The sequence below is a fragment of the Streptomyces himalayensis subsp. himalayensis genome (assembly GCF_013778455.1).
GTDB classification, from domain to species: Bacteria; Actinomycetota; Actinomycetes; order Streptomycetales; family Streptomycetaceae; genus Streptomyces; species Streptomyces himalayensis.
In genome coordinates this window covers 1-55,419 of record NZ_JACEHE010000040.1, presented here as the reverse complement: position 1 = coordinate 55,419, position 55,419 = coordinate 1, and the positions used below count along the sequence as shown (strand labels likewise).

Below are 55,419 nucleotides of genomic sequence, written 5' to 3'. Positions count from 1 at the left end.
AAGAGCCTCCGGCAGTAGGTGGGGCGGCGTCGCGGGCTCTGGCACGCGCATCTGCGGCGTTGTCGTCAATCACCATCGCTCCGCGATGCCTCAATCCTCCGCCTTGCAGCTGCACGCACCAGAGCCCGCTCCTTCTTCCGCCCCACCTACTGCCGGAGGCTCTAACGGGGCTCCGCCCACGCGCCGCCCGGACAAGGGAGAGGGGCGCCGCGGACCGCTTGTGGCAGTCCGCGACGCCCCGGCGCACCTGAGGGTTCTCAGGAGGTGATCATGAGGTGGTGATCGGGGAGATGGTCAGGCGTCAGGAGTTGACCTGTGCTGTCACGAGGGACGAGAAGGTGGTCAGCCGGGTGTAGACGCCGGGGTACTCCGCGTCCGCGCAGCCGTAGCCCCAGGACGTGATGCCCGCGAGCCGGCCGCCGATGACCAGCGGACCGCCGCTGTCGCCCTGGCAGGTGTCCACGCCGCCGCTCGAGTACCCGGCGCAGACCATGTCGGATGCGATGTACGACGAGCCGTACGCGGCCGAGCAGGTGGCATTGGAGACGGTCGGGACGGTCGCCGTGCGCAGTTGGTTGGAGGACGAGCCGCCGGAGGAGGTGGTGCCCCAGCCGAGGATGCGGGCGGTGGTGCCGGCCGCGTACACACCGGTGTCGGACGAGGAGACATAGCCGATGGGCGTGTACGGCATCGAGGTCGACAGGGTCAGGACGGCGACATCGTCGCCCTCCTCGGCGGACGTGTAGTCGGGGTGGATCCATATGCGGCTGACCGACGCGACGGTGCCGTTGGTGCCGTTGCGGTAGGTGCGGCCGCCGACGACCTTGGTGTTGCTGGTGGTCCGGCCGTCCACACAGTGGGCGGCGGTGACCACCTTTCTCGCCGCGACCAGGGTGCCGCCGCAGAACTGGCTCTGCGAGGCGTTGGTGATCTGCATGACGTACGGGTAGGCGGACGCCGTGGTGGTCGTGCCGCCGACGATGGGCTGGGGCGCGGCGACGGCGGCGGGAGCGCCCAGGGCGACGGTCGCGGCGGCGGCAGCGGTCGCCGCGCACACGGCGGCGGCCTTCTTGACACGGGTGAGCCCGAACATGGATCTCCTCAGGATTGCCGGTGGGGGATGCGCGGGTGGGGGGTGCTGCACCGGCCTTGCGGGGAGGCGAGCGCCGGTGCCCGTGCGTACGGCACGGCCTCACGCTAGGGGCGGGCCTCCGGGTGGCCCAATAGGGGTTCCCCCTCGGGGAGTTGCCCAGGGAAAACCCTCGATCCCGTTCCGACGGCCGTCACCCGGTCCGCTGTCCCGCCGCCAGCCGCACGATGTCGACCCGGGACCGGATGCCCAGCTTCCGGTAGACCCGCGTGAGCGTGGCCTCGACCGTCTTGACGCTGATGAACAGCCGCGCGGCGATCTCGCGGTTGGTGGCGCCTTCCAGAACGAGCGCGGCGACCTGACGCTCCGTCGTGGCGAGGGTGTCGAGAGACGGGGGAGCTGAACCGACGAGGCCCGGTCGAGCCGCCCTCTGCGTTCTCGCCGGGACCGCGGGGGTGGGGGCCGAGGCGGCGGTCGGCGAAGGGGCGGGCGAGAGGGCCCGCGCGGTGGCCGGAGAGGACACCGCCTCCAGTTGCCGCAGCCACGGCCGTGCCTTGCAGCGCCTCAGCAGCCGCGCCGCCTCGTCGTACGCGCTCTGCGCCGCCACCGTGTCCGGCCCGCCGGCCTGCAGACGAGCCAGTTCGACGGCCGCACGGGCCTCCTCCAGCCCGTACCCCAGCCTCCCGAGACGCTCCCCTGCAGCGGCCAACCGCAGCGCGGCGGCGTCGTGTTCGCCGTGTGCGGCCAGCACCAGCGCCTCGGCCCGGTCCAGTACGGCGAGTACGCTCTCACGCCCGAGCCGGGCCGCGTGCACGCGCGTGGCGTCGATGACGTCCCGGGCCTCGGCCAGCCCGCCCGTCCGTACGAGAGCCTCCGCCAGGTCTCCGTGCCAGCGGCCGCGCGCGGGGTCCGACACGCCGAGGCGGCGCTCCAACTCCCGCACCCGCCGCAGCGCCTGGGCCGCCGCCGTGTCGTCCCCGGCCACGAGGTGGGCGTGGCCGAGCGCGGCCAGGGCCCGCGACTGGTACATCAGGTCGCCGTCCTCCTCGGCGCGGCGTACCGCCTCCCCGGCGAGGGCGAGTGCCCGTTCCACCTCGCCGCCCGCGGCCTCGGCGAGCGAGGCGAACATGGCGGCCGCACCCTCGCCGATCCCCGTGTCCCGCGCCAGCCGCAGGCTCTCGTGGGCGAGGTCGAGTGCCCGGCCGCAGTGGCCGGAGCGCAGTTCGGTCTCGGCGAGCCCGCGCAGGAAATGCACCTCGCTCTCGGCCATTCCCCGTCTGCGCACCTCGCGGAGCAGCCCGGTGATGGTGGTGCGTGCCTCGGTGAGCCGGTCGCTCATGATCTGCCAGCGGAACCGGGCGCTGCCGACGCCGTTGTGGTCGCAGGCGACGCCCGGGTCCTGCGGCTCGCGCAGGGCACGTTCGAGGGTCGCGGGGGCTTCGGGGTGCCCCATCAGGGTCTCCATCTGCGCCTGGAAGGCGAGAGCCATGAGTTCCGTACGCCGGTCCGCGGTCCTCGCGGCGAGCCGGGCGGCGCGAGCGGCCTCGGCCCGGCCCTTCTCCATGGCGCCCTCCACCAGCAGCGCCCGCCACGCCAGTTGGTAGCGCACAAGGGCCAGCAGCCGCGGATCGTCGCCCGCGTCCGCCAGCGCCTGCGGGAAGACGGCGTCGACGCCGCCCATGGCGTGTCCCGCCGTGTCGATCACGACCATCCAGGCGCGCACCCGGATCGCCGGGTCGGTGGCGCGGTCGAGGACCTCCCGCGCCACCTCGCGGGCGAGGTCCTGTTCACCGGAGGTGAGAGCGTCCTCGGCGGCCCGCAGCCGCCGTTCGTCCGCGTCGTGCACGGCATCCGGCGGGGTGTGCCGGGCCGCGAGCAGCCCGAGCTGCGCGGCGATCGAGGGGGCGCCGCGATCGCGGGCCAGGGCCGCGGCCTCGGCGAGCCGGAGGGCCACCTGCTGGTCGGTGCCCGGTGTGGCCAGGGCGAGGTGGCGGGCCCGCTCGATCGGGTCGGATGCGGCCGTGGACAGCGCGGCATGGGCCGCCCGCCGTTCCTGCGGCGTGGCCTGTGCGTACAGCGCCGCCGATATGAGCGGGTGCGCGAACCGAATGGCGCCGTCCTGCCCGCCGGACGTCTCCCGCTCGGTCGACAGCATCCCGAGCCGGGTCGCGCGGGCGGTCTCCGCCTCGGCGTCCTTCCGGCCCGCGGCGTGCAGCAGCTGCAGCGTGGGGCGCGCCCCCGCGCTCGCCACCAGCAGGGTTCTGCGGGCCTCGGTGGAGAGCATGCCCAGCCGGCTGAGTACGAGGGCGCGCAGCGACGTCGGCACGGGCAGCGGCTCGCCGGGTCTCGGCGGGGTCGGGCTCTCGGCCAGGGCGCGGCCCAGTTCGAGCGCGAAGAGCGGGTTGCCGCCGCTGGTGCGGTGGATGTCCCGGACGGTCGAGCCGGGCAGCCCCGTGTAGCCGCGCCGGGTGAGGAGTTCGGAGACCCCGGTACGGGAGAGCGGCGGCACCCGCAGGGTCAGCGTCTCCGGGACGGACGCGCGTAGATACCGGTCGTACGGCTCTCCCTGCGGCTCCGTGCCCGTCCGTGCCGCGCACAGCATGCGCACCGGCATCCCGCCCAGGCGGCGGGCCGCGAAGCCCAGCAGCTCGGTGCTCGCCGTGTCCAGCCACTGCAGGTCGTCGGCGACGAGCAGCACCGGGCCCCTGGCCGCCAGCGCCCGAAGCACCGACAGCACCGCGAGGCGCAGCGCGAGTCCGTCGTGGTGCAGCGACGAGTCGCCCCTTCCGGTGAGCGCCGCCTCGAGCGCGGCTCGCTGCGGCGCGGGCAACTGGTCAGACACCTCGTCCACGACAAGACCCAGGAGGTCGACCAGCGTCAGGAACGGCAGATGGGATTCGGACTCGGTGGCCGAACACCGCAGCACAGTCCGTGACGTTTCGGCGTATTCCGAGGCCAGGGCACGCAGGACGGTCGATTTTCCTATTCCGGCCGGGCCGTGCAACAGGACACTTCCGCCCCGGGAGAGCTGTTCGCGTGCCCGCGCGAACAGGTCGTCCCGGCCGGTGATCCGCTCCATGACGTGGTCGGTGACCTGGGCGGGTCGGGATCTGGCCGGCTCCTCGAGATCCCGTCGCATGGCCCCGCTCCCCTCATGTCGTGTCCGGGACAATCTTATGCAAAGAGGCTTGAGAATTCGGGCGGTTGTGCGGGTGAGTGGAATAAGAATCACTCGGCATAAGGGATTTCACGATGGTGCCGCATGAATAACAAATGACGCGCGGGGCGGGCGGAGGGGACCGGGGTCGGCCGGACGAGACCAGGGCGGCCAGAGGGGACCGGGGTCGGCCGGAGGGGAGGGGGCGGCATGCCCCTTCACGATCCCACCCCCGTTCGGGGGTAGTGAGATCCACGTCATGGATTGGACGATGGCAGGCGGCTGTCCGGCAAGGTCCGCAACGAGGAGGGCACATGACGGCGACGACGAGCGCCACCGAGCAGTTCCGCACCGCACGGGACTTCCTGCTCAGGCACCGGGAGGACTACGCCTCCGCGTACGAGGGCTTCGTCTGGCCCCGGCCGGAGTTCTTCAACTGGGCGCTCGACTGGTTCGACGTGATCGCGCGCGGCAACGACAGGATCGCGCTGCACATCGTCGAGGAGGACGGGCAGCGCACCCGCCTGTCGTTCGCCGAGCTGTCCGCCCGCTCGGCTCAGGCCGCCAACTGGCTGCGCGCCCAGGGCGTACGCCACGGTGACCGCATCCTCGTCATGCTCGGCAACCAGGCGGAGCTGTGGGAGACGGCCCTCGCCGCGATGAAGCTGCGGGCCGTCGTCATCCCGGCCACACCCCTGCTGGGCCCCGCCGACCTACGGGACCGCGTCGAGCGCGGCGACGTGCGGCACATCATCGTCCGGGCCGAGGACACGGCGAAATTCGACGACGTGCCGGGGGACTACACCCGGATCGTCGTAGGAGGCGGCGGGACCTCCGCGGCCGAGCCCACGGGCCGCTGGGTCGCCTACGAGCAGGCCTACGAAGCGTCCGCGTCCTTCGAGCCCGACGGCGTCACCCGCGCCGACGACACCCTCATGCTGTATTTCACCTCCGGCACGACCGCCCGCCCCAAACTCGTCGAGCACACCCACGTGTCGTACCCGATCGGCCACCTGGCCACGATGTACTGGATCGGGCTGAAGCCGGGCGACGTCCATCTGAACATCTCCTCGCCCGGCTGGGCCAAGCACGCCTGGTCCAACCTCTTCGCCCCGTGGAACGCGGAAGCCACCGTCTTCATCCACAACTACACGCGCTTCGACGCGGGACGCCTGATGGCCGAGATGGACGAGGCGGGGGTCACCAGCTTCTGCGCGCCGCCCACCGTGTGGCGCATGCTCATCCAGGCCGACCTCGGGCAGCTGCGCACGCCGCCGCGCGAGGCCGTCGCCGCCGGGGAGCCGCTCAACCCCGAGGTCATCGAGCAGGTGCGGCGCGACTGGGGCGTCACCATCCGCGACGGGTTCGGGCAGACCGAGACGGCCGTGCAGGTGTCCAACAGCCCCGGGCAGCCGCTGAAGACGGGCTCCATGGGACGGCCGAGCCCCGGCTTCAAGGTCGAGCTGCTCGACCCTGCGACTGGCGCTCCCGGCGCCGACGAGGGGGAGATCGCCCTCGACCTGTCGGCCCGCCCGGTGGGCCTCATGACCGGCTACCACGGCGACCCGGAGCGCACCGCCGAGGCCATGGCCGGCGGCTACTACCGCACCGGCGACATCGGCGCCCGCGACGCCGACGGCTACATCACCTACGTCGGTCGAAGCGACGATGTCTTTAAAGCCTCCGACTACAAGATCTCCCCGTTCGAGCTGGAGAGCGCACTCCTTGAGCACGAGGCGGTCGTCGAGGCGGCCGTCGTGCCCGCGCCTGACCCGCTGCGGCTGGCCGTACCGAAGGCGTACGTCGTCCTCGCCGAGGGATACGCGCCCGGACCGGACATCGCGAAGCTGCTCTTCGAGCACTCGCGGACCGTCCTCGCTCCCTACAAGCGCATCCGCCGCCTGGAGTTCGCCGACCTCCCCAAGACCGTGTCGGGCAAGATCCGCCGCATCGAGCTGCGCGAGCGCACGGCCGCGGGCTCCGCCGACGAGTACCGCGAGGAGGACTTCCGGTGACCCCGAAGCTTCCGGGGTCGTCTTCCGTGGTCACACGGGTCTGCGCATGCACACGCGCGGCCACCGGTCGAGTCCGTGCTCGGCCTCCGCGGCGCGGATCTTCCTCAGTCCCGGGGTGAGTTGGGCCTCGTCGAGGATGCGGAAGCCGAGGCGCGCGTAGTACGGCGCGTTCCAGGGAACCTCGGCGAAGGTGCTGAGGGTGAGGGCCGGCAGGCCCCCGGCGCGCGCCCGTTCGGCGGTGTGCTCGATCAGCAGCCGGCCCACCCCGCGGCGGGCCGCGCGGGGGTGCACGGAGACCTGCTCGATGTACTCGGCGCCGTCGACGGTCGCGCTGAGCAGATACGCGACGGGGTCGCCGTCGTCGCCCTGCCCGTCGAGGGCCACCCAGGCGCGCCCGGCCCTCCGGAAACGTTCCAGCATCTCGAGGGCGGGCGGCTCGTCGTCGGCGACGGCGGCCATGCCGAGCGCACGGAAGGGCTCACCGGCGGCGCGCTCGATGTCCTGGAGGGCGGGCAGCTCGGCGGGTGCGGCGCGGCGGATACGCATGGGACGAGTATGCGGGCGCCCGGGAATCCGCGCCCCCGCATCGGCGCCTTTCGGCGGACCAGCGCGGGGGCCGGCCTTTGGGTTGGGGGGCTGGTCCTCGGGCTGAGCGGGCTGTGCCGTGCCGCGTATGGCTTGGGCTGGGCCCGCCCCGCACAGCTCGGGCTACGCCCCCGCCGAGTACAGCTCGTCCGCCCGGCTGTTGACCGGCTGCGGGGTGCCCGTGAGGTCGACGACGAACAGGGGGACGCCCAGTTCGTCCGCGCGGACCCGGGCGTCGGCCGCGTAGCCCGCCAGTGAGAAGTAGACGGACAGCGCGGACTCGGCCGTGCCCGTGAGCCAGAGGCACTCGACGTCGCGCAGCGTCGCCGGCCGCAGGGACGGCTCCACCTGGGCGACGAGTCCCGTGGCTGCGAGCCCGATCCCGGACGAGGGGCGGTGCTCGGCGCTGCGGATGTCGCGGTAGCCGAGCCAGCGCAGATACAGCGCGACGGCGGTGACCGCGTCGCGTGCGGTGCGGATCGTGACCGGATGGAAGGCCGGGCGGGGTGAGGCGGCGGTCCGCGGCAGCGGGATGTGGACAGGCAGGGAGGGCGCCTGCCGGCTCCGCGTCGTGGCCCCTGCCGCGACCGGGATCCGGAGCACCGTCCCGCACGCGCACCCCAGTTCGGGCTGCGGCCACTCGTCCTCGCGCCCGCACGACTCGCACTGCACGCTCACCCAGTCGTCCGCCCAGGTCCGGTGGGTGATGGGCTCTGGGGTCGAGCTTGCCATGGGCGGCTGGACGGGCGCGCCGCACGTGCACGGATAGGACGGCGGTGCGTAGAGCTGCTCGCGGCGGCAGACCGGGCACCGCACCGGCACGCTCTCGACCATGACCCACCCCAGAACTCAGCACTCAGAACTCGCGACGGTACGTCAGGACAGCCCGCTCATCGGGACAGCCCCTCCCATCGTCCTCCAACGACCCCCGCCCTGACAGCCGGTCGGGCCAGATCGACCCATGCGGTATCGCGCTGAATGCCGTCCGGTGCCTGTCTGTTGACGCTCCCCGCACCGCCACCTACATTACTTCCATATGGCAGAACATTTTTTCCGCATTACGGAATCTGCGGAATCAATGCGGAGTCAATACGGAACAAGGGAAGCGAGCACTCTCCGCGGGGCGCGACGGGAGTCCGAATCCGACAGCCGGATCAGGAGTACTCAATGGCTCGAATGACCGCTGCCCGTGCGGCAGTTGAGATCCTCAAGCGCGAGAGCGTCACCCACGCGTTCGGTGTGCCGGGTGCGGCCATCAACCCCTTCTACAAGGCGCTGAAGGAGGCCGGCGGCATCGACCACACCCTCGCCCGCCATGTCGAGGGCGCCTCGCACATGGCGGAGGGGTACACCCGTACCCACCCCGGGAACATCGGCGTGTGCATCGGTACGTCGGGCCCGGCAGGCACCGACATGATCACCGGCCTCTACTCCGCCACCGGCGACTCGATCCCGATCCTGTGCATCACCGGTCAGGCGCCGACGGCCGTGATCCACAAGGAGGACTTCCAGGCCGTCGACATCGCCGCGATCGCCACGCCGGTCACCAAGATGGCCGTCACCGTCCTCGAGGCCGCGCAGGTCCCCGGCGTCTTCCAGCAGGCGTTCCACCTGATGCGCTCCAGCCGTCCCGGCCCGGTCCTCATCGACCTGCCCATCGACGTCCAGCTGACGGAGATCGAGTTCGACCCGGAGACGTACGAGCCGCTGCCGGTCTACAAACCGTCCGCGACCCGCGCCCAGATCGAGAAGGCCCTCGCGCTGCTGAACGCCTCGGAGCGCCCGCTCATCGTCGCCGGCGGGGGCGTCATCAACGCCGACGCCTGTGAACTCCTCGTTGAATTCGCGGAGTCGACGGGGATACCGGTCATCCCCACGCTCATGGGCTGGGGCGCCATCGCCGACGACCACGAGCTGAACGCCGGCATGGTCGGTCTGCAGACCTCGCACCGCTACGGCAACGCGACGTTCCTGGAGTCCGACTTCGTCCTGGGCATCGGCAACCGCTGGGCCAACCGCCACACCGGCAGGCTGGACGTCTACACACGAGGCCGCAAGTTCGTCCACGTCGACATCGAGCCCACCCAGATCGGCAAGATCTTCGCCCCGGACTACGGCATTGCCTCCGACGCCAAGGCCGCACTGGAGCTGTTCGTGGAGGTGGCGAAGGAACTCAAGGCGGAGGGCGGTCTCCCCGACCGCTCGGCCTGGGCGGCCTCCACCCAGGAGCGGAAGGCCACCCTCCAGCGCCGTACGCACTTCGACGACATCCCGATCAAGCCGCAGCGCGTCTACGAGGAGATGAACAATGCGTTCGGGCCCGAGACCCGGTACGTCACCACCATCGGCCTCTCGCAGATCGCGGGCGCCCAGATGCTGCACGTCTACCGGCCGCGCCACTGGATCAACTGCGGCCAGGCGGGGCCTCTCGGCTGGACCGTCCCGGCCGCGCTCGGCGTGGCCACGGCCGACCCGGACGCCCAGGTGGTCGCGCTCTCCGGCGACTACGACTTCCAGTTCATGATCGAGGAGCTGGCGGTCGGCGCGCAGCACAGGATCCCGTACGTCCATGTCCTGGTGAACAACTCCTACCTAGGGCTGATCCGCCAGGCGCAGCTCGGTCTCGACATCGACTTCCAGGTGAACCTGGAGTTCGAGAACCTCAACTCGCCCGAGCTCGGCGTCTACGGAGTGGACCACGTCAAGGTCGCCGAGGGCCTCGGCTGCAAGGCGATCCGGGTCACCGACCCGAACGAGCTCGGCGCCGCCTTCGAGGAGGCGAGGAAGCTCGCCTCAGAGCACCGGGTGCCGGTGGTCGTCGAGGCGATCCTGGAGCGTGTCACCAACATCTCGATGTCCACGACCGCCGACATCAGCAACGTCGTCGAGTTCGAGGAGGTCGCCACGGAGCCGTGGCATGCGCCCACGTCGGTCAGGACGCTGAAGGCCTGACGGCACCACGACAACGCACAAGCCACGGCCCCCGCCCCGGACTTCCGGGACGGGGGCCGTGAATTCCCCCTGTGTGCTTCCCCTGCGGTATCTCCCCCGAGCTGAACTCGAGGCCCGCCGCCCCCGTGCCGGCGGGCCTCGTGTGCTCAGGTTGTGCCCAACGGTGGTCAGAAGCGAAGCCCTCGGGACCGAGTTCAGAGGAAGACTTGAGGTTGCCGTAGCCCGGGTACGCCCGACGGCTACACGCGATGACGTCCGGGCGCATCGTCGCGTCCCGGTTTGCCCGAACTCGGCTCATCATTCGCGTAGTTGAGACCGTGGGGATTGGAATCCGGGCCGCGGCGGCGCCTGGGCGCGACAGGACATATGTCGGCGCCGACGCGGCCCGGAAGTCTCGGAGGGACTCAGTCCGCGGCACCCGAGAGGCGCTCGACGGCGCGCAGCAGCGCCGAGTGGTCGAGCCCGCCGTCGCCCTGCGCACGCAGCGAGGCCACGAGCTGCGCGACCACTGCCCCGGCGGGCAGCGCGGCACCGACGGCGCGGGCGGCGTCGGTGACGATGCCCATGTCCTTGTGGTGCAGGTCGATACGGAAGCCGGGCCTGAAGTCCCGGTTGAGGAAGTTGTCCTTCTTGCGGGTCAGGACCGTGGAGCCGGCCAGACCGCCGTTCAGGACGTCGAGGGCGGCGTTCAGGTCCACGCCGGACTTCTCCAGGAAGACCACGGCCTCGGCGCACGCCTGGATGTTGACCGCGACCATCAGCTGATTGGCGGCCTTCACCGTCTGGCCGGAGCCATGCGGGCCGCACAGCACGATCGTCTTGCCGAGGGCCTCGAAGATCGGCCTGGCCTCGTCGAAGTCGGGCTGCTCGCCGCCAACCATGATGGAGAGCACGGCTTCGACCGCCCCGGCCTCGCCACCGGATACGGGGGCGTCCAGCACGCGAATGCCCTTGTGGGCGGCGGCCTTGGCGAGGTCGACCGAGGTCCCCGGGGTGATCGAGGACATGTCGATCAGCAGGGTGCCCGGCCTTGCGTTCTCCAGGATGCCGTCGGGCCCGTAGGCGACGGCCTCGACCTGCGGCGAGGCGGGCACCATCGTGATCACGACGTCGGCCTCCCCGACGGCCTCGGCGATCGAGCCGGCCGCGGTGCCGCCCGCGGCGGCGAGCCGGTCGAGCTTCTCCTGCTCCAGCGTGTAGCCGGTGACGGGGTATCCGGCCTTGATCAGGTTCTCGGACATGGGGGAGCCCATGATGCCGAGGCCGATCCATGCCACTTTGGGGAGGTGGTGGGGGAGGTTGTCGCTCATGAGGGTGCCTCCTCAGAAAGCCGTGCATGCGTCGGTAAAGCCGTGCGGGATGTCGTGCTGCGTCGATGAGTTGTGGCCGAGCGCCGGTGCAGAGGCGGCGTCAGCGCGCGGCGCGGGCCTCCAGTGGCAGCCAGTCGAAGGCCTCGGCGCTCGGGCGGTCGCCCGGCTTGTACTCCAGGCCGACCCAGCCGTCGTAACCCGCCTTGCGGAGCAGACCGAGGAGCTCTTCCAGCGGCAGTGAGCCGGTGCCGGGGGCGCCGCGGCCGGGGTTGTCGGCGATCTGCACGTGGCCAGTCCGCGCGGCGTACTGCTCGATCACCGACGGCAGGTCCTCGCCGTTCCTGGACAGGTGGTACAGGTCCATGAGGAAACGGGCGTTACCGAGGCCCGTCGCCTTGTTGACCCCCTCGACGACCTCGATGGCGGCCGGGGCGCTCACCAGCGGATAGAGCGGCGACTCCGGCCTGTTGAGGGTCTCGATCAGCAGGGTCGCGCCGATGCGGTCGGCGGCCCGGGCGGCCAGCGCCAGGTTCGCGAGGGCGAGGTCGTCCTGGACGGCCGGGTCCACTCCCTCGACGCGGTTGCCGTAGAGGGCGTTGAGGGCCTTGCAGCCCAGCGACTCGGCGAAGCCGGCGGCCACGTCGATGTTGGCGCGGAACCTCTCCGACTCCTCGCCGGGGATCGACAGGGCCCCGCGGTCAGGGCCCGGCAACTGCCCCGCGTAGAAGTTCAGGCCTACCAGTTGCACACCCGCGTCCTCGATCGCCCTCTGCAGGGCGTCGAGTCGTGACTGCTCGGGCGCGGGCGCGTCGATCCAGGGCCACCACAGCTCGACCGCCGTGAAACCCGCTGCCGCGGCGGCCGCAGGGCGCTCCAGGAGCGGGAGTTCCGTGAAGAGGATCGACAGGTTGACGTCGAAGCGCTGGCCGGTGGCGGCTGTCTCGGAACCAGGCATGAGAGGTAGGCTTTCCTTCCGTATAGCGGAAGTTTTATTTTGCTTAACGGAAGACTGCCTCTGGCTCGGCGGTGGTGTCAAGGCGCCCGACAAGAACGCCCCCGCGCGAATGCGCGGGGGCGTCTGGGGGCGACTGCCGGGGGAGGACCGTTCACAGCGCGTCGACAGCGCTGACCTTCCAGCCGTCGGACGTACGGGTGAGTGTCATCCGCACCCGGTTCAGGTCCACACGGGAGCCGGAGACCTGTGTGCTCTGGGTGACCTGGTTGACGAAGAGCAGGACGACGGCCTTGTCAGGCGAGGCGGACACCACGGAGGCCGCCGGGTCCCCGCCGCCCGCGGGCTTCACCACGGTCGCCTTCACCACCCCCTTGTACTTCGCGGCCGTGGGCCCCACCACCGTCCTCGTGGTCTTCGCGTACTGGTCGCGGAAGGCCCCGGTGAGATGCTCCCGCGCCGCGGCGAAGTCCCGGTCCAGATGCCGGTAGTCGTACGACAGGACGACGGGCGCCGCCTTCCGCGCTGCTGCGAGCGCCTGCCCCCGCGCCTGTTCGGCCTGCCGCCCCTCGCGGTACTGCCAGCCGAGCACGGCCACCGCGACGAGGCCCACCACGAGGAGGACGGCGAGCACCGTCGTGAGCAGTCCCTGTCGGCGCCGTCGCGTTGTGCGCGCGGCGGCGGGAGCCTCGGGCTCCTCCTCGTCGGCGTCCTCGAAGGCCAGTCGCGGCTCCGGCGGATCGTCCCAGCCGTCCGGGGGTTCGATGAGCAGCGTGCGGCCGACCTGCTGTCCCTCCGGGCGCCGCGGGGTCGCGTCGGAGGCGTCCTCCGCCAGGGAGTGGGCCGTGGACCCCGGGGGCTGGTCGGCCACGGGATCGTGGCCGCTGCGTTCCGCTCGCTTGGCCGCCGCGCGAGCGGCCGCGGTCAGGCTCCGGCGGGCGGGGGAGCCGGTGCGGCTTCGGGTCGTCGGGTTCGCCACGGTTCTCTTCTCCTTACGAGTCGTACGGGGCCGTCGGCCGGGTCGTACGGAAGTGCGGTCAGCCGACGAACTCGACGCCGGACGTCAGCCAGCGGCCGTCCACGAGCACGAGGTCGAGCTGCAGCCGGTAGGTGCGGGCCTCCCCCTTGGGCACCGACGCGTTGGTCACCTTGCTGTCGGCGACCACCAGGACGCGGGCCGACCGCTCGTCCGAGCGCGTGATGCCGGCTTCGAGGACCTGGCCCTCGGAGACCGACTTGTTCTCGGCGACGAGTTCGGTCAGCTCCTTGGTCTGCGCCGCGAACTGCTCCTTGAAGTCACCCGTCGCGCCCTTCAGCACGTTCCGGCTGTCCCGGTCGTAGTGCCGGTAGTCGATCGACGTGAAGTTCAGCGCCGACTGCCGGGCCGTAGCCAGGATGTCCTGGCGCCGCTGCTCCGCCTCGTGCTGCTCGTACAGCTGGACGCTCAACCAGCCGGTCACCGCCGTCGTCAGTACCGTCGCCGTGACGAGTCCCGCGGACCATGCCCGGCCGCGGCGGGTGCCGTCCGCGGGTCCGGCCGCGAGCCGCCGCAGCGGGCGGACCGCCCGTACGACGAAGCTCCCGATCAGGCCCCCTCCTGCGCTGCCCCCTGTGCCTTCGGCGGTCGCCTCAGCCACGTCAGTAGTCCTGTCGGTCATGCCATCGGTCCGACGAGCAGCCATTGCCACGACTCCTTTCCGAACACGCTCTGTTCGCCGCCCGTCGAGCCGATCTCGACGAACGTTCCGTCAGGACCGGCGGCGGTGCCGGTCTCCGGGTCGTACGGCGTGACGTACGCCGCCTGGTTCGCGCCGGCCGAACCGGCCGACGCGCCGGGTGCGTTCTGCGCGCCGCGTACCGACGTCTTGCCGCCGCGCGGTGCCGTGCAACGCGCGTTCGTGTTCGCCTCGCGCGTGCTCGTGTCCGCGGGGTCGCGTCGCTGGGTCCCGTATCCCTGGGTGCACGCGGGCGGGTCGTCGGCGTTGAGCACCAGCCCGAAGTGGGTGGTGCCGTCACCCGGGATGACGGTGTAGCTGTCCGCGACCACCACCGGGAAGGTGACCAGGGCCTGTTCCACGCCGGGCAGCCGGGCCAGCGTGACCTGGCCGCCGCTGATCAGATTGGCCAGCAGCACCGGCAGATGCGGCCGCGTCGACTTCAGCAGCGAGTTGACCTCCTCCGCCGCGGGCGGCGTGTTGCCGATCAGCTTGCGCAGGTCGCCGTCGCTCTTCTTCAACTCCGCGGTGAGGTCGGCGAGATCGCTCGAGAACGACTTGATGGACGAGCCCTGGTCGGCCTGCGTCTTGAGGACCGTCCGGGAGTCCTCGATCAGCGAGATCGTCTGGGGGAGCGAGTCGGAGGCCGACTCGACCAGCTCGTTCCCGGAGTCCACCAGCCGGCTCAGCTGCGGTCCCGTGCCGGCGAAGGCTTCACCCAGCTCGTCGACGGTGACCCGCAGATCGTCCTTGCCGACGGAGTTGACCAGCCGGTCGAGGCTGATGATGAGATCCGTGGTGGGCAGCGGCACCCGCGTGTTGCTCCGGGAGATCGTGCTGCCGTCCAGCAGATAGGGCCCGCCGCTGCCCCGCGGCTGCAGGTCGACGTACTGCTCGCCCACCGCCGAACGGTTCGCCACCATGGCCAGCGTGTCGGCCGGTATCCGCGGCCCGCCCTCGATGTCGAGGGCCACCGACACCCCGCCGGAGCCGGTCAGCCGCAGCTTGCCGACGCGTCCCACCGGCACTCCTCTGTACGTGACCTCGGCGCCGGGGAAGATGCCCCCGGACTCGGCGAAGTCGGCCCGCACGGTGTACCCGCGGTCGAGGAGGCTGTCCACGAGACCCGTGTACTGGGCGCCGACGTACGACACACCGACGGCCGTCACGGTGGCGAAGGCGATCAGCTGGGCCTTGACCGTTCGTGTGATCACGGTTGCATCCCCTTCAGCATGAGCTCCGCGAGCGCGAGATCGATCCCGGGTGGCAGGCCGTCACCGTCCTGTCCGCCGTACCCGTACGCGGCGTAGCTGCTGCTGCACACCGGCGGGCACAGCAGGTCGCCGTCCGAAGGGGACGAGGGGGTGGGGGGAGAGTCCGGCACGTCCGGGCCGTCCGGCAGCGCGGTGGGCGTCGGGAGGCCGGGGACGTCGGGCACGTCCGGGGTCTTCGGAAGATCCGGGGTCTCGGGGCCGCCGGAGCCCCCGTCTCCCTTGCCCGACCCGTCCCCCTCGCTGAGATTCCCGTAGATGCCCGCCAGATCGAGATCGGCGGTGATCCTGAGATTGACGTAGTCGCCCTTGATCGCGTCCGTCGCGCCGCGGGGGAACGGATAGGTCGTCAGCAGCTCGAGGGAGTTCGGCAGATCATCGCCCGCCTTGTTCAGCTGCTCCAGGATCGGCCGGAGCAGCTTCAGATTGGCGATCGCGTCGTCCCGCGAGGCGTTGACGACCTCGGTGCCCGTCTTGCCGAGCTTCGACAGGGCGGTGAGCATCCTCGTCAGACTGCGCCGCTGGTCGGCGAGCACCTTCAGCGCGGGCGGCATCGTGTCGACGGCCACGGCTATCGTCTTCTTCTCGTTCTTCAGCCGCTTGGCCAGCCGGTCGATGCCCTCGAGCGCGCGGACGATGTCCTTGCGCTGCGAGTCGAGGCCGCCGAGGAACGTGTCCAGCTCCTTGAGCAGGGACTTGACCCGGTTCTCGCGGCCCTCCAGGGCCTTGTTCAGCTCGACGGTGATCGTCTTGAGCTGGGCCACTCCGCCGCCGTTGAGGAGCGCGGACAGTGCGGACAGCACCTCCTCGATCTCCGGGTTGCGGCCGCTGCGGGACAGCGGGATACGGTCGCCGTCGCCGAGCCGGCCCACGGGCTTGGCGTCGGGCGGCGCGGACAGCGCCACGTACTTCTCGCCGAGCATGCTGGTCTGCCGCAGCTCGGCGATCGCGTTGGCGGGCAGCTTCACGGAGTCGGCGACCCGCAGCCGCACGCGCGCGTGCCAGCCCACCAGCTCCACCTTCTCGACGGCCCCGACGGTGACGTTGTTGACCTTCACGGCCGACTGCGGCACCAGGTCGAGGACGTCCCTGAACTCGACGGTGACGTGGTAGGCGTTGCCGTCCGCGGCGGCGCCTCCGGGCAGATCGACGTCGTACCAGCCGTTGAACTCGCAGCCGGACAGCAGCAGCGAACCGACTGCCGCCCACGCGACCGCCCCGCCCTTGAGCAGCATGCTCTTGCGCCCCCGGTTCATGCGCAGCTCACTCTTGGGCCCCTGGTTCATGCGCAGCTCACTCTTGGGCCCCTGGTTCATGCGCAGCTCACTCTTGCGCCCCTGGTTCATGCGCAGCTCACTCTTGGGCCCCTCGTTCATGCGCGGCTCACTCATGCGCCGGCCCCCAGGATTCCGCCGAGTGTCTTGTCGACCGTGCCCGTGCCTCCCGAGAGCGTCTGACTCCCGGCCTCCGGCAGCTCCGGCAGCGAGTCGAAGAGTTTCTTCAGCTCCTGGCAGTCGGGGTTCTCGCCGCCCGCGTCCCCCGTCGTCTTCAGGACGGAGCACAGCAGTGAGGCCGGGTCCTGCGGGTGCTGGGCGTTGTTGCGGGTGTCGAGGGTGCCGGAGGACGGATTGCCGGCGTTGTGCAGGTTGTCCAGAGCAGCCGGGGCGACCTCCAGCAGCTCCTCCAGCGCCGCCCGCTGCGTGACCAGCACCTTCGTGACCTTGCTGAGGCCCTCCACGTCGGACGTCAGCGACTTCTTGTTCGCCTTCACGAACTCGGACACGTCACCGAGCGCCGTCCCCAGATGCTTCAGCGCCGCCGCCAGGTCCTTGCGCTCCCCGGCGAGCTGCTCCGCCACCTTGGTGAGGCTCTCGTTGAACGACCGCACGCTCTTGTCGTCCGCAGCCAGCGCGGCCGTGAACACCTGCAGATTCCGTACGGTGCCGAACAGGTCCTGCCGGCCGTCGGACAGGGTGGTGACCGCCAGCGAGAGGTCCTCGACGGTCTGGTTCAGGTTCTTGCCCTGCCCTTCGAGATTGTCCGCGCTGACGCCGAGGAGACGCGACAGGGAGCCGTCCTTGTTGGCGCCCTTCGGACCGAGCGCGTCAGCCGTGGTGTGCAGGCTGTCGAAGATCCGGTCCAGTTCGACCGGTACGGCCGTGCGCGACTCGGGGATGACAGCGCCGTCCCGCATCGCAGGGCCGCCCTGGTACACCGGCAGCAGCTGCACGTAACGGTCGCTGACCACCGAGGAGTTGATGATCGCCGCCTTGGCGTCCGCCGGGACCTTGCGCCCCTCGTCGTACACGAGCTCCACCCGCACCCGCTTGCCCTCCGGCGTGATCTTCTTGACCTCGCCGATACGGACACCGAGGACGCGTACGTCCGAGCCGGGGTAGATGCCGACGGTGCGCGGGAAGTAGGCCGTGACGCGGACGGGTTCGGACCGCGGCCACAGGGCGACGGTGAGCGCGGCGACGAGGGCCGCCGCGGTGAGCAGCGCCAGGAGCCGGGCCCGGCGGCCCTGCAGCGTGATCAGGCGTCCCTTCATCGCGAGCCTCCCGTCCGCGGGGTCACAGGGGCGGGGGCGACCATGTTCTGGACGTAGGTGTCGAACCAGGGGCCGTTGCCGAGGGTGTTGGTGAACACCCGCACATAGGGCGCGAGCAGTTTGACGCTGCGGTCGAGGCTCGCCTGGTTGCGTTCTAGCATCGTGACCACGGTGTTCAGGCTCTTGAGCGCGGGACCGATCTGCTTGCGGTTGTCCTCGACCAGGCCCGAGAGCTGGATGCCGAGGGCGGCCGAGCTCTTGAGCAGGTTATGGATGGCCGTACGCCGCCTGCTGATCTCCTGGAACAGCTTGTCGCCGTCCTTGATCAGCGCGGAGAAGTCCTCGGAGCGCTCGGCCAGCACACCGGTGACCCCGTTGGCATGGTCGAGGAGTTCGCGCAGCGCCTTGTCACGCGATGCCACCGTCCGGGAGATCCTCGACAGGCCCTTGATGGACGCCTGAACCTCCTCGGGCGAGTCCTGGAAGGTGGTGGAGATCGTGTCCAGGGCGGTCGCCAGCCGCTCCGTGTCGACCTTCTCGCTCGTGGTGGTCAGATCGCTGAACGCCTGAACGACGTCGTACGCCGACACCGTCCGCTTCAGCGGGATCTCGCTGCCGGGCTTCAGCTGGCCTGTGCCCTTCGGATGCAGCGCCAGGTATTTCGCGCCGAGGATCGTCTTGACCCGGATCGACGCGCCGGTCCGGGTGCCGAACTCCGGGTCGCCCTTGATCTTGAAGACCACCTTCACGTGGTCGCCGTCCAGGTCGACCTCCTCGACCTTGCCGACCTTGACCCCGGCGATCCGCACCTCGTCGCCCGACTTGAGTCCGCCCGCCTCGGAGAAAGCCGCGCTGTACGTGTCTCCGTTGCCGATCACCGGAAGGCTGTCGGCGTTGAACGCGGCGACGGTCAGCAGCGCGAGCGTGGTGAGGCCGACGGCCCCGATCACCACGGGGTTCCTCTCGCGGAACGGGATCATGCGCGGCCCCCTCGGCATGCGCAGCCCCTTCGGCATGCGCAACGCCCGGGGCAGGAGACGTATCCTCATCCGCCGCACCTCGCCCGTGCCACATGGAACTCAGGGGTGAGCACCTCTTTGGTCTTCGGCAGCACGATCCGGCCGTCGAAGTCGCAGAGGTAGAAGTTGAACCAGGAGCCGTAGGTCGCCGTCCCGGTCAACTTGTTGAGCTTGTTCGGCAGCCGCTTCAGGACGCCCTCCACGGTCTTCTCGTTCTTGTTCAGCGTTCCGGTGAGCTCGGTCAGCTCGGCGATGTCGTCCTTCAGCGGCGGCCGGGCGTCCTCGAGCAGCCCCGAGGTGGCGTCGGTCAGTGCGCCGATGTTCACCAGCGATTCCCCGATGGGCTTGCGGTCGGCGGACAGGCCCGAGATCACCCGCCGCAGCTGCTTGAGCAGCCCGGAGAATCGGGCGCCGCGCTTGTCGAGCGTCGCCAGCACGTCGTTGAGATTGTCGATCACGGATCCGATCAGCTCGTCGCGGTCGGCGAGCGTCGTGGTGAGCGAGGCCGTGTGGGCGAGCAGGCTGTTGACCGTGCCGCCCTCGCCCTGCAGCGTCTTGATGATCTCGGTGGCGAGCTGGTTGACGTCCTTCGGGCTGAGCGCGGCGAACAGCGGCTTGAAGCCGTTCAGCAGCGCGTTGAGGTCCAGCGCGGGCTGGGTCCGCGGCAGGGGGATCGTGCCTCCGGGCCGCAGCCGTGTGCCGTCGCCGGCGCCCTCCGTCAGCGCGATGTACCGCTGCCCGACCAGGTTCCGGTAGCGGATGACGGCCCCGGTGCTGGTGAACAGGGGGCGGTCGGCGCTGACCGTGAAGGTGACCTCCGCCAGCGTCCGGTCTTTGATCCGGATGTCCGCCACCTCGCCGACTCGCACGCCGGCCACCCTGATGTCGTCGCCTTCCTCCAGGCTGGTGACATCGCTGAACACTGCGCGGTACGTGTGCTCGGGGGTGAAAGAGATGTTGACGATGGTGGCGGCGAGCAGCGCCGTCGCCAGCACGGTCACCACCGTGAAGAGGCTGAACTTGATCAGTGGCGACGCGGCGTCCCTGGCTCCCTTGACACTCATGCGACGCTCACCGCCGTTCCGCGGGCCATCGGGCCGAACAGCAGAGTCGCGACCGGCGGCACCTCATCGGCAGGCACCCCCATGACGGGTGCGACGAGCGAGCCGATGGCGCGCTGTTCGGCCTCGGTGCTGGACACGTTGACCCCTCCGGGCAGTGTGCCGCCACCCGAACTCCGCGACTTCGTACCGTCGTTGAGTTTGACGGCCGGTGCGGGCACCTGGGGGTGGGGCAGGCCTCTGCAGTTCGGGCCCGATCGCTCTGCATAGCGCGGTTCCTCGCCGGGTTCGTACGGAGATCGCTGGCGGACGACTTCGAGCGTGATGTGCATCGCGCCGCCCCTGAACGTCGCGTCCGACGCCTTGTCCTGGTGCACCAGGCCCTCGAGGAGACAGGGGTACTCGGGCGCGTAGCGGGCGAACAGCTCGAGCGTGGGGCGGGAGACGCGGCCGAGTGTGATCAGCCGGTCGCCGTTCTCGTCGAGGAAGTCGTCCGCGGTGCCCGCGACCGTGGCGGTCGAGGCGAGCGCGGCGGCCAGCTGGTCTTTCTGCTCGACGAGGGTGCGGCTGGTCGTGACGGTGTTGCGGAGGATCCTCATCAGGTCGGGTGCCGCGTCGGCGTACACCTCGGCTACATCCGCGAACCGGGAGATGTCCTCCTGGATCGACGGCATGTGCGGGTTGAGCTTGCGCAGATAGCGCTCGACGCGGGTGAGGTTGTCGCCGATCCGGTCGCCGCGGCCTTCGAGGGCGTCGGAGAACGCGGACAGCGTGGCGTTGAGCTTGCCGGGCTGCACGGTGCGCAGCAGCGGCAGCAGGTCGTTCATCAGCTGCTGCAGCTCCATGCCGACCGTGGTGCGGTCCTGGGTGATGACGTCCCCGGCCTGAATGGGCCTGCCGGAGGAGCCCCGCGGCACCACCAGATCGACGTACTTCTCGCCGAACAGCGTCTTGGGCAGCAGCCGCGCGTGCACATCGGCCGGGATCTGCGGGACCTGCTCCGGCTTGAGCGCGATGTCGAGCGTCGCCTTCTCGCCGTCGGCCCGCACCGCCCGCACCTCGCCGACCAGCAGCCCGCGCAGCTTCACGTCGGCGCGCGGATCCAGCTGGTTCCCGAGCGTGTCGGCCTCCAGCGTGATCCGTACGGCCGGGGTGAAAACCTGCTGGTAGACGGCCACGGACAGGCCGAGCAGCGTTGCGATGACGGCGATGAAGACGACGCCGTACAGGCGCAGTCTCGCCCTCTGAGTGACGATCCGCATCGGCCCTACCCCGCAATCCGTACGGTCGTGTTGGCGCCCCAGATCGCCAGCGAGAGGAAGAAGTCCAGGACGTTGATGGCGACGATGGAAGTCCGCACCGCACGGCCCACCGCGACACCGACGCCTGCCGGGCCGCCGCTCGCGTAGTAGCCGTAGTAGCAGTGCACCAGGATGATCACGACGGCGAAGACGATCACCTTGCCGAAGGACCAGAGCACGTCGACGGGCGGCAGATACTGCTGGAAGTAGTGGTCGTAGGTGCCCGCCGACTGCCCGTAGTAGCCCGTGGTGATGGTCCGGGCGGCGAAGTACGAGGACAGCAGCCCGACCACGTACAGCGGGATGACGGCCACGAAACCGGCGATCATCCGCGTGGTCACCAGGAACGGCAGCGACGGGACGCCCATCACTTCCAGAGCGTCGGTCTCCTCGCTGATCCGCATCGCACCGAGCTGGGCGGTGAATCCGGCCCCGACGGTCGCGGACAGCGCGAGTCCGGCGACCAGCGGGGCGATCTCGCGGGTGTTGAAGTACGCCGACAGGAACGCCACGAAGTTCGAGGTGCCGAGCTGGTTGAGCGCCGCGTACCCCTGCAGGCCCACCTCGGTTCCGGTGAAGAAGGACAGGAAGGCGATCACGCCGACCGTCCCGCCGACCACGGCGAGCGCGCCGCGGCCGAAGCTGACCTCGGCCAGCAGACGCAGGATCTCCTTCTTGTAGCGGCGCAGGGTGCGGCCGGTCCAGGCCAGCGAGCGCCCGTAGAAGGAGAGTTGGGTGCCCAGTTCCTCCAGCGAGCGCAGCGGACGCCCCACGAAACGGCTGATGAGCGCCATCCCTCAACCCCTCTGCGGAACGATCTGGAAGTACACGGCGGTCATCACGAAGTTCGTCACGAACAGCAACATGAAGGTGATCACCACCGACTGGTTCACCGCGTCGCCCACGCCCTTCGGACCGCCCTTCGCGGTGAGCCCCTTGTACGAGGCGACGATCGCGGCGATCGCGCCGAACACCAGCGCCTTCAGCTCGGCCGCCCACAGGTCGGAGAGCTGGGCGAGGGTCGTGAAGGAGGCCAGATACGCGCCGGGCGTGCCGTTCTGCAGGATGACGTTGAAGAAGTAGCCGCCAGCCACTCCGACCACCGACACCAGGCCGTTGAGCAGCACCGCCACCACCATCGAGGCGAGCACGCGGGGCACCACGAGCCGGTGGATCGGGTCGATGCCCAGCACCTGCATCGCGTCGATCTCCTCGCGGATCTTCCGCGCTCCGAGGTCCGCGCAGATCGCCGTGCCGCCCGCGCCCGCGATCAGCAGCGCGGTGACGATCGGCGAGGCCTCCCGCAGCACGGCGAGCACCGAAGCGGCACCCGAGAACGACTGGGCGCCGAGCTGCCGCGTCAGGCTGCCGATCTGCAGCGCGATGACCGCGCCGAAGGGGATGGAGACCAGGGCCGTCGGCAGGATCGTGACGCTTGCGATGAACCAGGCCTGCTGGATGAACTCCCGTACCTGGAAGGGGCGCCGGGGCATCGTCCGGGCGACGTCCAGCGCCATCGCGAACAGATTGCCGGACTGCCGGAGCGCTCCGGTGGGCGACAGACTCATGCGCCCGTCACCGCCTTCCCGTGCAGCGCGGCCTCGCGTTTCGCGATGGCCTCCCAGCGGGGTGGGCGGGTGATTCCCGGGCCCGGCAGCAGGCGGGGAGTCATCTCCTGACTGCCGGGTGTCTGTGCGCGCCCGCCCGTTGCGCCTCCGCCCCCGCCCCCGCCTTCGCCGAGCTGGGCCAGCTCCTGCTCGACCAGAGCGGCGTCCTTCTCCTCCGCCATGCCGATCGGCCCCTGCATCCGGCCGTTCAGAAACTGCCGTACGACCGGTTCGTCGCTGGTCAGCAGCTTCTCGCGCGGGCCGAACATCACCAGCTCGCGCCGGAAAAGGAGACCGATGTTGTCCGGCACCTGGCGGGCCGAGGCGATGTCGTGCGTGACGATCAGGAAGGTCGCGTCGATCTGGGCGTTGAGATCGACGATCAGCTGGTTGAGATACGCGACGCGCACCGGGTCGAGGCCGGAGTCCGGCTCGTCGAAGAGGATGATCTCCGGATCGAGCACCAGGGCCCGGGCCAGACCGGCCCTTTTCCGCATACCTCCGGATATCTCACCCGGCAGCTTCTCCTCGGCGCCGATCAGCCCGACCATGTCCATCTTCTCGAGGACGATCCGCCGGATCTCGCTCTCGGACTTACGGGTGTGCTCGCGCAGCGGGAAGGCGATGTTGTCGTAGAGGTTCATCGAGCCGAACAGCGCACCGTCCTGGAACAGCACCCCGAACAGCTTCCGCACCTCGTACAGATCGTGCTCGCGGAGCTTGGTGATGTCCTGGCCCGCGATACGGATCGAGCCCCGCTCCGGCTTCAGCAGTCCGACGAGCGTCTTGAGGAACACCGACTTGCCCGTGCCCGAGGGGCCGAGCATCACCGATACCTCTCCGGCAGGCAGCGTCAGCGAGACGTCCTGCCAGATGACCTGGTGTCCGAAGGACTTGGTCAGCCCTTCCACACAGATCTCGACACCCATCCGGTCCACCCTTCAGCCCGTGGAGCAGCTCCGACATCTGCTCTACGGGGAGAGGAAGGGCGTCCGTCGCTCCGGTGACCGAATTTTTTCGCGAGGCCGGATCAGGCGGGGCTGGATCAGGCGGGCAGGATCAGGCGGGCCGGATCAGGAGGGCCGGATCAGGAGGGCCGGATCAGGCGGGGCTGGATCAGGCGGGCCGGATCAGGCGGGCCGGGTCAGCGAGGGAGACCGCCGGGCAGGTCGTCGGCGGGCGCGTTCTGCGTACCCGTGGCGTCCACCAGCGCGGAGGCATTCGGGGTGACCGTCGCGTCCGGGACCTCCACCTCCGGCACGGAGGGCACCTCGGTCGCGTCGGGAACGCCGGGCACCTGCGGCACCTCGGGCACGGACGGGACCTGGGCCACCTCCGTCAGGTCAGGGGCGGACAGCGTCGGCAACGGCTCCACGGAGACAGCCGGGACTCCTGACAAGGAGACCTCCGGCACGGGCAGCGGCAGCAGTGACTCGTCGCCGGCCGATCCCGCGCCTTCCGTGCCACCCACCGCCTGCGTCCCCGGCAGGTCGCGTGCGGGGGCCGGCGTACGCCCGTCCGCACCCGTCCCCGACACCTCCGTGGTCTGCGCGGTGTCCGAGACGGATGGCCGCGGTGCCGTGCCGTGCCCGTCCCCGTGATGTGCGTACGGCAGCACGAAGCCCGCCACCGCCAGGGTCGCCGCCGTCGAGGCCGCAGCGACCACCTGCACGTGACCGCCCGCCCGCGGCCGGCCGCGTCCGACCAGGAACAGGACGACACCCAGCGTGGCCGCCAGCGAGTTGCGCAGCGTCCGCCGGGCCCTGGCGAGCAGCGACTCGACCGTCCGGTAGCTCAGCCCCATCTTGACGGCGACCTGCCCGACGTCCAGCTCCTCGGACTTCAGCCAGATCGCCTCCGCCTGGCGCGCGGGCAGCTCATTGCTGCGTACGGCCAGCCACCGCGCCTCGGCCCGGTCGCACACCGCCTCCTCGACGGGCACAGGTCCGGGCGTCACCAGCGTGGGGCTGGTGCGCACCTCGGCCTCACGGTTGACCTGACGGTGGCGGTCGATGCACAGCCGCATCGTCACGGTCGTCAGCCAGGCACCGAGCCGCTCGTCGTCGAGGTCCGGCCGCTCAGCGGCGCGCAGCATCGCCTCGTGCACCGCGTCCTCGGCGTCCTCCGGGCTCAACGACCGACGGCGGGCCACCTTGAGCAGCTGCTCGCGGTGGCTCCACATGCGCTGCCAGCGGTCCCGCTCACCGTCCGGCTCTTCATCCGCTCCGTCCGCATGAGCTGGATGCATGTCCGTCGTCATGAGAGGGCCCCTTCGCGCTCACCCGCCGGTCGTCCCGTGCTTGCCCGGCGGGTCGCGACATTACCGCCCGGTATCCGGTGTTGTGGAGGGGGAGGCGCTCATCGAGTCCTTACCGTTGCTGGCCAGCGGCTCGGCGTCCGTCAGCACCCCGTCACCGGGCAGGTCCACGGTGGGATCCGGAAGGGGAAGTACGGGCTCCCGCGTCTCCTCCGCCGGGCGGGTCTTCGAGGGTGACGGTGACGGCGAGGAGGGCGTGGGGGCCGGGGAGGACGGCGCACCGGATGAGCCGCCGGGGCGGGGCTCCTGCCGCGAGGGCGCGGGTGAAGTCTCGGGCCGCGCCGTCTCCGAAGGCTTCTTCTTCGGGCTCGCATCGGACGTACCGGGTTTGTCCGGCACCACCCGGTGCCCGTCGAGGAAGTACGCGAGCCAGGCCCTGACCGTACGCAGATAGGCCCGCGAGTGGTTGTAGCCGAGGATCGCCCGGTCCAGGTCCGCCGGGCCGGAGAGATCGCGCCCGCCCGCGCACAGATAGCGCCCGGCTGCGAGTGCCGCGTCAAAGATGTTGTGCGGGTCGGCGCGTCCGTCGCCGTTGCCGTCCGCGCCCCAGGACGCCCAGGTCGACGGGATGAACTGCATCGGCCCGACGGCCCGGTCGTACACCGTGTCCCCGTCGTACGCACCGCCGTCGCTGTCCCGGATGAGGGCGAACCCGTTGCCGTCAAGACGCGGCCCGAGGATCGGCGCCAGAGTCGTGCCGTCCGCGGTCACGCGGCCGCCGCGCGCCTGCCCGGACTCCACCTGGCCGATGGCGGCGAGTAGGTGCCACCGCAGACTGCAACCGGGCGCGCTGCGCGCCAGCTCGGACTCCGCATGCCGGTAGGCGGCGAACACGGTGGCCGGCAGCGCGCCGCCGACCGCGGCGGAGTCCCCCGCCGACGAGGCCTCTGCCGACAACGTTCCCGACCCGTCCCGCACCCGCAGCGGCGGGAGCTCGGCGCGGAACGGCGTGTCTCCGGAGATGCTCGGCCCGCGTTCTGTGGCGCTCTCGGGGGCCGGCGCCGATGCCCGTGCCACCGCTCCCGGCGCCTGGGACGCGGTGAGCGCGGCCATGGCCGCCGCCGCAATCGCCGTGCCCCTGACTCCTCTTCCGGTTCCTCTTCGCGTACGTCCTGCCATGGCGCAGCAGCCCCTCCCTGTCGCGTCGCCGCACCGCAGATGAGAGACGGCACGGCTTCCGTCATCTGCTCTACGGCGAGAAGGCGCGGATCCGTCGCGGGGGAGGAGAGTCTCGGCCTCTCCCGGTCACTCGGCGTGGGGCGGCTGGTAGGCCAGCTGGACCTGCCGGACCCCGGTGCGCCGGCCGGTGAGCGTGGCGCGGCCGGGCTGCCGGCGGAACGGGACCACCGAACCGATCAGCTGCCCTTCGGACTTGTCGCCGGAGAGCGTGAGCCCGTGCGCGCCCTGCTCCCGCAGGGACTGCATGAACGGTTCGTACATGGCACGGCCCGCCCCGGCCGAAGTGCGGCACAGCACGATGCGCATCCCGGTGTCCCGTGCGAACGGCAGGTAGTCCAGGAGACGGTGGAGGGGGTTGCCCGAGGCCGTCGCGACGAGGTCGTAGTCGTCCACGAGGAGGAAGATGTCGGCGCCCGTGTACCAGCTGCGGTGGCGCAGTTGCTCCGCGGTGACGTCCGGCGGCGGCATCCGTCTGGCCATGAGGTCGGCCAGGGCGTCGATGTGAGGCTGCAGTTGCATGCCGCTCGGGATGTACTCCGCCACGTAGTGGGGTGGCAGGTCCCCCAGCAGCGAACGCCGGTAGTCGATGACCACCAGCTGCGCCTCCTGCGGCGTGTACCGCTCGCTGATCCTCTGGGCGAGCAGCCGTAGCAGTGACGACTTGCCGGACTCGCTCTCCCCGATGGCGACCAGAAACGGGTCGGTCTGGAAGTCGACACCGAAGGGCAGCAGGGTGCTCTCGTCCAGCCCCAGGAGGAGTTCGCCCTTGGAGCCGCCCGACTCCCGGGGAAGCGCGTCCACCGGCAGCAGCGCGGGCAGGACGCGTACGGGCGGGGCGGTCGGTCCTGTCCACCGGGACCGGATCGCATCGACGAGGTCGGCGGTGGCCTCTGCCAGTCCGGCCGGGGCGTCCGGACCGTCGCCGAGCCGCGGCACGGCGGCCAGGAAGTGGTGCTTGTCGGGGGTCAGACCGCGGCCCGGGGCGCCGACCGGGACGTTCACCGCCTCCCGTCGTGAGATCTCCGAGTCCGCCGGGTCGCCGAGGCGCAGCTCGACCCGGGTGCCGAAGTACTCACGCAGCGCCGGACGGACATGGGCGTAGCGGGTGGCCGTGAGCAGCAGGTGGACGCCGTATCCGAGGCCGCGTGCCGCGATGTCGGCGACGGTCCCCTCCAGCTGCTCGTAGTCCTGCCTGAAGCTCGACCAGTCGTCGATGACCAGGAAGACGTCGCCCCATGTCTGGTCCGGCCACTTCCCGGCCGCGCGACCTTGGCGGTACGCGGCCATGGAGTCGATCCCGTTGGCCCGGAAGAACTCCTCCCGCGCGGCGAGCACGCCGGCGACCTCCGCGACCGCACGGCGCACGTGCTCCGGTTCGAGCCGAGAGGCCACACCGCCCGCATGCGGCAGATCCTGGAGCGTCCGCAGGCTCCCGCCGCCGAAGTCGAGGCAGTAGAACTGCGCTTCGGACGGTGTATGGGTGAGCGCGAGCGCGCAGACGACCGTACGCAGCAGCGTCGACTTGCCCGTCTGGGGTCCGCCGACGACCAGGCCGTGCCCGGCCGGTCCCGAGAAGTCGAGCCACATCGGATCGCGGCGCTGCTGGAAGGGCCGGTCCACGAGTCCGGCCGGCACGATGAGCCGGCCCAGCCCCTCGTACGCCGGAGGGTGCAGCCCGCGCTCCGAGGTGGCCGCCAGCTCCGGCAGCAGGTCGCCGAGGGCGGCCGGGACGTCCAGCGGAGGCAGCCACACCTGGTGCGCGTGCGGCCCCTGGCCCTCCATCCGGCGGACCAGCACGTCAAGCAGGCTCTCCGCGAAGACGTCTCCGAAGACGTAGTCGTCGGTGGCGGACGGTTCCTGCTGAGGGGTGTGGGGAGCTGACACGTACGCGGCCCGGAAGCGGGTCAGTTCGCCGGTGCCGTGCTTGAGATAGCCGGTGCCGGGAACGGGGGGCAGATGGTAGGCGTCCGGTACGCCGATCGTCGTCCGGGACTCGCTGGCGGAGAAGGTCCGCAGGCCGATCCGGTACGACAGGTAAGTGTCCAGGCCCCGCAGCCTGCCTTCCTCAAGACGCTGCGAGGCCAGCAGCAGATGCACGCCGAGCGAGCGGCCGACCCGACCGATCTGGACGAAGATGTCCATGAACTCCGGCCGTGCGACCAGGAGTTCGGAGAACTCGTCGATCACGACGAGCAGCGAGGGCAGGGGATCCAGCGGGGCGCCGTCCGCCCGGGCCGCTTCGTACTGGGTGACGTTGGGGTAGTTGCCCGCCGCGCGGAGCACCTCCTGGCGGCGCGTGAGTTCGCCGGTGAGCGCGTCCCTCATGCGGTCCACGAGCGTCAGGTCGTCGGCGAGATTGGTGATGACCGCCGAGACGTGCGGCAGGTGCGACATGCCGGCGAAGGTGGCACCGCCCTTGAAGTCGGCCAGGACGAAGTTCAGCGTTTCGGACGAGTGCGTGGCGGCGAGGCCGAGGATCACGGTGCGCAGCAGTTCCGACTTGCCGGAGCCGGTGGCGCCGATGCACAGGCCGTGCGGTCCCATGCCGCCGTGCGCCGCCTCTTTGAGGTCGAGGAAGACGGGGCGGCCGTCCTCGCCGGTCCCGACCGGCACCCGCAGCCGCTCCTGCGGTGGGCGCTGCGGCCAGGAACGGGTCACGTCGAACTGCTCGGCGTCGCCGATGCCGAACAGTTCCGTGAACGGAATGTCGGTGCGTGGCTGGGGCGGCGCCGTGTCCGGCTGCACGCCGAGCCAGAGTTCGCGCATCCGCTCTGTCGTGTCGGCCAGGGCCCTCCTGGCCTCCGCGGACGTGGCGACCTCCTCCAGGTGGGGCACGGCCACACGGAAGCGCCGGCGGCGCGACAGGGCCCAGCCGACGCCGACGCTCGCCGAGAGCGTGGCATCGATCTGGGACTCCGCCGGGTCGTCCAGGGCGAGTTCGACACGGGTCCCGAGCAGCCCGAGGAGATTCGTACCGAAGTCGCTCCACCGGCGAGCGGAGACGAAGAGGTGGACGCCGTAGTTCAGGCCCGAGTTGGCGAGCCGGTGGACCTCCTTGGCGAAGTCGGGTATCTCCCAGTCGAAGTCGAGCCAGCCGTCGATCACGAGGAAGACGTCGCTGCCGCAGTCGCGCGGCAGCCGTCCCGCAGCGCGCAGCTCGCGGAACTCCTCGACGGAGTCGATGTCCAGCTCCTGGAACAGGGCCCGCCGGGCGGCCACGGCCTCCCTCACCGCGTCGAGGACCTCCGTGACCGCCTCGTGCTCATGGGTCGCGGCGACCTTCCTGACATGGGGCATCGACCGCAGCACACCGAGCCTGTTGACGGCTCCTTCCAGCAGGTAGAACTCCGCCTCGTTCGGTGTGTGGGTCAGCGCCAGCGACATCACGAGGACACGCAGCAGTGTCGTCTTGCCGCTGCCCAGCTTGCCGACGATCGCCGCGTTCCCCTCCCGGCTGGAGAGGTCCAGACACATGGGCTCGCCGCCGGAGCCCGCCGGCGCCCGGCCGATCGGCACCAGCAGCCGGGAGGCGCCCTCCCACGAGTCGCAGATGAATCCCCGGTCCGGGGTGTCGACCGGGGGCGGGAGCAGTGTCCCCAGCACCAGCTCGTCCGTCCGTGCCGCCCGGGAGGACGAGCCGGCGAACGGGTCAGTGCGCGCCGCGTACGCGAGGGGGACATGCCCCTCACACTGGCCGGACTTGGTGGGTGTCTGATCCGGACCGCTCTGGTTGATGACGGCGTCGTGCACGTACGTGTACAGCTCGTCGGGTGTGATCACACCGTCGCGGTCGAGATCGGCGAGCCCCGTGCTGAGCCCCTCGTTGACCGCCGCGGTGAAGCGTGACATGGGCCGGGAGTTGTCCAGCGTGAGCTGGTCGCCGTCATACGCGTATTCGAGTGCTGTGGACGCGGTGATCACGAAGGTGCCGCGGCCCACCAGCGCCGCCTCCACATCGACCGGGGCCGGGGACATGGGGGTGCCGCGGTGGAACAGGCCGCTGTAGCAGCAGTCGAGGAGCACGATCTTGGTGCGGGCCTCGCACTCGTCCAGGAGCTGATGGACGAGGTCGGCGCGGACGGCGGTGGTGTGGGGGCGGCCGAGGTCCGTGCCGATGGTCGCGAAGAACAACCGGTCGGTGTCGTTCCGGATGCCGTGGCAGGCGAGGTAGAGCAGGACGAGGTCGTCGGGCGCGCGATTGCTGAGCAGTGCCTCGATCTCCCGCTCGATCTCCTCCTTCGGCCGGTTGGTGAGCGTACGGACGAAATCGAAGCGGCCCACCGCCTCGTCCTTCAACAGGACTTCGAGTTCCTCGGCGCCGCGTGCGGGCGAGCGGAGCTGGTTGAGACCCGGGTCGACGTATCCGTCAGTCGCGACCAGCAGCGCGATCCGGCGTCCCGCCATCGCTGCCTCCCGGCTCCCCGCTGCCGCCGTCCGCGCCCGGTCCCGCGGCGATCCTCGCCGCCACGACCTCCACCAGCTTGTTCTGGTCCTTTGCGGACAGCGCCTGGAACGTGCCCTTGTTGCCGTCGAACTCCCACTCCACAGAGCGGTCCTTGGAGCGCTGGATGTAGGCCACCAGTACGTTGCTCAGGGCCTTCAGGCTCGCCGCCGAGAAGGCGCCGCCGAGGACGAGGGCGCCGATTTCGTATCCGGCGGAAGCCATCGAGCCGGCCGGGGCGGGAGCCTGCTTGCGCTCCACGTGGAACAGGCCGAGCGCCCGCAAGTCCTTGTAAAGACTCCGTACTTGGCGCTCCACCTGTTCGTCGGACGCGGCGGGTCCGGCCTCGACCCGGAGCACCAGCTCGTACACCATGCCTCCCTGGCACCGCAGTTCACCGTCGTCGGCTGATCGTATAGCGAGTCAGGCGGCCTGCGTGAGCCGATGCAGACCTGTTGTTCGCGTGCACACCGCTCCGGCGTCCCGTTCAGCCCTCGCCCGCCTCATCGCACGTTCGCGATCGCAAGGTGACTTCGCATCGACAGCAATGTGTGCAACTGACTTTGTCCATGCGCGTAGACGCGGCCTGATCTGCTGCAGTACGGTCCAGCACGGCATGACGCGATGACAGATTTTCTAGCATCGCATGTTTGTCATGAACCTGTCGTCTCACGCAAGTCGGCCCGTGCGGCACCGAACCTCAGGCCGCCCGGGCTTCTGAAAGGGATTCAGAAACGAGCGTTCCAACTGACTTCAGGAGCCTTCATGAAGCTGTTCCGCAGACCGGCGTCCGTCGTCGCGACTCTGCTCCTCGCACTCACCGGGGTTCTGATGAGTGCTCAGCAGGCCGCAGCCGCCGCTCCCGCGTATGTCGCGCTGGGCGACAGCTATTCGTCCGGAACCGGAGCCGGTGACTACGGCGACAGTGGTGACTGCAAGCGCAGCGCCAACTCGTATCCGTCGCTGTGGGCCGCGGCCAACAGCCCCTCGTCCTTCTCCTTCACCGCGTGTTCCGGAGCCACCACCACGACCGTGATCAGCGGGCAGCTCTCACCGCTGAGCGCCGCCACCGGTCTGATCAGCGTCAGCGCCGGGGGCAACGACGTGGGCTTCGCCGATGTCATGACCACCTGCATCCTCGAGAACGAGGAGAGCTGCCTGTCGGCCGTCGCGACCGCCCGGAGCCAGATGTCCAGCCTTCTGCCCGGCAGGCTCAACACCCTGTACGCGACCATCAAGAGCAGGGCGCCCAACGCCCGTGTCGTCGTGATGGGTTACCCGCGCCTCTACATGCTCAACGGCACGTGCATCGTCGGTCTGCGCGAGAGTGAGCGCGCGGCCCTGAACGCCGCGTCGGACCAGCTGAACTCCGTGATCTCGGCCCGTGCCGCGGCATACGGCTTCACCTTCGGCGACGTCCGGACCACCTTCACAGGCCACGAGATCTGCTCGGGTGCCGAATGGCTCCACAGCCTGACCGTCCCCGTCGGCAACTCCTACCACCCCAACAAGAACGGCCAGGCCCTCGGGTACCTGCCCGTCTTCCGGGCCAGGGCGGCGTGACGCCCCGGCGGCGGCCTGTGCAGCACCGCTGAATGCCGTCTGCGCGCACCACCGCTGATCAGCCGCACCACTTGATCCGCTCGAGCCGGGCGGTACGCGTTGTGGGTCGCGTACCGCCCTTCGGCGGCTGATCGCCTCGGGAGAGTCCGACGTCGGAGGAGTCCGTTAAGGTCGGTCTCGGGAGCGGCCGGGGCGCACCGAGCGCGGGATCACGCCGGCAGGGTGTGTCGGCCGCCCCGACCGGAGGATGTGCCCTGGATGTGCCCTCCCGGCCGGAGGGCCCGGAGAACGCGCAGGTCACAGCGGATGCCATGGGGGCACAGTGCGATTGAAAGTGGAGTTCACGACCGAGCCCTTCGATCTCGACGAAACGCCGCAGCACGCACTGGTGGCGCGCGAGGTCGTCGAGGCTGCCGACCTGGACGCCGTGGACGTCGGACCGTTCGGCAATACCGCGGAGGGCGGCGCGGATGTCATCCTGACCGCGGTCGACGCCCTGCTGCGCAAGACCCTGGAGGCGGGCGCCACCCGGATCTCCCTGCAGATCAACGTGATCGGGGAGGGCGATCGGTGACCGGCATCGAAGACCACCCGTTCATCACGGCCGTCAAGCCGCTCGTGGACGCGATGGGCGGCGAGATCCTGCCGCCGGACCAGGCGGGGGATGACGACGTCGTCCTCGCGTGGGAGGGCCGGGACGTGATCGCCGTACGGCTGCCGCAGCTCGCCGACTCGCTGGACCACATCCTGGCCGCGCTGGAGCGCAAGCACGGCAAGCCGCTCGCCGAGCTCGACCGCAAGGAGAAGCAGCAGGTCGTGAAGGGGCTGGAGGCCCGGGGAGCGTTCTCGGTGCGGCACGGCGTCGAGACGGTGGCGAGCGCGCTCGGGGTGAGCCGCTTCACGGTCTACAACTACATCAATTACCAGGAGGAGCAGCGCGCCAAGCGGCGGAATGCCAAGTCCCGTGGCGACCGAGAGTGACTTTCAGAGACGCCCTTATCGGGCAACGGCGCGACACGGTTCTCCCGTGACCGGAGCGACGATCGAGTAGCTGTGGGGTTGGAGAGGGCTAAAGGGGGAACCCGGACGCCCATGAGCCGTATCGCCTCGGTCCACAAGGTCCCGGCACCTTATCGGCATGATCAGCACGAGATCACCGATCTGGCGCGCGCCAGCCTGCCCGGCGTAGATCCGGCTTTTCTCCACCGGCTGCACACGGCGGCGAAGGTTCGCTCACGCCATACCGTGCTGCCGCTCGACGCGTACGCCTCTCTCGACGACTTCGGCAAGGCCAACGACGTGTTCATCAGCAACGCGGTGGAGATGGGCTCCGAAGCTGTTCAGGGCGCCCTGCGCACCGCCGGCATCCCGCCGGAGGCCGTGGACCTGCTGGTGTTCGCCTCGACGACGGGTATGGCCGCTCCCTCGATCGATGCCCGTCTGATCGATCAGCTTGCTCTACGGCCGGATGTCAAGCGACTGCCCGTCTTCGGACTCGGATGCGCCGCCGGAGCGGCAGGCGTCGCCCGGCTCCACGACTATCTGCGTGGCTGGCCCACGCACGTCGCGGTGCTGGTCACCGTCGAACTGTGCTCGCTGACCTTCCAACGGGAGGACACGTCCCCGGCCAACCTGGTGGGCAGCGCGCTCTTCGGGGACGGTGCCGCCGCGCTGGTCGCGCAGGGCCGCGAGGGGGACAGGCGGGTGGACGGCCCGATGGTGGTGGCGACCCGCAGCCGTTTCTACCCGGGCACCGAGCGGGCCATGGGCTGGGACATCACCAGCAGCGGCTTCCGCATCGTGCTCGATCCCGGCATTCCCGGTATCGTCCGCGCGCACCTTGCCGCCGACATCGACGGCTTCCTCGTCGACCACGGCCTGACCAGGAACGACATCGGGACCTGGATCTGCCATCCCGGCGGGCCGAAGGTCCTCGACGCCATCGCCGATACGCTCGACTTGCCGGACGGAGCTCTGGACCGCAGTTGGGGCTCGCTCGCCGAGGTGGGCAACCTCTCCTCCGCGTCGGTCCTGCACGTGCTGTGGGACACGGCTCGGCGCAGGCCGCCGACCGGGACGTGGGGCCTGTTGTTCGCCCTCGGACCCGGCTTCTGTGCCGAACTGGTCCTGCTTCTCTGGTGAGAGGGGTAGCCGGCGGTGATCTGGTACACGCTGCTCATCGGGGCCGTCGCCGTCGAGCGGCTGGCCGAACTGGCGGTGGCCCGTCGCAACCGCTGCTGGAGCCTGGCGCACGGCGCCATCGAGGCCGGGCAGCGGCACTACCCGGCGATGGTGCTCCTGCATACCGGCCTGCTTGCCGGGTGTCTGGCAGAGGTATGGGCGGCAGGGCGGTCCTTCGTACCATTCGTGGGCTGGCCGATGCTGGCCGTCGTCATCGCCGCTCAGGGCCTTCGCTGGTGGTGCATCGCCACACTGGGTCGGCGGTGGAACACGCGAGTGATCGTGATCCCCGGAATGGCTCTGGTCACCAACGGCCCGTATCGGTGGCTGCGCCATCCCAACTACGCTGCCGTGGCGGTCGAGGGCGTCGCTCTGCCCTTGGTGCACAGCGCCTGGATGACCGCTGTCGCCTTCACCGTGTGCAACACCGCGCTCTTGACCGTACGGATCCACTGCGAGGACGCTGCCCTGGCATCGGCATCGGCATCGGCATCCGCATCGGCACGAGCCGCACGCATCGATCGCGTCACCGGATGACGGGTCTGTGCCGAAATTCAGCCGGTGAACCGACCCCGACGCCATCGCGCGCGGTTCGGTCCTGTCCGCCGACCGGGAGCGGCACCCCGGCCAGGAGATTTCAACAAAGTGTTGACGTGAGGTCGTCGAGGGGTATTGGGTTATCCCCAGCACGCCCGTATCAAGGCCACGGAGGCATCCCGTGACGTCGAGCGCGACGACCCCGAGTCCGGCGACACCCGGCCTGGCCCGGTTCAACGCCGTGCCGGAGGCCGAGGCCGCCGCCGTCCTCCATGAGGTGTGCGCCTCCTCGGCCTGGGGCAGGGCGCTGCTCGCCCAGCGACCCTTCGCCAGCGCGGACGATCTCCTGGCAGCGAGCGACGCCGCCATGGCCGGGCTCACGGTCCCGGACCTGGAGCAGGCGATGGCGGGCCACCCGCCCATCGGACGCCCGAAGCCGGGAGACCCGACCTCCTCGCGCGAACAGCGGGGCATGGCCGGGGCCTCCGACGAGCTCAAGGCGGAGATGCTCGAACTGAACCTGGCGTACCAGGACCGGTTCGGGCACGTCTTCCTGATCTGCGCCACCGGACTGACCGGCGAGCAGATGCGGGACGCGGTGAAGACCCGGATCGGCAACTCACCCGAGCAGGAGCGCGACATCGTCCGCACCGAACTGGGCAAGATCAACCGCATCCGGCTGACCCGACTCCTCGAAGAGGGAACCGCATGAGCACCGCCACCGCCGCCTCGGTGTCCACGCACATCCTGGACACCAGCATCGGCCGCCCCGCAGCGGGCGTGGCCGTCCACCTCGCCGCCCGCGGCGGCCGGTCCGTGGACTGGCGGGCGCTCGGCGGCTCCGCCACCGACGCGGACGGGCGGTGCAAGGACCTCCCGGCCCTGCCGGAAGGCACGACCCACGTACGGCTCGACTTCGCCGTCGAACCGTACTTGGAGAAGAAGCAAGCCGAGGCGCAGCAGGACGCCCCCGCGAATCGGGACAGCGGCACCGCCGGCGTGTTCTTCCCGGAGGTCACGGTCACCTTCGCCGTGCAGCCGGGCGAGCACTACCACGTACCGCTGCTGCTCAACCCGTACGGCTACTCCGTATACCGAGGGAGCTAGCAGACACATGACAGCCCATGCCCATTCCGGTCCCTCCCGCCCTGTGCTGCTCGGCCAGAACCAGTACGGCAAGGCCGAGAACCGCGTCGTCAGGGTCGTGCGGGACGGTGCCACCCACCACATCAAGGACCTCAACGTGTCCGTGTCGCTCTCCGGCGACATGGAGGAGGTCCACTACTCGGGCTCGAACGCGAACGTCCTGCCGACCGACACCACCAAGAACACGGTGTACGCGTTCGCCAAGGAGTACGGCATCGAGTCCGCCGAGCAGTTCGGCATCCACCTCGCCCGGCACTTCGTGACCTCGCAGGAGCCGATCCACCGGGCGCGTATCCGTATCGAGGAGTACGGCTGGGAGCGCATCGAGACCGCCGGCGACTCCACAGGCGATGACCAGCCAAGGCACTCCTTCGTACGCAAGGGCCAGGAGACCCGCCTCACCCAGATCACCTTCGACGGCGAGCGGTGGGAGGTCGTCTCCGGCCTCAAGGACCTCGTCGTGATGAACACGACCAACTCCGAGTTCTGGGGCTACGTCAAGGACAAGTACACGACGCTCCCGGAGGCATACGACCGGATCCTCGCCACCCAGGTCTCCGGCCGCTGGCGGTTCAACTGGACCGGCGACGAACAGGACATGCCCGACTGGGAGACGTCGTACGAGCAGGTCAAGCGGCACATGCTGGAGGCCTTCGCGGAGACGTACTCGCTGTCGCTGCAGCAGACCCTCTACCAGATGGGCGCGCGGATCATCGACAACCGCGGCGAGATCGACGAGGTCCGCTTCTCCCTCCCGAACAAGCACCACTTCCTCGTCGACCTGGAGCCGTTCGGCCTGAAGAACGACAACGAGGTGTACTTCGCCGCCGACCGGCCGTACGGCCTCATCGAGGCGACCATCCTGCGGGACGGGTGCGAGGCGCACATCCCGGTGGACCTCACCAACCTCTAGGCATCCAGGAGTTCCTGCCGTGGCAGCTTCGCAGTACGCCCAAGGTGTCGAGCGCATCGTCATCGAGAACTGCGCCGTCGCGACCGTCGACGCGGACGACACCGAGTACCCCTCGGGCCATGTGGTCGTCGCCGGGAGCACGATCGAGTCGGTGGGTCCGGGCAAGGCTCCGGAGAACCTTCAGGACGTGGTCCGCCGCATCGACGGCACCGGCCATCTGGTCACTCCTGGCCTGGTCAACACCCACCACCACTTCTACCAGTGGATCACCCGGGGCCTGGCCACGGACCACAACCTCTTCAACTGGCTCGTGGCGCTCTACCCGACCTGGGCGCGCATCGACGAACAGATGGTGTACGCCGCCGCGCAGGGGTCCCTGGCCATGATGGCGCGCGGCGGCGTCACGACCGCCATGGACCACCACTACGTCTTTCCACGCGGCTCCGGCGACCTCTCGGGCGCGATCATCCGGGCCGCCTCCGAGACGGGCGTCCGCTTCACGCTGGCGCGCGGCTCCATGGACCGCGGGGAGTCGGACGGCGGACTGCCGCCCGACTTCGCCGTCGAGACCCTCGAGGGCGCGCTGGGCGCGACCGAGGAGACGGTCGACCGGTACCACGACGCGTCGTTCGGCGCGATGACGCAGATCGCTGTCGCCCCGTGCTCGCCCTTCTCCGTCACCACCGAACTCCTCAAGCAGGGCGCCGATTTGGCCCGCCGCAAGGGCGTACGCCTGCACACGCACGGCAGTGAGACGGTGGAGGAGGAGAAGTTCTGCCACGAGCTGTTCGGCATGGGCCCCACCGACTACTTCGAGTCGACCGGCTGGCTCGGCGAGGACGTGTGGATGGCGCACTGCGTCCACATGAACGACTCGGACATCGCCGCGTTCGCCCGTACGCGGACGGGGGTCGCCCACTGCCCGTCGTCCAACGCCCGCCTGGCCGCCGGCATCGCGCGCGTCCCCGACATGCTCGCGGCCGGCGTCCCGGTCGGTCTGGGGGTGGACGGCACCGCGTCCAACGAGTCCGGCGAACTCCACACCGAGTTGCGCAACGCGCTGCTGATCAACCGCCTCGGCCCGCACCGGGAAGCCGCCCTGAACGCGCGCCAGGCCCTGCGCCTCGGGACATACGGAGGCGCCCAGGTCCTGGGCAGGGCCGCCGAGATCGGCTCCCTGGAGCCGGGCAAACTCGCCGACCTGGTGCTCTGGAAGCTCGACACGCTCGCCCACGCTTCCATCGCCGACCCTGTGACCGCCCTCGTCTTCGGCGCCGCGGCCCCGGTCACGCTCTCCCTGGTGGGCGGCCGCCCGGTCGCCGAGAACGGCGGGCTGCTGCACGTCGACGAGGACGCCGTCGCCCGCTCCACGCGGCACGAGGCACAGCGCCTCGCGAGGATCGCCGAGGAGGGGTGATCGGGCCCCCACGCTGTGCCTATCGGCCAGGGGGGTAGCTAGTCCGGCTGGCCTTCGGTGCCTCGGCGGGTCTGGGCCAGCCACTCCTGCGCGGGCTCGGCTTCGCCGTATGCGTCATGCCAGTTCCACCATTCGTACGGCGGGGTCTGGGGATAGCCCTCGGGTGAATCCTCCCACGTCTCCTGCCGTCCGAGCGCCGTGATGTCGAGGTAGCTCCAGAGGCTCCCCATTGCCTCGTCACCGCGGGCGTTGATGAAGTAAGTGCGGAACACTCTGTCGCCATCGCGGATGAACGCGTTCGTGCCGTGCCACTCGTCCACACCGAAATCGGTGTCGAAATCGTCGGTGATCGTGTACCAGGGCATCGTCCAGCCCATCCGCGCCTTCAGGCGCTCGATCTCCGGCTGTGGCGCGCGCGAGACGAAGGCGAGAGTGGTGTCGCGGACGTTCAAGTGGGCGAGGTGGCCGACCTGGTCAGCCAGCATGGAGCAGCCGCGGCAGGCGTGGTCGGGCCAGCCGTAGACGCCGGGCTCGAAGAAGGCGCGGTAGACGATCAGCTGACGGCGACCCTCGAACAGGTCGAGCAGACTCGCCCTACCCTCGGGTCCGTCGAACTCATACTCCTTCTCCACTGCCAGCCACGGCATCCGCCGACGCTTGGCGGCCAGTGCGTCACGGGCGCGCGTCAGCTGCTTCTCTTCCACGAGCAGCTGCTGGTGCGCGGCCTCCCACTCCTTCTGCGAAACGATCGGGGGTGTCTTCACTGTGACGTTCACCTTCCAGTTATTGGCCTGGGCTTACATGGATGAGCGCGCACCGGCGGCGCGCTCATCCCGCTGTGAAGGTCACCGCCCCGTCGCCTCCGCAGGCCCCGTGAACTGCACGATGTCGTCGGACGCCACATCGTGCAGCCGGACGGCCAGATCCTCCAGGGCGCGGCTGGCGGCCAGCTCGTCGCCGATCTCCGCCACCGGCCGGTCGATCGGGTTCCGCCTCGCCACCCCGGTACCCGTGACCTCGTGGGTCTCGGGTGTGTCGAGCACGGCACGGGCGCGGGTCTTGTCGCCCTCCTCGGAGATGTAGACCTTCACGTTCCACTGCTTGGATTCCATCGTGATCACCTCTGTACGGGGCGGGGCCCCGGGCGTGGCCCCGGCTCTGCGGCCTCGTACTCCCAGCGTGCGCCGGACCGCGCGACGGGGCCAGAGGTGACGGCGGTCCGGCGGCCGGCCTTCCGGCCGCCTCGCCGGAGGCGTCCCGTGGCGGCCGCCGATATTCGGTGGCCTCGCCGGCCCGGCCCCAGCACAGTGGCCGCATGACGACATCCGACGCCACGTTCTTACCTGGCCTCGAGCTCTCGCGGATCCTGTACGAGGAGGCGGTGCGGCCCCTCCTGGCCGAGGCGTTTCCGGGCCTGCGGTACGCCGCCGCCCGGGTCGGTACGGGCTCGGAGGTGCTCGGCTTCGACACGGCACGGTCGGCCGACCACGAGTGGGGGCCGCGGCTGCAACTGTTCCTGGCGCCCGAGGACGCGGCGGCAGGCGCCGCCGCCGTCCACCGGCTCCTCGCGGAGCGGCTGCCCACGCACGTACGCGGCTGGCCCACGCACTTCCGCCGCCGGGACGACGATCCGCTGGACCCGGTCTCGGGACATATGGAACCGACGGACGGTCCGGTGGACCACCGGGTCTCGGTCGACGACACCGGCGGCTGGCTGACCGCGCAGATCGGTCTCGATCCGCTGGCCGGCGAACCGACCGTCCGTGACTGGCTGGTGATGCCGCAGCAGAAGCTCGCCGAGGTCACCTCCGGCGCGGTGTACCACGACGGGCCTGGCACGCTCACGGCCGCGCGGCGGCGGCTGGAGTGGTACCCGGACCAGGTATGGCGCTATCTGCTGGCCTGCCAGTGGCAGAGGCTCTCGCAGGAGGAGGCGTTCGTCGGCCGCTCTGCCGAGGCCGGGGACGAGCTCGGCTCGGCGGTGGTCGCCGCCCGGCTCGTTCGGGACCTGATGCGGCTGTGCCTGCTGCTGGAGCGCACGTACGCGCCGTACAGCAAATGGCTGGGCAGCGCGTTCGCCGGGCTCGCCGTAGCGGAACGGCTCACCCCGTCGCTGCGGGGCGCCCTGGCCGCGACGGAGCACCCGGAGCGGGAGCGCCATCTGTGCGACGCCTACGAGACGGTCGCCGCGCTGCAGAACGAGACCGGGCTGGCACGTCCCGTGGACCCCGGGCGCCGGCGCTACCACTCACGGCCCTTCCTCGTCCTGCACGCCGAACGATTCGCCGGGGCGCTGGCGGACACCGTCACCGACCCGGACCTGCGGTCCCTGCCGCTGACCGGCGGCGTGGACCAATGGGCGGACAGCACGGACTTCATCGGGCAGCACGGCCCGATCCGTGCGGCGGTGAACGCCCTTGCGTTTAAACGAGCGTGACGCGGCCCTGTCAGAGACGAGGCTGAGCGCTTGCTTACCCATCTTTTTGTACCGTACAGCCGTCCCGAATGTGAGCCGTTCCCGTAGTGGGACGGGCTGCCCGGCACTTACGCGCGCCGCGGTGACGCCAGCAGATAGCGGGCGCCCGTGCGCGGTTCCGTGTACTCGCCGACCTGCCAGCCGGCCTGTTCCAGTGCGGCCGCGCAGGCCCGGCGGCCCTCGGGGGCGGGATGGCGTACGCCGACCGCCTCCGGTTGCGGGGTGCTGGTCACGCGGTAGCCCTCGCCGTCCGGAGTCGCGGGCCGGCAGCCCGCCGCCTCCAGGGCCAGCGCGGCGGCCGGCACCAGATGTGCGCGCTCCCAGCCGCAGGGTCGGTCGGTCGAGCCGTCCGGATTGGTGATCCGGCGCATTTCGATCAGCCCCTGCCAGGCGCTGCGGACCTCATGGATCCGGGCCTGTCCGCCGCCCTCGGGCGCCTCCTCGCCGCCGAGCCGTGCGGCGAACACGCCAGGTTTCTGCTCCGGAACGGGCGTCGGCTCGTCAGCTCGGTCCGGCGTCTCCGGCTGCTCGCGCAGCCGGTGGCCGGCAGCCGTCAGGAAGTAGTCGTGCGGCGGCCGCGGGTGCCGGAAGGCCAGCCGCAGCCGCACCAGGCCCGTGAGCTGCGCCGCCGTGCCCTGGATGCGCCCGGTCACGGGATCGGCAGCCTGAATGATGCGCCGCTGCACGGCAGTCGGCGGTCGCGCCACAGCCACCACCTCCCTGTCATACGGCACCCGCCCCCGGCCCCCACCAGGTGCCCCCGGCTTCTGGAGCCTACGACTGGGGTCTGACATTCCAGGCGGCCACGACAGGGCGCCCGTGTTCCGTGCCCAGCCGGCACAGCGTCCCCGTCGCGATCTGGAACAGGGCACCACCGGACGGCGGCAGCCCCAGCCGCCGCGCGGTCAGTACCCGCAGAAAGTGGGAGTGGGCCACCACGGCGACATTGCCCTCGCAGTCGGCGAGGGCCGCGTCCACCTTGGCCAGCATCCGGTTGGCCCGCGCACCGATCTGCTCCGGGCTCTCGCCCGGGTGCCCGTCCGGGCCGGGCACGACCCCGTCGGTGAACAGAAACCAGTCGGGCCGGGTGCCCTGGATCTCGGGGGTCGTCATGCCCTCGTAGCCGCCGTAGTCCCACTCGCACAGATCCGGATCGATCCGCGCCTCGTGCAGACCCGCGAGCTGAGCCGTCTCCCGGGCGCGCTTCATCGGGCTGACGAACACGGCCTCGATCCGGTACGAGGCGAGCAGCGGCCCCAGCCGGCGGGCCTGCTCCCTGCCGTTGTCGGTAAGGGGAATGTCGGTCCAGCTGGTGTGCTGCCCCGAGCGCGACCACTCGGTCTCCCCATGGCGGACAAGGAGCAGATCACCCATGTTCGCGATCCTGTTCTGTCGGTACGAGCCGGGCCGGCCCTCGGCGTGCAGCTGAGGTGCCCGACCGATCATCACCGAGGCTACTGCCGGTACCCGCTCAGAAAGCGTCCGATGCGGCTGATCGCCGCGTCCAGGTCGTCGGCGTACGGCAGGGTCAGGATGCGGAAGTGGTCCGGGCGCGGCCAGTTGAAGCCCGTGCCCTGGACGACCTGGATCTTCTCACGCAGCAGCAGGTCCAGGACGAACTTCTCGTCGTCGTGAATGGCGTAGACCTTCGGGTCCAGCCGGGGGAACGCGTAGAGGCTGCCCTTCGGTTTGACACAGGAGACGCCGGGGATCTCGTTGAGCTTCTCCCAGGCGCGGTTGCGCTGTTCGTGCAGCCGGCCGCCGGGCGCGGTGAGTTCGTGGATGGACTGGCGGCCGCCGAGCGCGGCCTGGATGGCGTACTGGGCGGGCGCGTTGGGGCACAGCCGCATGGAGGCCAGCATGGTCAGGCCCTCCAGGTAGTCCTTGGCGTGCTGCTGCGGGCCAGTCACGACCAGCCACCCCGAGCGGAAACCCGCCACGCGGTACGTCTTCGACAGCCCGCAGAAGGTGAGGACCACCAGATCCGGGGCAAGGGCGGCGGCCGAGTGGTGCATGGCGTCGTCGTAGAGGATCTGGTCGTAGATCTCGTCCGCGAAGACCATGAGGCCGTGGCGGCGGGCCAGGTCGAGGATGCCCTCGATGATCTCCTTCGGATAGACCGCGCCGGTCGGGTTGTTGGGGTTGATGATGACGACGGCCTTGGTGCGGTCGGTGATCTTCGAGGCCATGTCGTCGAGGTCCGGGTACCAGTCGGCGGACTCGTCGCAGATGTAGTGGACCGCCTTGCCGCCGGCGAGCGTGGTGACCGCCGTCCAGAGCGGGAAGTCGGGGGCCGGGATGAGGACTTCGTCGCCGTCTTCCAGGAGCGCCTGGACGGCCATCGAGACGAGCTCGGACACGCCGTTGCCGAGGAACACGTCGTCCACGCCGACGTCGAGGCCGAGCGCCTGGTAGCGCTGGGCCACGGCGCGCCGGGCGGAGAGGATGCCGCGCGAGTCCGTGTAGCCGTGCGCCTGGGGCAGCATCCGGATCATGTCCTGGACGATCTCCTCCGGCGCCTCGAACCCGAAGAGCGCGGGGTTGCCGGTGTTGAGGCGCAGCACGCTGTGCCCGGCCTCCTCCAGCGCGTTGGCGTGCTCGATGACCGGGCCCCGGATCTCGTAACAGACGTCGCTGAGCTTGCTCGACTGCCGGAACTCCATGCGCTGCCGCCCCTCTGGTTCGTGTGTTGCTTGGTTTTACCAAGTGGGCACTTGGAAAGTCCAACAACATGTCTAGACTGCGTCGCATGTCACCGCGCCGAAGCTACGACCAGTACTGTCCCGCCGCCCGGGCCCTCGACGCCGTCGGTGACCGCTGGACCCTCCTGATCGTCCGGGAACTGCTGGCCGGCCCGCGACGCTACACCGACCTGCACGCGGACCTGCCCGGTGTCAGCACCGACGTACTGGCGTCCCGGCTGCGGGACATGGAACGCGACGGGCTGACGACGCGCCGCCGACTGGCTCCACCCGGCGCGGCATACGTATACGAACTCACCCGACGGGGACGTGAGTTGCTGCCCGTCCTGCAGGCGCTGGGCGAGTGGGGCGCGCCCGCGCTGGAGGAACGCCGATCCACGGACGCGGTGCGGGCCCACTGGTTCGCGCTTCCCTTGCTGCGCCGTCTCGAAGCGCTGGGCGGCGACCCGGGCGTGGTCGAGGTCCGCCTCGAGGAGGGCGAGTTCCATGTACGGGTGGGCGCCTCGGAGTCCCTGTCGGGCACCGGGAAGCGCCGGTCGGACAGCGCGGATTCGGGCAGCGCGGATTCCCCGCCCTACGGCGAAGGCCCTGCCCCCCAGACCCCTGACGCCCGTCTGCGCCTGGATGCGGAGACGTGCATCGCGGTGAGCGAAGGCACCTTGACCCTGTCGGACGGCGTTCGTGAGGGGCGGGTCGAGGTGCTGGGGGACAGCGCCTTGGCGAAGTGGCTGCGGGAAGGGTGAGCCTGAGCCTCCCAGGCAGTCGGTACCGGAGGTGGCGCGCGGGCGCACACGCGGCGGCTCGCGCCATCGTGCGCGCCCGCATCGACCCGCGCCGTCGGCCCCGGGGATCCCCGGCTTCGTGGCACAGTGCCGCCCCGGTACACGCGCTAGGCCCTGTCGTCAAACTCCCGTCGTCCGCCCGAAGCGCGGGGCAGGCGGGAGTTTGACGACAGGGCCTAGGTGGTGTAGCCCGCGGGTGCGGTGGACGTCGGCCGGGTCGGTGTCCCGGCCCCGTCGTCGGCCGTGTGTGCCGGGCGGTTGCGGTTGAAGGCCAGGTTCAGCCCGAAGGCGATCAGGGTCGCGCTCGTCACCGGTGAGCTCAACACGATTCCCACACTGTCGGGAAAGCGGGAGTAGAGGTCCGGTGCCACGTCGGGGGCCATGCCCACGCCGATCGACACGGCGACGATCAGCAGGTTGTGCGTTCCCTCGAACTCGACCTTCCGCAGTGTGCGGATGCCGACTGCGGCGACGGTGGCGAACATGACCAGTGCCGCCGCACCCACGACCGGTTCGGGAAGCCCGGCCACCACCGCTCCCAGCTTGGGGACCAGTCCGAGGGCGACAAGGATGGCGCCCGCGACGGTGGCCACGTGACGGCTGCGCACCCGGGTCATCGACACCAGACCGACGTTCTGGGCGAAGATCGTGTCGATGAAGGCGTTCATCACCCCGCCGAGCACCCCGGACAGCCCGTCGGCGGCCAGGCCGCGTGCCATGTCGGCGGTCGTCAGTTCCTTTCCGGTGAGTTCCGCGACCGCGATCAGGTCCGCAGTCGACTCGGCGAACAGAACCAGCATCACGACACACATGGAGATGACCGCGACCGGCGGGAACTCTGGGGCGCCGAAGTGGAACGGAGCGGTCAGCCCGATCCAGTCGGCACCGCGGGCGGCGGACAGGTCCACCAGACCGAGCGGTACCGCGACCGCCGTGCCGGCCAACAGCCCCAGAAGGACGCCGGTCTGGGCCACAAAACCCCGGCCGAACCTCGCCACCAGCAGAATCACGACGACGACGAAAGCGGCGACGGCGAGGCGGGACGGCGCCGCGTGGTCCGATGCCTCGGGGTCGTTGCCGACGACGAGATTGACGCCGACGCCGATCAGCGCCAGACCGACCACCGTGATCACAACACCGCTGACCAGCGGCGGGAAGAAGCGGGCGGCTTTGGCGAACGGCCAGGCGACGAGCAGGCCGAAGACGCCGGCGGCGAGCATCGAGCCATACACCGCCTGGAGCCCGTACTCTCCCGCGATCAGGATCATCGGCGTCACGGCCGTGAAGGCGGCACCGGCCATCACGGGCATGCGGACGCCGAGCAGGCGCCCGACGCCCGCGCCCTGGATCATGGTGACAACGCCCGCGACCAGCAGGTCCGCGTTGATGAGCAGAGCAATGGTCGAGGCATCGAGCCCGGCAGCCGCACCGAAGACGAGCGGCACCGTGACACAGCCCGTGTACATCACCAGCACGTGCTGGAGACCGAGCACCGCGAGGCGCCCGAACGGCGCCTGCCGCTTTGCGGACCTCATCACAACAGTCCCCTATCGTGCGAAGTTGGCGGCGATGCGCTGCTGGATGTACTGCTCGGCCGTGATCGGCGGATACCGGCTCTCCGGCCCCTCGATCACCACGTCACGGTCGGCCTGGGCGAAGAAGGCGATGCTGTAGCGCGCACCCCGGTCCTCGCCGGGACCCGGTGACGTGACCCGGTGGAAGTTGGACGGAAGCCGGTCGTCGCTCCACCGCATCAGCATGTCGCCGATGTTGCAGGTGATGACGTCGGCTGAGGGCACCACGGGAGTCCACTCCTGGGCCTCGGCCTCCCTTCCCGGGCACACCTGCAGCCCGCCTTGCCCGTCACGCTGAAAGAGCAGCGTCAGACAGTCGAAGTCCGTGTGCGCGCCGGCCCGCCACACATCGGGGTCGAGTTCGGCGTCCTCCGGGATCGCGAAGTAGTGCAGCATCCGCAGGGTGGACTGGTACTGCGCGCTCGCAGGGTCGTGGGCGCGGGTGAAGAAGTCGCTGTCGAAGCCGAGCTTGTCGGCGAAACAGGACAGGACCCGCATCGCCACCTCGCGGCAGCGCGCTTCGAAGTCGAGTGCCCGGGGCCGGAATCCTGGCAGTACGTCGTCGGGCCAGAGCCCCTCCATATGGGGCCTGGTGAGCTGATACGACTCCTTCTGGTCCGCTGTCCCGATGGACGGCCTGACCTGCGTCATGGACTCCCATCCGGAGTTGAGGCCCTTCTTCAACGCGTGCCGGGCCTTGTGGTCCTCGGACAGCGCGAAAAAGCGCTCGGCGTTCGCGAAGGCGTCCTCCACCAGGGCCTGGTCCATGCCGTGGTTCACCAGCTGGAAGAATCCGATCTCCGTGGCCGCCGCCCACAGCTCCTCGGTGATCTCGGCCTTGCGGGCCTCGAAGTCGGAGAGGTCGATCCGGCGGATCTCCCGGGCCGTGTTCTCGATGCCGGGCCCGCCCATGCGGGACTCCTTGTCGAGTTCGGCGAGGCTGTACGTCGGTTGGGAAACGGCGGACGTCGTGACGTCACTCATCGCGGCAGTACTCCTGTGTACGTCGGAGTGGTGTCGTACGAGGTGCAGTCACCGCCCCTGCACCCCCACCGCGGGCACGCAGAGGTCCGCGGGCACGGTCGTCAGCGGACCCGTTGGTGGGGCCGGCGCCGTGGGCTGGCATGTGCTCCATCGATGTGGGCGCCATGCGCGATGAAGTCAGCCTGGCGTCCCTGTGTTTCATCCAGGAACCCGTTCTGTTACCGCGACAACACGTCGACCAGGCGGCGGATCTCCAGCGGATACGGCGTTTGCCTGCTCTCATGCCGGAGCTTGAGGATGAAGTCCGTGATCACCACGGTGAGTGGTGCGCAGCGCATCATGTCAGGGCCGATGATGAGCGCCCAGAGGATTCGGCACCGTCGTCCAGATGTCCCCCGGCGTCTCCAGGGACAACCGCATCAGCGTCAGCGCCTTCGTCGGCAGTGGCTCCGTGAGTAGTGCGTCGAGGTCGGGGGTCCGCGGAAGGTCCCGTACGACGGTGGAGAGGGCCTGGCGCAGGGCGGAGGCCGAGCCCGCTGTCGCGCCGAGGGTGCCTGTGATGAGGGAGCCGAAGAGCTTGCGGCGCAGGGCCGTGTCGTCGTCGGTGACCAGGCGGCCGGTGAGGGGCGGGGCCGGGATGCCGTGGCGGGCCAGGCGGGCCGGGCTGATACGGATGTCTGCCAGGTCGCGGTAGACGAGGCGGACCGGGGCGTTGGCGGGGGACAGGACCACGAGGAGGTTCTGGCCGTGTGCCTCCAGGGCCACGCCGAGGTCGAGCAGGCGCAGACAGACCGTGAGGGCCAGGCGGGTGAAGTCGGCCAGCCAGGCGGGGGATCGGGGCAGCGAGGTCGTGGCGAGGGCGGCCACGGGGATGACGCGTTCGCCCGATTCCGGGGGTGCGTATGTCTCCGGGGACTCGCGCAGTACGGCCGCCAGGTCGGGGGAGTCGGCCGTCACCGCGCCCAGCGTGCGCGTGATGTGCAGCAGGCCGTCCAGGCGCGCGGCCAGTGTGTCCACGAGGGCTGAGACCGTCTCGGACGTCGCGATCGAATAGACCGAGATGTCGCGGACGGAGGAGGTCAGGCGGGCGCTGACGGCCGTCTTGATGTGCGGTGTGCCGTCGAGGGGGGCAGCGGCAGGGGCGAGCGTCCGCAGGGACATCAGGGGATGGGCCATGATCTTCTCGTGGCCCGCTCCTCGGCCGGTGGACGGGGTCCCGAGCACGTGCGCCACCTGCCATGGGTGCACCGGGACCAGGAAGCGGTCCCCGTCCCGCAGCCGGTCCGGCCACTCGCCCGTCACCAGGCAGTCGTCCGCGTGCAGGGATGCCAGGTTCAGCGCCACCAGGGGCCGGTGCTCCGGTGCGTATGCGAGTTGCTCGGCCACCGTGAAGCCGGGACGGGAGCGGCAGTTCGGGTGGTACGGGTGGCCGTCGACGATCCGCTGTTCCCACCGCCACGCGGTGCTCGGCCAGGTGCCGTCGTCCGGTGGCTGGTTGGCGCGGGACAGGGCCAAGGATGCGGCGCTGTTCTGCAGTTCGACGGCGAAGGCCGCGGCCCCCGGGACGGCGAGCGCCGTCATGAGGCGGGCCGCGCTGTCGTACGCCGTGCCGTCGAGGTCCACTTCGGTGGCGTACGCGGTGGTGACGTACGGGTCCGCGTGCGGGCCGTGCAGACGGCGGCCGTCGGCAAGATGGAGGGTCAGGCCGTCACGTCCCGGCTCCCGACGCGTGATCCACGGCAGCGGCTCGTACACCAGACCACGCCACAGCCGGGTGAGGACGGACGCCCGGGCGCCGGGCAGCTCGGCGGCGTACGGCGTCAGCAGGCCGGGGCGTACGGCGCGCAGCTCGTCGGCGAATGCGGCCTCCGCCTCGGGGCCGAGGAGCGCGGACTCCGCCTCCGGCTCGGGGAGTGCGGACTCCGCCGCGGCGGCTACGGGGACGGCCTCGGTACGGGGCGGATGCACGTTCGGACTCCTCAGGTGCAGAGACCGCATTGCGGCGGCCTACGAAAGGACATACTGATCATCACCAGTGCACCGTTTGGACCGAATGGATCCCGTGGAACCCACGTACCCCACATACCCGGATCACTCCACACAGCCGATGCATCCCACGGACGACGTCGCCGAGGCAGCTGACGCGTACGCGGCGGCGCCTCTGCTCAATTGTCTGCTGCGGGAGCTGGCTCAGCCCGCCGAGTCCGCAGACTCCGGCGCGTCGGCCGTGTCGGTCGTGTCCGACGAGTCGTCCGAGTCCGACCCGTCCTCCGAGGACGGGCGGCGGCGCGTGTACCGGCTGCCCGCCGTCGGGCGGCTGCTGCGCGTACGCGCCGGGCGCCGGCCCGCCGAGCCGGAGCTGCTCGTGGCAGGCGTCTGGCACCGGCTCGGCCACGCCGAACTGGTCAAACTGACGGCCGAGGAGCTGCGGCGGTACACGGGAGAGCCCAACGACGAGGTGACCGCCGAGATGATCGACAGCCGGGACGCGGTGGCGGCACTGCTCACCGCCCGGGCCCGGGCGACCCCGCCCGACGACCCGTATGTGCGCTCCGAACAGTCCTTGATCACCGGGCATCCGTACCATCCGGCCCCCAAGGCGCGCGGCGGCGGCCCGGTCGCAAGCTGGCTGCCGTACGCACCGGAGGCGCACGCCCGCTTCCCGCTGGTGCTGCTCGGCGTACGCGAGGACATGGTCGTCGAGGAGGGCGACACGCGGGCGCTGGACGCCCTGGCCGAATCCCTGGGAGGCGGGGCCGGCGCGCTGCCTCGCGGGTACCGGCTGCTGCCCGCCCATCCCTGGCAGCTCGAACTGGTCGGCGCAAGCCCGGAGTTGAGGGATGCGTTCGCGGACGGGCGCCTTGTACGGCTGGGGCGGACCGAGCGGTCGGCTTGGCCCACGGCGGCCGTGCGGACGCTGTACGTCCCGGGCCGGGGCCCTTCCTGGGAGGCTCCCGCGGCCGAGATGCACGCTTCCGCGGCCGGGCTGCACGCCGTCACCGCCGAGCAACATGCCTCCATCGCCGAGCTGCACGCCGTCACCGCCGAGCAACATGCCTCCATCGCCGAGCTGCACGGCCCCACGGCTGACATGCACGCCCCCGGCTTCGACCTGTACACCATCCCTGCAGCCGACCTGTTCGTGAAGTTCAGCCTCGACGTCCGCATCACCAACGACGTGCGACGGCTGTGGCGGCACGACCTCGTGAAGGTGCGCGCGACGGATGCCGCTGTCGTGGCCGCCTTCGCCGCGCTGCGGCACTCCGGCGCCGCACTGGGGCGCTCCAGCGGCTCGTACGGGGCGGACATGGCGTCGGCAGCCTGGCTGAGCGACCGCGGCTACCGCACGGCGGCCTTCGCGTTCGAGGAGCTCGCCGTGCTGGTACGGGACGGGCTGGGCCGGCACGTCCGACCCGGCGCGACGCCGCTGCTCGCCGCGGCGCTGGCCGAGGGCTTCGAGGGCAGCCCGCTCGACCGGCTCGCCGATCCGGCGGCGTGGTGGGAGGCGTATCTGCGACACGTGGTGCCGCCCGTGCTCGAACTCTTCGGGCGGCACGGAATCGTCCTGGAGGCGCATCTGCAGAACACGCTGGTGGCGGTGGACCGGGACGGCATGCCGGTGCAGGCGCTGTTCCGGGACGTGGAAGGCGTGAAGAAGGTGCCGGAGGTGGGGCGCGCGGCAGGCTGGGAGCGGCTCGTGTACTGCCTGGTCGTCAACCACCTCGCCGAGATCGCGGGCGCGCTCGCCGAGCGGTACCCCTCGGCAGGACCGCGGCTGTGGCCCGCCGTACGGCGGGCGCTCGTGCGCTACGACACCCGGCGCGGACTCCCCGAGATCGCCGACCTGCTCACCGCGCCCAGCCTCCCCGGGAAGACGAATCTGCTGCTGCGCTGGACAGGCGCGGACGGGGCGGACGCCCGCTACCGGCCGGTGCCCAACCCCCTGCTGAAGGGCTCGGTCACACCCTGACCCGACCACGGACCTTCTTGTCAACTTCGGGTTGACACCCCCTGGGTGTCAACCTACGGTTGTCACATGACGAATCCACAACCCGTCACGACCACCGTCCGCCTCGACGACCTGATCGAGGCCATCAAGAAGGTCCACACCGACGCGCTCGACCAGCTCTCCGACGCGGTCATCGCCGCGGACCACCTCGGCGACGTGGCCGACCATCTGATCGGCCACTTCGTGGACCAGGCACGGCGCTCGGGCGCCTCCTGGACGGAGATCGGCAAGAGCATGGGCGTCACCAGGCAGGCCGCCCAGAAGCGCTTCGTTCCGAAGGAACCCGGCGAGCTGTCGGACCTCGACCCCAGCCAGGGGTTCAGCCGGTACACACCGCGGGCCAGGAACGTGGTGGTGACCGCACAAAAGGAAGCCCACGCGGCACGCAACGACGTGATTTGCCCCGAGCATCTGGTCCTGGGGCTCCTGAGCGAACCGGAGGGGCTCGCGGGGGTCGTGCTCCGGAAGCAGGGCGTTCGTCTGGACGCCGTCCGGGAGGCCGCCACCGCGGCGCTGCCGCCGGCGGCCGAGGAGGTGCCGGCGCTCATCCCGTTCGACGCGGGGGCCAAGAAGGCGCTGGAACTGACCTTCCGCGAGGCCCTGCGCATGGGGCACAACTACGTCGGCACCGAGCACATCCTGCTCGCGCTGCTGGAGTTCGAGGACGGCTCGGGTGTCCTCAGCGGCCTCGGCGTCGACAAGGCGGCCGCCGAGGCCCACATCGCCGACATCCTGGCCGACTCGTTCGCTGCCCGCGTCGGCGAGCAGAAGGAGTCATGACCTGGGTCCTGACCTGGGGTACTGCCTGGGGTCCTGACCTGGTCGCCCGGAAACCAGGATCCGGCTCAGGCGGTGCGGCGACCAGCCGCAGCACGGTGCTGCGGCTGACGCCTACCCCGAAGGCAGCGAAGTGAGATCGGCGGACCCGCGCCCGGCGGGGTCGTGGAACCGGCATGTGCGGCCACGACCCCGCCGGGCGTTCGCGCTGTTCCGCCGCGAAGCCGCCCAGCTGGGGGGAACCCCGTCGAGCTCCTTGACCCCCGGTCGGCACTCCACGATGCTGTGTTGCGATACATGAGATGTGTGCCGTAATGAGCAACATCTGATTCAAGTCTCGACCAGCCGAGGAGTGGCCATGACGCACCAGGTCCGTGCTGTCGTCGCGCGGGGCAAGGGCGCCCCCGTCAGCCTGGAAACGATCATCGTGCCCGACCCGGGTCCGGGTGAGGCGCTGGTGAAGATCGAGGCTTGCGGGGTCTGCCACACCGATCTGCACTATCGCGAGGGCGGCATCAACGACGACTTCCCCTTCCTGCTGGGCCACGAGGCGGCAGGTGTCGTGGAGTCGGTGGGGGAGGGCGTCACCGACGTGGCCCCCGGCGACTTCGTCATCCTCAACTGGCGTGCGGTGTGCGGTCAGTGCCGGGCCTGTCTGCGCGGACGGCCGTGGTACTGCTTCGACACCCACAACGCGAAGCAGAAGATGACCCTGACCGATGGCACCGAGCTCTCGCCGGCGCTGGGCATCGGTGCGTTCGCGGAGAAGACGCTGGTCGCGGCCGGGCAGTGCACGAAGGTCGACCAGACCGCGTCGGCGGCCGCCGCCGGTCTGCTGGGGTGTGGCGTGATGGCGGGCATCGGCGCGGCCATCAACACAGGGAACGTCGGACGGGGCGACTCGGTCGCCGTCATCGGCTGCGGCGGTGTCGGGGCCGCGGCGATCGCCGGGTCGAACCTGGCGGGCGCGGCGAAGGTCATCGCGGTGGACATCGACGACCGCAAGCTGGAGACGGCCAAGAAGCTGGGCGCGACCCACACCGTCAACTCCAAGGACGCCGACGCGGTCGAGGCGATCCGCGAGCTGACCGGCGGCTTCGGCGCCGACGTCGTCATCGAGGCGGTCGGCCGCCCGGAGACGTACAAGCAGGCTTTCTACGCCCGCGACCTCGCCGGCACGGTCGTCCTGGTCGGTGTGCCGACCCCGGAGATGAAGCTGGAACTGCCGCTGCTGGACGTCTTCGGGCGCGGTGGCGCGCTGAAGTCCTCCTGGTACGGCGACTGTCTGCCGAGCAGGGACTTCCCGATGCTCATCGACCTGTATCTGCAGGGCCGCCTCGACCTGGACGCGTTCGTCACGGAGACCATCGCGCTGGACGAGGTCGAGAAGGCCTTCGAGCGGATGCACCACGGCGACGTGCTGCGCTCGGTGGTGGTCCTCTGATGGCCGCCCGCATCGAGCATCTCGTCACCTCGGGGACGTTCTCGCTGGACGGCGGCACCTGGGACGTCGACAACAACGTGTGGATCGTCGGCGACGACACCGAGGCGATCGTCATCGACGCCGCGCATGACGCCGAGGCGATCGCCCAAGCCGTCGGCGGGCGCACCCTGCGGGCCATCGTGTGCACGCACGCGCACAACGACCACATCGACGCCGCGCCCGGACTCGCGGCGCGCACGGGCGCCCCGGTCCTCTTCCATCCGGACGACCTGCCGTTGTGGAAGCAGACCCACCCCGACAGGGCGCCGGACGCCGAACTGACCGACGGCCAGACCCTCGCGGTGGCCGGCATCGAGCTGACCGTGCTGCACACGCCCGGCCATGCCCCCGGCGCGGTCTGCCTGTATGCGCCAGCCCTGACGGCCCTCTTCAGTGGCGACACGCTGTTCGCCGGTGGGCCGGGGGCGACAGGAAGGTCGTACAGCCACTTCCCGACCATCATCGAGTCGATCCGGGACCGGCTGCTGACGCTCCCGGGCGACACCGTCGTGCACACCGGACACGGGGAGACGACCAGCATCGCCGCCGAGGCCCCGCACCTCCAGGAGTGGATCGACCGCGGTTTCTGACGCCCACCGCCGACCCTCACGCGCCCGCCCTCGGCTCGCCGCCATCGCGAGTCGATGCGGCGGGCTGCTGTTGTTCTATGTGAATTGAGTTCTGTATAACGCAACGCAATGGACGGCTCAGAGGGCCCTCTGGATGCCTTGACAAGGGTTCTGGGCGACCTCAGACTGATGTTGCGCTTACCGCAATCCGTTTCGTTATACGCACCGAGGTGTCATGATGATTCCCGCGTGCCGTCTCGAGGATCTCCCCCGAGGCGAGGCCCACCGGCTCGACATCGATCCGCCGGTCTCGGTGTTCCACACCGACGACGGCGAACTCTTCGCCATCGACGACACCTGCACCCACCAGGACGCCTCGCTCGCGGACGGCTGGCTGGAGGGTCCCGAGGTGGAATGCCCGCTGCATGCTTCGAAGTTCGACCTGAGGACCGGTGCGGTCGACGCCCCGCCGGCCAAGCTTCCGGTCCGGACGCACGAGGTCGTCGTCGAGGACGGCATGGTCTACGTCCGGCTGTCCACGGAGGCTCCCAACCTGCCGCCCTGCGTCGCAGCCCGCCTCGCCGGGGGTCCCGCGTGAGGACCGTCGCCGTGGTCGGCGCCTCACTGGCCGGCCTGTCGGCGGCGCGCTCACTGCGGAAGCAGGGCTACGACGGTCGGCTGGTCCTCATCGGAGACGAGCTCCACCGCCCGTACGACAGGCCCCCGCTGTCCAAGGAGTTCCTCTCCGGCACTCTCGGCGAGGCTGAACTGGCCCTGGAGACGGACGACGAGGACCTGGGGGCGGAGTGGCTGCTGGGCGTCCGTGCCACCGGACTCGACCACACCGAGCGTGCCGTCCGGCTCGCCGACGGACGGGAGGTGCACGCCGACGGCTTCGTCATCGCGACCGGTGCCGCAGCGCGCACCCTCCCCGGCTCCGAAGGCCTGGCCGGAGTGCACACCCTGCGCACCCTGGACGACGCCCTAGCCCTGCGGGACGAACTGGCCCGCGGCGGACGGCTGGTGGTGATCGGCGGAGGCTTCATCGGAGCCGAAGTCGCCTCCACCGCGTACGCCCTCGGGCTCGAGGTGACCGTCGTGGAGGCGGCCCCGACACCGCTCGCCGGACCGCTCGGCGAGACCATGGGTGCCATCGTCTCCGCCCTCCACGCCGACCACGGCGTACGGCTGGTGTGCGGCGTGGGCGTCAAGGGGCTGAGCGGGGAGACTCGCGTCGACGCCGTCCTGCTCGAGGACGGCCGCAGTATCCCCGCCGACATCGTCGTGGTCGGTGTGGGCGCACGCCCGTGCGTCGAGTGGCTGGAAGGTTCCGGCATCGTTCTCGACAACGGCGTCAAGTGCGGCGCGGACGGCCGCACCAGCCTGGCCGGTGTGGTCGCGGTCGGTGACTGCGCCAACTGGTACGACCCGCGCGCGGGCCTCCATCGCCGCGTCGAGCACTGGACCGGTGCGCGCGAGCGCCCCGACGCCGCGGTCGCCACGCTGCTGGCGGGGGGTGCGGTGGAACCGGGTGTGCCCCGGCCGCCGTACTTCTGGTCCGACCAGTACGGCGTGACCATCCAGTTCGCCGGTCACGCGGTCGGCGCGGACAGTGTGACCATCGAGGCAGGCGCCGCGGACGACCGCGATGTCCTGGCCGTCTACCGGCGGGCCGGGAACCCGGTCGCCGTGCTCGGGATGAACCAGCCGCGGCTGTTCATGCGGTGGCGCAAGCAACTCGCCGCCACCGCATCCTGACATCGCCCGCACCGTGACATCGCCT

48 protein-coding genes are annotated in these 55,419 nt (G+C 70.4%); 19 read left to right on the top strand and 29 right to left on the bottom strand.

Annotated elements, in window-relative coordinates; translation table 11 throughout:
• Positions 1-301: 301 nt before the first annotated feature.
• Both H1D24_RS36980 and H1D24_RS36975 read right to left on the bottom strand, forming a co-directional pair.
• Entirely contained in the window at positions 302-1,093 is a 792-nt protein-coding gene (locus H1D24_RS36980) for a S1 family serine peptidase (protein ID WP_181662115.1), read from the bottom strand.
• A gap of 190 nt (positions 1,094-1,283) precedes the next feature.
• Positions 1,284-4,229 carry an ATP-binding protein gene (locus H1D24_RS36975; protein WP_181662114.1) on the bottom strand — a complete coding sequence of 982 codons (2,946 nt, stop codon included), beginning with the start codon at positions 4,227-4,229 and terminating at the stop codon, positions 1,284-1,286.
• A gap of 332 nt (positions 4,230-4,561) precedes the next feature.
• On the opposite strand from H1D24_RS36975, the gene H1D24_RS36970 reads away from it, so the two are divergent.
• Positions 4,562-6,262: an AMP-binding protein gene (locus H1D24_RS36970; RefSeq protein ID WP_181662113.1), complete on the top strand. Its 1,701-nt coding sequence runs from the start codon at positions 4,562-4,564 to the stop codon at positions 6,260-6,262.
• A 30-nt stretch (positions 6,263-6,292) separates the two neighbouring features.
• Here the strand turns inward: H1D24_RS36970 and H1D24_RS36965 are convergent, their stop codons facing one another.
• Together H1D24_RS36965 and H1D24_RS36960 are read right to left on the bottom strand one after the other, a co-directional pair.
• On the bottom strand, positions 6,293-6,808 hold the full coding sequence (locus H1D24_RS36965; RefSeq protein ID WP_181662112.1) for a GNAT family N-acetyltransferase: 516 nt from the start codon (positions 6,806-6,808) through the stop codon (positions 6,293-6,295).
• A 162-nt stretch (positions 6,809-6,970) separates the two neighbouring features.
• Positions 6,971-7,681, bottom strand: a complete 711-nt coding sequence (locus tag H1D24_RS36960; protein WP_181662111.1) for a hypothetical protein — start codon at positions 7,679-7,681, stop codon at positions 6,971-6,973.
• 342 nt (positions 7,682-8,023) lie between these two features.
• On the opposite strand from H1D24_RS36960, the gene gcl reads away from it, so the two are divergent.
• Positions 8,024-9,799 carry a glyoxylate carboligase gene (gene gcl, locus H1D24_RS36955; RefSeq protein ID WP_181662110.1) on the top strand — a complete coding sequence of 592 codons (1,776 nt, stop codon included), beginning with the start codon at positions 8,024-8,026 and terminating at the stop codon, positions 9,797-9,799.
• A gap of 404 nt (positions 9,800-10,203) precedes the next feature.
• On the opposite strand, the gene H1D24_RS36950 is transcribed toward gcl, so the two are convergent.
• The 17 genes from H1D24_RS36950 to H1D24_RS36870 form a co-directional block, all read right to left on the bottom strand.
• Positions 10,204-11,109 carry a 2-hydroxy-3-oxopropionate reductase gene (locus H1D24_RS36950; RefSeq protein WP_181662109.1) on the bottom strand — a complete coding sequence of 302 codons (906 nt, stop codon included), beginning with the start codon at positions 11,107-11,109 and terminating at the stop codon, positions 10,204-10,206.
• A gap of 100 nt (positions 11,110-11,209) precedes the next feature.
• Positions 11,210-12,064, bottom strand: coding sequence for a TIM barrel protein (locus H1D24_RS36945; RefSeq protein ID WP_181662108.1), 855 nt, complete (start codon positions 12,062-12,064; stop codon positions 11,210-11,212).
• A gap of 151 nt (positions 12,065-12,215) precedes the next feature.
• Positions 12,216-13,040 carry an Rv1363c family protein gene (locus tag H1D24_RS36940; RefSeq protein WP_181662107.1) on the bottom strand — a complete coding sequence of 275 codons (825 nt, stop codon included), beginning with the start codon at positions 13,038-13,040 and terminating at the stop codon, positions 12,216-12,218.
• 58 nt (positions 13,041-13,098) lie between these two features.
• Positions 13,099-13,698: an Rv1363c family protein gene (locus H1D24_RS36935; RefSeq protein ID WP_374064513.1), complete on the bottom strand. Its 600-nt coding sequence runs from the start codon at positions 13,696-13,698 to the stop codon at positions 13,099-13,101.
• 17 nt (positions 13,699-13,715) lie between these two features.
• Positions 13,716-14,990: an MCE family protein gene (locus H1D24_RS36930; protein ID WP_181662106.1), complete on the bottom strand. Its 1,275-nt coding sequence runs from the start codon at positions 14,988-14,990 to the stop codon at positions 13,716-13,718.
• Positions 14,987-16,282: an MCE family protein gene (locus H1D24_RS36925; RefSeq protein ID WP_181662119.1), complete on the bottom strand. Its 1,296-nt coding sequence runs from the start codon at positions 16,280-16,282 to the stop codon at positions 14,987-14,989. Before H1D24_RS36925 ends, H1D24_RS36930 begins: the two co-directional genes overlap by 4 nt.
• 152 nt (positions 16,283-16,434) lie before the next feature.
• Positions 16,435-17,598, bottom strand: coding sequence for an MCE family protein (locus H1D24_RS36920; protein ID WP_181662105.1), 1,164 nt, complete (start codon positions 17,596-17,598; stop codon positions 16,435-16,437).
• Positions 17,595-18,578, bottom strand: coding sequence for an MCE family protein (locus H1D24_RS36915; RefSeq protein ID WP_181662118.1), 984 nt, complete (start codon positions 18,576-18,578; stop codon positions 17,595-17,597). The genes H1D24_RS36920 and H1D24_RS36915 overlap by 4 nt, the downstream gene beginning before the upstream one ends.
• Before the next feature lie 65 nt (positions 18,579-18,643).
• Positions 18,644-19,681 (bottom strand): MCE family protein, encoded by a 1,038-nt coding sequence (locus tag H1D24_RS36910; protein ID WP_181662104.1) that lies wholly within the window; start codon positions 19,679-19,681, stop codon positions 18,644-18,646.
• Entirely contained in the window at positions 19,678-20,940 is a 1,263-nt protein-coding gene (locus H1D24_RS36905; protein WP_181662103.1) for an MCE family protein, read from the bottom strand. Before H1D24_RS36905 ends, H1D24_RS36910 begins: the two co-directional genes overlap by 4 nt.
• Positions 20,941-20,945: 5 nt before the next feature.
• The gene (locus tag H1D24_RS36900) at positions 20,946-21,773 is read right to left on the bottom strand and encodes an MlaE family ABC transporter permease (protein ID WP_181662102.1); all 828 of its coding nucleotides are present in this window, start codon (positions 21,771-21,773) and stop codon (positions 20,946-20,948) included.
• A gap of 3 nt (positions 21,774-21,776) precedes the next feature.
• Complete coding sequence (locus H1D24_RS36895) at positions 21,777-22,547, bottom strand: MlaE family ABC transporter permease (RefSeq protein WP_181662101.1); 771 nt, start codon at positions 22,545-22,547, stop codon at positions 21,777-21,779.
• On the bottom strand, positions 22,544-23,515 hold the full coding sequence (locus tag H1D24_RS36890) for an ABC transporter ATP-binding protein (RefSeq protein ID WP_181662100.1): 972 nt from the start codon (positions 23,513-23,515) through the stop codon (positions 22,544-22,546). The genes H1D24_RS36895 and H1D24_RS36890 overlap by 4 nt, the downstream gene beginning before the upstream one ends.
• 215 nt (positions 23,516-23,730) lie before the next feature.
• Positions 23,731-24,846: a sigma-70 family RNA polymerase sigma factor gene (locus tag H1D24_RS36885; protein ID WP_181662099.1), complete on the bottom strand. Its 1,116-nt coding sequence runs from the start codon at positions 24,844-24,846 to the stop codon at positions 23,731-23,733.
• A gap of 60 nt (positions 24,847-24,906) precedes the next feature.
• Positions 24,907-25,956: a lytic transglycosylase domain-containing protein gene (locus H1D24_RS36880; RefSeq protein WP_181662098.1), complete on the bottom strand. Its 1,050-nt coding sequence runs from the start codon at positions 25,954-25,956 to the stop codon at positions 24,907-24,909.
• Between the two features lie 192 nt (positions 25,957-26,148).
• Complete coding sequence (eccCb, locus tag H1D24_RS36875; RefSeq protein WP_181662097.1) at positions 26,149-30,486, bottom strand: type VII secretion protein EccCb; 4,338 nt, start codon at positions 30,484-30,486, stop codon at positions 26,149-26,151.
• The gene (locus tag H1D24_RS36870; RefSeq protein ID WP_220137655.1) at positions 30,449-30,898 is read right to left on the bottom strand and encodes a hypothetical protein; all 450 of its coding nucleotides are present in this window, start codon (positions 30,896-30,898) and stop codon (positions 30,449-30,451) included. Before H1D24_RS36870 ends, eccCb begins: the two co-directional genes overlap by 38 nt.
• A gap of 390 nt (positions 30,899-31,288) precedes the next feature.
• Here H1D24_RS36870 and H1D24_RS36865 point away from each other — a divergent pair, with 390 nt between their 5' ends.
• The 9 genes from H1D24_RS36865 (at position 31,289) to H1D24_RS36825 (ending at position 38,280) form a co-directional block, all read left to right on the top strand.
• Positions 31,289-32,086: an SGNH/GDSL hydrolase family protein gene (locus H1D24_RS36865; protein WP_181662096.1), complete on the top strand. Its 798-nt coding sequence runs from the start codon at positions 31,289-31,291 to the stop codon at positions 32,084-32,086.
• A gap of 322 nt (positions 32,087-32,408) precedes the next feature.
• Positions 32,409-32,660 (top strand): YkoF family thiamine-binding protein, encoded by a 252-nt coding sequence (locus tag H1D24_RS36860; protein ID WP_181662095.1) that lies wholly within the window; start codon positions 32,409-32,411, stop codon positions 32,658-32,660.
• Positions 32,657-33,067 (top strand): helix-turn-helix domain-containing protein, encoded by a 411-nt coding sequence (locus H1D24_RS36855; protein ID WP_309484580.1) that lies wholly within the window; start codon positions 32,657-32,659, stop codon positions 33,065-33,067. Before H1D24_RS36860 ends, H1D24_RS36855 begins: the two co-directional genes overlap by 4 nt.
• A 111-nt stretch (positions 33,068-33,178) precedes the next feature.
• Entirely contained in the window at positions 33,179-34,228 is a 1,050-nt protein-coding gene (locus H1D24_RS36850; RefSeq protein ID WP_181662094.1) for a type III polyketide synthase, read from the top strand.
• 15 nt (positions 34,229-34,243) lie between these two features.
• The gene (locus tag H1D24_RS36845) at positions 34,244-34,804 is read left to right on the top strand and encodes an isoprenylcysteine carboxyl methyltransferase family protein (RefSeq protein ID WP_181662093.1); all 561 of its coding nucleotides are present in this window, start codon (positions 34,244-34,246) and stop codon (positions 34,802-34,804) included.
• Between the two features lie 181 nt (positions 34,805-34,985).
• A complete protein-coding gene (gene uraD, locus H1D24_RS36840) occupies positions 34,986-35,516 on the top strand; it encodes a 2-oxo-4-hydroxy-4-carboxy-5-ureidoimidazoline decarboxylase (protein WP_181662092.1) in 531 nt (176 codons plus the stop codon).
• Positions 35,513-35,911 (top strand): hydroxyisourate hydrolase, encoded by a 399-nt coding sequence (gene uraH, locus H1D24_RS36835; RefSeq protein WP_181662091.1) that lies wholly within the window; start codon positions 35,513-35,515, stop codon positions 35,909-35,911. Before uraD ends, uraH begins: the two co-directional genes overlap by 4 nt.
• A gap of 7 nt (positions 35,912-35,918) precedes the next feature.
• The gene (gene pucL, locus H1D24_RS36830) at positions 35,919-36,863 is read left to right on the top strand and encodes a factor-independent urate hydroxylase (protein WP_181662090.1); all 945 of its coding nucleotides are present in this window, start codon (positions 35,919-35,921) and stop codon (positions 36,861-36,863) included.
• A gap of 19 nt (positions 36,864-36,882) precedes the next feature.
• Positions 36,883-38,280: an 8-oxoguanine deaminase gene (locus H1D24_RS36825; protein WP_181662089.1), complete on the top strand. Its 1,398-nt coding sequence runs from the start codon at positions 36,883-36,885 to the stop codon at positions 38,278-38,280.
• A gap of 38 nt (positions 38,281-38,318) precedes the next feature.
• Here the strand turns inward: H1D24_RS36825 and H1D24_RS36820 are convergent, their stop codons facing one another.
• Together H1D24_RS36820 and H1D24_RS36815 are read right to left on the bottom strand one after the other, a co-directional pair.
• On the bottom strand, positions 38,319-39,044 hold the full coding sequence (locus H1D24_RS36820) for a DUF899 domain-containing protein (protein WP_309484579.1): 726 nt from the start codon (positions 39,042-39,044) through the stop codon (positions 38,319-38,321).
• A gap of 81 nt (positions 39,045-39,125) precedes the next feature.
• A complete protein-coding gene (locus H1D24_RS36815) occupies positions 39,126-39,392 on the bottom strand; it encodes a DUF1876 domain-containing protein (protein ID WP_181662087.1) in 267 nt (88 codons plus the stop codon).
• Positions 39,393-39,595: 203 nt separating this feature from the next.
• Here H1D24_RS36815 and H1D24_RS36810 point away from each other — a divergent pair, with 203 nt between their 5' ends.
• Positions 39,596-40,717, top strand: coding sequence for a DUF4037 domain-containing protein (locus tag H1D24_RS36810; RefSeq protein ID WP_181662086.1), 1,122 nt, complete (start codon positions 39,596-39,598; stop codon positions 40,715-40,717).
• Positions 40,718-40,824: 107 nt separating this feature from the next.
• On the opposite strand, the gene H1D24_RS36805 is transcribed toward H1D24_RS36810, so the two are convergent.
• The 3 genes from H1D24_RS36805 to H1D24_RS36795 form a co-directional block, all read right to left on the bottom strand.
• A complete protein-coding gene (locus tag H1D24_RS36805; protein ID WP_181662085.1) occupies positions 40,825-41,463 on the bottom strand; it encodes a hypothetical protein in 639 nt (212 codons plus the stop codon).
• Between the two features lie 67 nt (positions 41,464-41,530).
• Positions 41,531-42,130: a histidine phosphatase family protein gene (locus H1D24_RS36800; RefSeq protein ID WP_181662084.1), complete on the bottom strand. Its 600-nt coding sequence runs from the start codon at positions 42,128-42,130 to the stop codon at positions 41,531-41,533.
• 80 nt (positions 42,131-42,210) lie between these two features.
• On the bottom strand, positions 42,211-43,419 hold the full coding sequence (locus H1D24_RS36795) for a pyridoxal phosphate-dependent aminotransferase (RefSeq protein WP_181662083.1): 1,209 nt from the start codon (positions 43,417-43,419) through the stop codon (positions 42,211-42,213).
• Between the two features lie 86 nt (positions 43,420-43,505).
• On the opposite strand from H1D24_RS36795, the gene H1D24_RS36790 reads away from it, so the two are divergent.
• Positions 43,506-44,201, top strand: coding sequence for a winged helix-turn-helix transcriptional regulator (locus H1D24_RS36790; protein ID WP_181662082.1), 696 nt, complete (start codon positions 43,506-43,508; stop codon positions 44,199-44,201).
• A gap of 215 nt (positions 44,202-44,416) precedes the next feature.
• On the opposite strand, the gene H1D24_RS36785 is transcribed toward H1D24_RS36790, so the two are convergent.
• From H1D24_RS36785 to H1D24_RS36775, 3 genes are all read right to left on the bottom strand, one after another.
• Positions 44,417-45,775, bottom strand: a complete 1,359-nt coding sequence (locus H1D24_RS36785; protein ID WP_181662081.1) for a nucleobase:cation symporter-2 family protein — start codon at positions 45,773-45,775, stop codon at positions 44,417-44,419.
• Between the two features lie 12 nt (positions 45,776-45,787).
• Entirely contained in the window at positions 45,788-46,798 is a 1,011-nt protein-coding gene (locus H1D24_RS36780) for an isopenicillin N synthase family dioxygenase (RefSeq protein WP_181662080.1), read from the bottom strand.
• Positions 46,799-47,140: 342 nt separating this feature from the next.
• Positions 47,141-48,646 carry an IucA/IucC family protein gene (locus H1D24_RS36775; protein WP_258564625.1) on the bottom strand — a complete coding sequence of 502 codons (1,506 nt, stop codon included), beginning with the start codon at positions 48,644-48,646 and terminating at the stop codon, positions 47,141-47,143.
• 259 nt (positions 48,647-48,905) lie between these two features.
• On the opposite strand from H1D24_RS36775, the gene H1D24_RS36770 reads away from it, so the two are divergent.
• The 6 genes from H1D24_RS36770 (at position 48,906) to H1D24_RS36745 (ending at position 55,394) form a co-directional block, all read left to right on the top strand.
• The gene (locus H1D24_RS36770) at positions 48,906-50,768 is read left to right on the top strand and encodes an IucA/IucC family protein (protein WP_181662078.1); all 1,863 of its coding nucleotides are present in this window, start codon (positions 48,906-48,908) and stop codon (positions 50,766-50,768) included.
• A gap of 66 nt (positions 50,769-50,834) precedes the next feature.
• On the top strand, positions 50,835-51,587 hold the full coding sequence (locus tag H1D24_RS36765; protein ID WP_181662077.1) for a Clp protease N-terminal domain-containing protein: 753 nt from the start codon (positions 50,835-50,837) through the stop codon (positions 51,585-51,587).
• A 355-nt stretch (positions 51,588-51,942) separates the two neighbouring features.
• Positions 51,943-53,028: an S-(hydroxymethyl)mycothiol dehydrogenase gene (locus tag H1D24_RS36760; RefSeq protein WP_181662076.1), complete on the top strand. Its 1,086-nt coding sequence runs from the start codon at positions 51,943-51,945 to the stop codon at positions 53,026-53,028.
• A complete protein-coding gene (locus tag H1D24_RS36755) occupies positions 53,028-53,657 on the top strand; it encodes an MBL fold metallo-hydrolase (RefSeq protein WP_181662075.1) in 630 nt (209 codons plus the stop codon). The genes H1D24_RS36760 and H1D24_RS36755 overlap by 1 nt, the downstream gene beginning before the upstream one ends.
• 214 nt (positions 53,658-53,871) lie before the next feature.
• On the top strand, positions 53,872-54,234 hold the full coding sequence (locus H1D24_RS36750) for a bifunctional 3-phenylpropionate/cinnamic acid dioxygenase ferredoxin subunit (protein WP_181662074.1): 363 nt from the start codon (positions 53,872-53,874) through the stop codon (positions 54,232-54,234).
• Positions 54,231-55,394 (top strand): NAD(P)/FAD-dependent oxidoreductase, encoded by a 1,164-nt coding sequence (locus tag H1D24_RS36745; RefSeq protein WP_181662073.1) that lies wholly within the window; start codon positions 54,231-54,233, stop codon positions 55,392-55,394. The genes H1D24_RS36750 and H1D24_RS36745 overlap by 4 nt, the downstream gene beginning before the upstream one ends.
• Positions 55,395-55,419: the final 25 nt, after the last annotated feature.

Excerpts from the sequence above, each read along its gene's own strand:
- H1D24_RS36980 (WP_181662115.1), bottom strand. The coding sequence starts at position 1,093 with ATGTTCGGGCTCACCCGTGTCAAGAAGGCCGCCGCCGTGTGCGCGGCG.
- H1D24_RS36975 (WP_181662114.1), bottom strand. The coding sequence starts at position 4,229 with ATGCGACGGGATCTCGAGGAGCCGGCCAGATCCCGACCCGCCCAGGTC.
- H1D24_RS36970 (WP_181662113.1), top strand. The coding sequence starts at position 4,562 with ATGACGGCGACGACGAGCGCCACCGAGCAGTTCCGCACCGCACGGGAC.
- H1D24_RS36965 (WP_181662112.1), bottom strand. The coding sequence starts at position 6,808 with ATGCGTATCCGCCGCGCCGCACCCGCCGAGCTGCCCGCCCTCCAGGAC.
- H1D24_RS36960 (WP_181662111.1), bottom strand. The coding sequence starts at position 7,681 with ATGGTCGAGAGCGTGCCGGTGCGGTGCCCGGTCTGCCGCCGCGAGCAG.
- gcl (WP_181662110.1), top strand. The coding sequence starts at position 8,024 with ATGACCGCTGCCCGTGCGGCAGTTGAGATCCTCAAGCGCGAGAGCGTC.
- H1D24_RS36950 (WP_181662109.1), bottom strand. The coding sequence starts at position 11,109 with ATGAGCGACAACCTCCCCCACCACCTCCCCAAAGTGGCATGGATCGGC.
- H1D24_RS36945 (WP_181662108.1), bottom strand. The coding sequence starts at position 12,064 with ATGCCTGGTTCCGAGACAGCCGCCACCGGCCAGCGCTTCGACGTCAAC.
- H1D24_RS36925 (WP_181662119.1), bottom strand. The coding sequence starts at position 16,282 with ATGCTGCTCAAGGGCGGGGCGGTCGCGTGGGCGGCAGTCGGTTCGCTG.
- H1D24_RS36920 (WP_181662105.1), bottom strand. The coding sequence starts at position 17,598 with ATGAAGGGACGCCTGATCACGCTGCAGGGCCGCCGGGCCCGGCTCCTG.
- H1D24_RS36915 (WP_181662118.1), bottom strand. The coding sequence starts at position 18,578 with ATGATCCCGTTCCGCGAGAGGAACCCCGTGGTGATCGGGGCCGTCGGC.
- H1D24_RS36910 (WP_181662104.1), bottom strand. The coding sequence starts at position 19,681 with ATGAGTGTCAAGGGAGCCAGGGACGCCGCGTCGCCACTGATCAAGTTC.
- H1D24_RS36905 (WP_181662103.1), bottom strand. The coding sequence starts at position 20,940 with ATGCGGATCGTCACTCAGAGGGCGAGACTGCGCCTGTACGGCGTCGTC.
- H1D24_RS36900 (WP_181662102.1), bottom strand. The coding sequence starts at position 21,773 with ATGGCGCTCATCAGCCGTTTCGTGGGGCGTCCGCTGCGCTCGCTGGAG.
- H1D24_RS36895 (WP_181662101.1), bottom strand. The coding sequence starts at position 22,547 with ATGAGTCTGTCGCCCACCGGAGCGCTCCGGCAGTCCGGCAATCTGTTC.
- H1D24_RS36890 (WP_181662100.1), bottom strand. The coding sequence starts at position 23,515 with ATGGGTGTCGAGATCTGTGTGGAAGGGCTGACCAAGTCCTTCGGACAC.
- H1D24_RS36885 (WP_181662099.1), bottom strand. The coding sequence starts at position 24,846 with ATGACGACGGACATGCATCCAGCTCATGCGGACGGAGCGGATGAAGAG.
- H1D24_RS36880 (WP_181662098.1), bottom strand. The coding sequence starts at position 25,956 with ATGGCCGCGCTCACCGCGTCCCAGGCGCCGGGAGCGGTGGCACGGGCA.
- eccCb (WP_181662097.1), bottom strand. The coding sequence starts at position 30,486 with ATGGCGGGACGCCGGATCGCGCTGCTGGTCGCGACTGACGGATACGTC.
- H1D24_RS36870 (WP_220137655.1), bottom strand. The coding sequence starts at position 30,898 with ATGGTGTACGAGCTGGTGCTCCGGGTCGAGGCCGGACCCGCCGCGTCC.
- H1D24_RS36865 (WP_181662096.1), top strand. The coding sequence starts at position 31,289 with ATGAAGCTGTTCCGCAGACCGGCGTCCGTCGTCGCGACTCTGCTCCTC.
- H1D24_RS36850 (WP_181662094.1), top strand. The coding sequence starts at position 33,179 with ATGAGCCGTATCGCCTCGGTCCACAAGGTCCCGGCACCTTATCGGCAT.
- uraH (WP_181662091.1), top strand. The coding sequence starts at position 35,513 with ATGAGCACCGCCACCGCCGCCTCGGTGTCCACGCACATCCTGGACACC.
- pucL (WP_181662090.1), top strand. The coding sequence starts at position 35,919 with ATGACAGCCCATGCCCATTCCGGTCCCTCCCGCCCTGTGCTGCTCGGC.
- H1D24_RS36815 (WP_181662087.1), bottom strand. The coding sequence starts at position 39,392 with ATGGAATCCAAGCAGTGGAACGTGAAGGTCTACATCTCCGAGGAGGGC.
- H1D24_RS36810 (WP_181662086.1), top strand. The coding sequence starts at position 39,596 with ATGACGACATCCGACGCCACGTTCTTACCTGGCCTCGAGCTCTCGCGG.
- H1D24_RS36800 (WP_181662084.1), bottom strand. The coding sequence starts at position 42,130 with ATGGGTGATCTGCTCCTTGTCCGCCATGGGGAGACCGAGTGGTCGCGC.
- H1D24_RS36795 (WP_181662083.1), bottom strand. The coding sequence starts at position 43,419 with ATGGAGTTCCGGCAGTCGAGCAAGCTCAGCGACGTCTGTTACGAGATC.
- H1D24_RS36790 (WP_181662082.1), top strand. The coding sequence starts at position 43,506 with ATGTCACCGCGCCGAAGCTACGACCAGTACTGTCCCGCCGCCCGGGCC.
- H1D24_RS36785 (WP_181662081.1), bottom strand. The coding sequence starts at position 45,775 with ATGAGGTCCGCAAAGCGGCAGGCGCCGTTCGGGCGCCTCGCGGTGCTC.
- H1D24_RS36780 (WP_181662080.1), bottom strand. The coding sequence starts at position 46,798 with ATGAGTGACGTCACGACGTCCGCCGTTTCCCAACCGACGTACAGCCTC.
- H1D24_RS36770 (WP_181662078.1), top strand. The coding sequence starts at position 48,906 with ATGCATCCCACGGACGACGTCGCCGAGGCAGCTGACGCGTACGCGGCG.
- H1D24_RS36765 (WP_181662077.1), top strand. The coding sequence starts at position 50,835 with ATGACGAATCCACAACCCGTCACGACCACCGTCCGCCTCGACGACCTG.
- H1D24_RS36760 (WP_181662076.1), top strand. The coding sequence starts at position 51,943 with ATGACGCACCAGGTCCGTGCTGTCGTCGCGCGGGGCAAGGGCGCCCCC.
- H1D24_RS36755 (WP_181662075.1), top strand. The coding sequence starts at position 53,028 with ATGGCCGCCCGCATCGAGCATCTCGTCACCTCGGGGACGTTCTCGCTG.
- H1D24_RS36750 (WP_181662074.1), top strand. The coding sequence starts at position 53,872 with ATGATGATTCCCGCGTGCCGTCTCGAGGATCTCCCCCGAGGCGAGGCC.